Origin of the sequence: Nonomuraea guangzhouensis, assembly GCF_019396345.1 — a bacterium.
Lineage (GTDB): Bacteria > Actinomycetota > Actinomycetes > Streptosporangiales > Streptosporangiaceae > Nonomuraea > Nonomuraea guangzhouensis.
In genome coordinates, this window is the sequence record NZ_JAHKRM010000042.1 from 56880 (window position 1) to 108236 (window position 51357).

At 68.8% G+C, this 51357-nt stretch carries 44 protein-coding genes; 24 read left to right on the forward strand and 20 right to left on the reverse strand.

The window, feature by feature from the left end:
• The first annotated feature begins 167 nt into the window (after window positions 1-167).
• Both KME78_RS54545 and KME78_RS54550 read left to right on the forward strand, forming a co-directional pair.
• Window positions 168-1463: a DUF6745 domain-containing protein gene (locus KME78_RS54545; RefSeq protein WP_219537954.1), complete on the forward strand. Its 1296-nt coding sequence runs from the start codon at window positions 168-170 to the stop codon at window positions 1461-1463.
• A 31-nt stretch (window positions 1464-1494) separates the two neighbouring features.
• On the forward strand, window positions 1495-1899 hold the full coding sequence (locus KME78_RS54550) for a DUF8820 family protein (protein WP_219537955.1): 405 nt from the start codon (window positions 1495-1497) through the stop codon (window positions 1897-1899).
• A gap of 28 nt (window positions 1900-1927) precedes the next feature.
• Here KME78_RS54550 and KME78_RS54555 read toward each other — a convergent pair whose 3' ends face one another.
• Both KME78_RS54555 and KME78_RS54560 read right to left on the reverse strand, forming a co-directional pair.
• Entirely contained in the window at window positions 1928-2692 is a 765-nt protein-coding gene (locus KME78_RS54555) for a hypothetical protein (protein WP_219537956.1), read from the reverse strand.
• A gap of 10 nt (window positions 2693-2702) precedes the next feature.
• Entirely contained in the window at window positions 2703-3293 is a 591-nt protein-coding gene (locus KME78_RS54560) for a matrixin family metalloprotease (RefSeq protein ID WP_219537957.1), read from the reverse strand.
• Between the two features lie 182 nt (window positions 3294-3475).
• Here KME78_RS54560 and KME78_RS54565 point away from each other — a divergent pair, with 182 nt between their 5' ends.
• The 8 genes from KME78_RS54565 (at window position 3476) to KME78_RS54600 (ending at window position 18293) form a co-directional block, all read left to right on the forward strand.
• Complete coding sequence (locus KME78_RS54565; protein ID WP_219537958.1) at window positions 3476-4327, forward strand: hypothetical protein; 852 nt, start codon at window positions 3476-3478, stop codon at window positions 4325-4327.
• Window positions 4321-7086: an outer membrane protein assembly factor BamB family protein gene (locus KME78_RS54570; RefSeq protein ID WP_219537959.1), complete on the forward strand. Its 2766-nt coding sequence runs from the start codon at window positions 4321-4323 to the stop codon at window positions 7084-7086. The genes KME78_RS54565 and KME78_RS54570 overlap by 7 nt, the downstream gene beginning before the upstream one ends.
• 44 nt (window positions 7087-7130) lie before the next feature.
• Complete coding sequence (locus KME78_RS54575) at window positions 7131-8339, forward strand: cytochrome P450 (RefSeq protein WP_219537960.1); 1209 nt, start codon at window positions 7131-7133, stop codon at window positions 8337-8339.
• Between the two features lie 186 nt (window positions 8340-8525).
• Window positions 8526-11651 carry an amidohydrolase family protein gene (locus tag KME78_RS54580; protein ID WP_219537961.1) on the forward strand — a complete coding sequence of 1042 codons (3126 nt, stop codon included), beginning with the start codon at window positions 8526-8528 and terminating at the stop codon, window positions 11649-11651.
• Between the two features lie 235 nt (window positions 11652-11886).
• On the forward strand, window positions 11887-12540 hold the full coding sequence (locus KME78_RS54585) for a hypothetical protein (RefSeq protein WP_219537962.1): 654 nt from the start codon (window positions 11887-11889) through the stop codon (window positions 12538-12540).
• Between the two features lie 63 nt (window positions 12541-12603).
• The gene (locus KME78_RS54590; protein ID WP_219537963.1) at window positions 12604-14442 is read left to right on the forward strand and encodes an HSP90 family protein; all 1839 of its coding nucleotides are present in this window, start codon (window positions 12604-12606) and stop codon (window positions 14440-14442) included.
• A complete protein-coding gene (locus KME78_RS54595) occupies window positions 14439-17054 on the forward strand; it encodes a tetratricopeptide repeat protein (RefSeq protein WP_219537964.1) in 2616 nt (871 codons plus the stop codon). The genes KME78_RS54590 and KME78_RS54595 overlap by 4 nt, the downstream gene beginning before the upstream one ends.
• Before the next feature lie 213 nt (window positions 17055-17267).
• On the forward strand, window positions 17268-18293 hold the full coding sequence (locus tag KME78_RS54600) for a M36 family metallopeptidase (RefSeq protein WP_219537965.1): 1026 nt from the start codon (window positions 17268-17270) through the stop codon (window positions 18291-18293).
• Between the two features lie 251 nt (window positions 18294-18544).
• On the opposite strand, the gene KME78_RS54605 is transcribed toward KME78_RS54600, so the two are convergent.
• The gene (locus KME78_RS54605) at window positions 18545-19237 is read right to left on the reverse strand and encodes a DUF6348 family protein (RefSeq protein WP_219537966.1); all 693 of its coding nucleotides are present in this window, start codon (window positions 19235-19237) and stop codon (window positions 18545-18547) included.
• A gap of 451 nt (window positions 19238-19688) precedes the next feature.
• Between KME78_RS54605 and KME78_RS54610 the strand changes: the two genes are divergently transcribed.
• Window positions 19689-20048 carry a hypothetical protein gene (locus tag KME78_RS54610; protein WP_219537967.1) on the forward strand — a complete coding sequence of 120 codons (360 nt, stop codon included), beginning with the start codon at window positions 19689-19691 and terminating at the stop codon, window positions 20046-20048.
• A 40-nt stretch (window positions 20049-20088) separates the two neighbouring features.
• Here KME78_RS54610 and KME78_RS54615 read toward each other — a convergent pair whose 3' ends face one another.
• Together KME78_RS54615 and KME78_RS54620 are read right to left on the reverse strand one after the other, a co-directional pair.
• The gene (locus KME78_RS54615; protein WP_219537968.1) at window positions 20089-21711 is read right to left on the reverse strand and encodes an FAD-dependent oxidoreductase; all 1623 of its coding nucleotides are present in this window, start codon (window positions 21709-21711) and stop codon (window positions 20089-20091) included.
• Window positions 21712-21819: 108 nt separating this feature from the next.
• The gene (locus KME78_RS54620; protein ID WP_219537969.1) at window positions 21820-22617 is read right to left on the reverse strand and encodes an alpha/beta fold hydrolase; all 798 of its coding nucleotides are present in this window, start codon (window positions 22615-22617) and stop codon (window positions 21820-21822) included.
• A 161-nt stretch (window positions 22618-22778) separates the two neighbouring features.
• On the opposite strand from KME78_RS54620, the gene KME78_RS54625 reads away from it, so the two are divergent.
• The 4 genes from KME78_RS54625 (at window position 22779) to KME78_RS54640 (ending at window position 25390) form a co-directional block, all read left to right on the forward strand.
• Window positions 22779-22985, forward strand: coding sequence for a 2TM domain-containing protein (locus tag KME78_RS54625; protein ID WP_219537970.1), 207 nt, complete (start codon window positions 22779-22781; stop codon window positions 22983-22985).
• A 3-nt stretch (window positions 22986-22988) separates the two neighbouring features.
• On the forward strand, window positions 22989-23570 hold the full coding sequence (locus tag KME78_RS54630) for a class I SAM-dependent methyltransferase (protein ID WP_308127494.1): 582 nt from the start codon (window positions 22989-22991) through the stop codon (window positions 23568-23570).
• A gap of 96 nt (window positions 23571-23666) precedes the next feature.
• Window positions 23667-24395 (forward strand): alpha/beta fold hydrolase, encoded by a 729-nt coding sequence (locus KME78_RS54635; RefSeq protein WP_219537971.1) that lies wholly within the window; start codon window positions 23667-23669, stop codon window positions 24393-24395.
• A gap of 119 nt (window positions 24396-24514) precedes the next feature.
• Window positions 24515-25390 carry a bile acid:sodium symporter family protein gene (locus KME78_RS54640; protein WP_219537972.1) on the forward strand — a complete coding sequence of 292 codons (876 nt, stop codon included), beginning with the start codon at window positions 24515-24517 and terminating at the stop codon, window positions 25388-25390.
• Between the two features lie 37 nt (window positions 25391-25427).
• On the opposite strand, the gene KME78_RS54645 is transcribed toward KME78_RS54640, so the two are convergent.
• The 3 genes from KME78_RS54645 to KME78_RS54655 all read right to left on the reverse strand — a co-directional run bounded on the left by KME78_RS54645 (window position 25428) and on the right by KME78_RS54655 (window position 29622).
• Window positions 25428-28544 (reverse strand): BTAD domain-containing putative transcriptional regulator, encoded by a 3117-nt coding sequence (locus KME78_RS54645; protein WP_219537973.1) that lies wholly within the window; start codon window positions 28542-28544, stop codon window positions 25428-25430.
• Between the two features lie 305 nt (window positions 28545-28849).
• Window positions 28850-29356, reverse strand: a complete 507-nt coding sequence (locus KME78_RS54650; RefSeq protein WP_219537974.1) for a monooxygenase family protein — start codon at window positions 29354-29356, stop codon at window positions 28850-28852.
• Between the two features lie 50 nt (window positions 29357-29406).
• The gene (locus tag KME78_RS54655) at window positions 29407-29622 is read right to left on the reverse strand and encodes a 2TM domain-containing protein (RefSeq protein WP_219537975.1); all 216 of its coding nucleotides are present in this window, start codon (window positions 29620-29622) and stop codon (window positions 29407-29409) included.
• A 176-nt stretch (window positions 29623-29798) separates the two neighbouring features.
• Here KME78_RS54655 and KME78_RS54660 point away from each other — a divergent pair, with 176 nt between their 5' ends.
• On the forward strand, window positions 29799-29981 hold the full coding sequence (locus KME78_RS54660) for a hypothetical protein (protein ID WP_219537976.1): 183 nt from the start codon (window positions 29799-29801) through the stop codon (window positions 29979-29981).
• A 238-nt stretch (window positions 29982-30219) separates the two neighbouring features.
• Here the strand turns inward: KME78_RS54660 and KME78_RS54665 are convergent, their stop codons facing one another.
• Both KME78_RS54665 and KME78_RS54670 read right to left on the reverse strand, forming a co-directional pair.
• On the reverse strand, window positions 30220-30417 hold the full coding sequence (locus KME78_RS54665; protein ID WP_219537977.1) for a hypothetical protein: 198 nt from the start codon (window positions 30415-30417) through the stop codon (window positions 30220-30222).
• Between the two features lie 117 nt (window positions 30418-30534).
• Window positions 30535-31260, reverse strand: coding sequence for an alpha/beta fold hydrolase (locus KME78_RS54670; protein WP_219537978.1), 726 nt, complete (start codon window positions 31258-31260; stop codon window positions 30535-30537).
• A gap of 158 nt (window positions 31261-31418) precedes the next feature.
• Here KME78_RS54670 and KME78_RS54675 point away from each other — a divergent pair, with 158 nt between their 5' ends.
• Window positions 31419-32240 carry a helix-turn-helix domain-containing protein gene (locus KME78_RS54675; protein WP_219537979.1) on the forward strand — a complete coding sequence of 274 codons (822 nt, stop codon included), beginning with the start codon at window positions 31419-31421 and terminating at the stop codon, window positions 32238-32240.
• 729 nt (window positions 32241-32969) lie between these two features.
• Window positions 32970-33533 carry a DJ-1/PfpI family protein gene (locus tag KME78_RS54680; protein WP_219537980.1) on the forward strand — a complete coding sequence of 188 codons (564 nt, stop codon included), beginning with the start codon at window positions 32970-32972 and terminating at the stop codon, window positions 33531-33533.
• A 36-nt stretch (window positions 33534-33569) separates the two neighbouring features.
• On the opposite strand, the gene KME78_RS54685 is transcribed toward KME78_RS54680, so the two are convergent.
• Entirely contained in the window at window positions 33570-34727 is a 1158-nt protein-coding gene (locus tag KME78_RS54685) for a hypothetical protein (RefSeq protein ID WP_219537981.1), read from the reverse strand.
• A gap of 1 nt (window position 34728) precedes the next feature.
• Window positions 34729-35328 carry an RNA polymerase sigma factor gene (locus KME78_RS54690; protein WP_246654525.1) on the reverse strand — a complete coding sequence of 200 codons (600 nt, stop codon included), beginning with the start codon at window positions 35326-35328 and terminating at the stop codon, window positions 34729-34731.
• 146 nt (window positions 35329-35474) lie between these two features.
• Between KME78_RS54690 and KME78_RS67700 the strand changes: the two genes are divergently transcribed.
• Window positions 35475-35687 carry a beta-galactosidase gene (locus KME78_RS67700; RefSeq protein ID WP_308127495.1) on the forward strand — a complete coding sequence of 71 codons (213 nt, stop codon included), beginning with the start codon at window positions 35475-35477 and terminating at the stop codon, window positions 35685-35687.
• Here KME78_RS67700 and KME78_RS54700 read toward each other — a convergent pair.
• The 5 genes from KME78_RS54700 to KME78_RS54720 all read right to left on the reverse strand — a co-directional run bounded on the left by KME78_RS54700 (window position 35637) and on the right by KME78_RS54720 (window position 43365).
• Complete coding sequence (locus tag KME78_RS54700) at window positions 35637-37748, reverse strand: FtsX-like permease family protein (RefSeq protein ID WP_219537983.1); 2112 nt, start codon at window positions 37746-37748, stop codon at window positions 35637-35639. The genes KME78_RS67700 and KME78_RS54700 overlap by 51 nt on opposite strands.
• Window positions 37745-40915, reverse strand: coding sequence for an FtsX-like permease family protein (locus KME78_RS54705; protein ID WP_308127496.1), 3171 nt, complete (start codon window positions 40913-40915; stop codon window positions 37745-37747). The genes KME78_RS54700 and KME78_RS54705 overlap by 4 nt, the downstream gene beginning before the upstream one ends.
• Before the next feature lie 16 nt (window positions 40916-40931).
• Window positions 40932-41672 (reverse strand): ABC transporter ATP-binding protein, encoded by a 741-nt coding sequence (locus KME78_RS54710; RefSeq protein WP_246654526.1) that lies wholly within the window; start codon window positions 41670-41672, stop codon window positions 40932-40934.
• Entirely contained in the window at window positions 41669-42601 is a 933-nt protein-coding gene (locus KME78_RS54715) for an ABC transporter ATP-binding protein (RefSeq protein ID WP_219537984.1), read from the reverse strand. The genes KME78_RS54710 and KME78_RS54715 overlap by 4 nt, the downstream gene beginning before the upstream one ends.
• A 293-nt stretch (window positions 42602-42894) precedes the next feature.
• Complete coding sequence (locus KME78_RS54720) at window positions 42895-43365, reverse strand: MarR family winged helix-turn-helix transcriptional regulator (protein ID WP_308127497.1); 471 nt, start codon at window positions 43363-43365, stop codon at window positions 42895-42897.
• Window positions 43366-43610: 245 nt separating this feature from the next.
• On the opposite strand from KME78_RS54720, the gene KME78_RS54725 reads away from it, so the two are divergent.
• Both KME78_RS54725 and KME78_RS54730 read left to right on the forward strand, forming a co-directional pair.
• Entirely contained in the window at window positions 43611-45170 is a 1560-nt protein-coding gene (locus KME78_RS54725; RefSeq protein WP_219537985.1) for an extracellular catalytic domain type 1 short-chain-length polyhydroxyalkanoate depolymerase, read from the forward strand.
• Between the two features lie 71 nt (window positions 45171-45241).
• Window positions 45242-45406, forward strand: coding sequence for a hypothetical protein (locus KME78_RS54730; RefSeq protein ID WP_219537986.1), 165 nt, complete (start codon window positions 45242-45244; stop codon window positions 45404-45406).
• Window positions 45407-45586: 180 nt separating this feature from the next.
• Here KME78_RS54730 and KME78_RS54735 read toward each other — a convergent pair whose 3' ends face one another.
• Entirely contained in the window at window positions 45587-46453 is an 867-nt protein-coding gene (locus KME78_RS54735; RefSeq protein ID WP_219537987.1) for a hypothetical protein, read from the reverse strand.
• Window positions 46454-48194: 1741 nt separating this feature from the next.
• Here KME78_RS54735 and KME78_RS54740 point away from each other — a divergent pair.
• The 3 genes from KME78_RS54740 to KME78_RS68305 all read left to right on the forward strand — a co-directional run bounded on the left by KME78_RS54740 (window position 48195) and on the right by KME78_RS68305 (window position 50470).
• A complete protein-coding gene (locus tag KME78_RS54740) occupies window positions 48195-48938 on the forward strand; it encodes a helix-turn-helix domain-containing protein (protein ID WP_219537988.1) in 744 nt (247 codons plus the stop codon).
• Between the two features lie 266 nt (window positions 48939-49204).
• A complete protein-coding gene (locus KME78_RS65555) occupies window positions 49205-50242 on the forward strand; it encodes an NPP1 family protein (protein ID WP_246654528.1) in 1038 nt (345 codons plus the stop codon).
• Window positions 50243-50281: 39 nt separating this feature from the next.
• Window positions 50282-50470: a TIGR02391 family protein gene (locus KME78_RS68305; protein ID WP_219537989.1), complete on the forward strand. Its 189-nt coding sequence runs from the start codon at window positions 50282-50284 to the stop codon at window positions 50468-50470.
• A gap of 32 nt (window positions 50471-50502) precedes the next feature.
• On the opposite strand, the gene KME78_RS54755 is transcribed toward KME78_RS68305, so the two are convergent.
• Entirely contained in the window at window positions 50503-50697 is a 195-nt protein-coding gene (locus tag KME78_RS54755) for an STAS domain-containing protein (protein WP_219537990.1), read from the reverse strand.
• Window positions 50698-51004: 307 nt separating this feature from the next.
• Window positions 51005-51357: ATP-binding protein (locus tag KME78_RS54760; protein WP_219537991.1), on the reverse strand; the 353-nt coding region annotated here is incomplete at its 5' end.

Sequence of the window (51357 nt, forward strand, 5' to 3'; positions counted from 1 at the left end):
CTGTCAGAGCGACGCACGCAGTCGACAAAGAGCCGCAAATTGTCCCAGCGGGCAGGTATCGTGCTGCGCCGAGCCATGATCGCCGACGTGGACACTCCACGCGGCACCGTGTACATCGCGGGTCCTCGGGCTAAGTCAGGGGCCGCATCAGCTGGAGGTTTCCGCCTGTGAATCCACCGGGTCCAGCCCGTTCGACGGCCGACGAGCGGGAGGCGGCGCGTACGCCCCGGGACGACACCGCTGCCGAGAAGCGGGTGTGGGAGTCCGCCGCCCGTGCCTGTTACCGCGAGATCGGGGTCCCGTTCCCGGAACGGGTCGTGTGGGTGTCCTCACCGCTCGTCGGCGCGTTCGCCGCACCGATCGCCGCCTGCCTGAGCACCGGCCACCGCAACAGCCGCGTCCTGGACTCCGTCTACCGCGCGGTGGACGACACCGCCGGTCAGGCCGTCGGCCGCGCGGTGCGCGCCGCGGTCCAGGCCGCGTCCGACGGCGCGGTGAGCGATCCTGTGCATGGCGCGGCGGCCACCGCCCTGCACGTCGAGATCGCCGCAACGATGAAGTCCGCGCTGGCCGCGGTCGTGCGGGACATGTCGCACGAAGCGGTACGGGAAGCGGCGCACGACACTCCTCCCCGCGAGGAAAGCCGGATCCTGCCCACCAGCCCGTTGGCCACGCTCGCCGGGGCGTCGGACGAGGCCGTACGGGCGGCGGTGGACACGGCGGTCGGCGGGCCGCGGCAGGACACGATCCGCGGCGAGGTGCGCCGGCTGTGGCGGGCCCACCTCGGCTTCCAGCGCTCCGGCACCTGGCTGAACCTCGTCGGCCACTTCCAGCGGACCGCGGCCCTGCCGCTCGACGAGGAGCCGCCGCAGCGACCCATCGCGGAGCGGATGGCGGAGCAGGCGCCCGCCGGCTGGTGGTGGTGGCCCTTCCAGGACTTCGTCATGCTCTGTCCGCGTCCGGCCGAGATTCACCTCGAGCAGGTCGGCGAGGGCGCCAGTGCCACGCACCGGCCGCACCGCGCCGACGGCCCCGCGGCCGGCTGGGCCGACGGATTCGGGCTGTACTTCTGGCACGGCATCCACGTCACCCAAGCCGTCATCGACGACACCCTCACCGCCGACGAGATCCTCCGCGAGACCAACGCCGAGATCCGCCGCTGCGCCATCGAACGCCGCGGCTGGGACCGCTTCATCGCCGAGGCCCGCCTTGCCCAGGTCGGACCCGCCGTACCCGACCCCGGCAACCCCGGCCAGACCCTCACTCTGCACGACGTCCCCGCGGACATCTTCACCACACACGTGCGGGTCCTGCTGTGCACCAACGGCACCGTCGAACGGGACGGCACCCGCCGCCGCTTCGGCCTCACCGTCCCCGCCGACTGCACCGACCCCCTCGAGGCCGCCGCCTGGACCTACGGCCTCACCACGGCGCAGTACGCCACGGCACAACGACGATCCTGACCCCCGCCCATCGGCAAAGGAGCCCGAGAAGATGCCCACCATCGAACAGGCCATCGCCCTCTTCGGCGTCACCATCGACGAGCACCTCGACCGGCAGGCCGAGATTCCCGTCCTTTCCGGCCTGCAGTTCCAGGGCGATGTCGCCGTCGTACCGGTCAACTGGGACCCGGCCCGCACCCCCATCCCCGAGACCGGCGTCCCGATCGTCCGCGGCCAGGCCGAGGCCAACACCCACCTCCTGGTCGCCACCGGCAAGGTGTTCTTCACCCCGGAGCGCTTCGGCGGCGGAATGGCGCTCGGGGTGCTGACCGTCGCGGAGGGCGCGACCGCCTACCTCGCGCACCCCGAACACGCCTTCACCGGCATCGCACCGGGCACCTACGAGCTGCGGCGCCAGCGCGAGCAGGCCGACCAGGCCCGGCTCGTCGCCGATTGAGGGCCTTTGGGTCCTGCCTGGAAGCGGGTCAGCAGGCGGACTGGTCTGTCGCCGTGCCTGTCTCGCAGGCTGACCGCTGGGCGCGGACACGGAGCTGGGCCAGCGTCGTGGGGCCTGCCACTGCGCTTCTCGCCTGCGCGTCGCCGCCCAGGAGCTGGGCGGCACGCTCTCTGTCTGCCAGCGGGGCGATCAGCGGCGTGCCGGGCTTCTCCTCGATGAAGACGCCCTGGCCGATCGGGAGCTGGACAGCCGCCTGATATGCCTGGGCCGCCGGTGAGGCGGGCTGCCGCCTGGCTCGGTTGAGGGCGCTGTCGACATAGAAGATGCCGTGCCCGGCCGTACCGAGGGACGCGCGGAGCCCGTCGAGCGTGATGCCGGTGGGCTGCTCGACCCTGAGCCGGATCTGGCCCGAGGCGAAGCCGCGGCCCAGCTTGCCCGCATGGACCTTGTCGACCTTGATGACCACGCTGGCCCAGCGGATCGCCGCCTCCTGGCTGTCGTAGGGCACCACCCGCGGCGCGAGCGAGTCGTCGCCCGAGGCGTAGGCGATGCCCGGCTCCACACCGACGACCGTGCCCTCGACGAGCGCGGCGGCCGGGCGGAACGCACCGGACGGCTTGGCACCCGGGGTGATGTCGTCGACGGAGTCGAAGAGGTACTCGCCGGTCCCGCTCTCCTGGGCATGGAGCTGGGACCAGAAGGAGACCGGTGCCGGCTTCGCGGCCGGTGCCTGGGCGCAGCCCCCGAGGGCGGCGAAGGCGACGGCGGCAGTGAGGAGCTTGAGGTGTCTCATCGCCGGTCTCCTAGTAACGGCCGTTGATGTGGGCGACGTCATGCGTGCCGTACTTGGTGATGGTGTGCGAGCCGGTGCGCAGGCAGGAGCCGGACTCGGTCGAGTGGTCGAGGCCGATCGTGTGCCCGATCTCGTGACAGGCCAGCGCCTGCCGCTGGGTGGTGCTCATCCAGTCGATGTCCTTCAGGTCGTAGCGGACCTCGTACTGGTCGCAGCGCCAGGCCTGGCTGCTGTCGGCCGGCGGGATGGTCTTCACGCACTTCGAGTAGGCGAAGAGGTTGTAGCCGGTGCTGGAGCCGTCCCAGTCCAGGTCCCAATAGTCGACGTAATAACGGTCGAATGCCTCGACGTCGGTGCTCGGGTCGGGGGTGCTGTCGTAGGCCACGGTCATGTCGGTCTGGGAGTCCAGCTTCAGCATGGCGGCCTTGGCCGCGCTCTTGGTCCGCGTCTCCAGCGTCTCGGAGGTGTACCAGTGCTTGGAGTTGTCGGCGAAGGGGCAGCAGCCGTTCTCCGAGCCGAAGCCGTTGGCGACGGCGGGAGCGGCCGTCATGGTGACCGACGCCGCGAGGACGAGGGCCGGCAATAGCGTTCTGTACGACATGTGATCCTAAATAAGAATAAAAGGAAGTCCGGATATCCTGCCTGCAAATCACGCGACGATCAAACTCGTGTCAGGTTGCCGGGTCAGCACTCCCAGACCGAATTCGTCAACAGCACGGCCACGCGACCGTCCCATCAGCTATACGTCAGCTGTCATTACACCGCCGACGAAGGGGACGTCCCATGGCCAGAGCGCGCCAGAAGAGGCGTGCCTCATCCGCCCCCCGCACCGAGGAGGCCGGAGGATGGAAAGCCACGCGGACGTGGCTGGCGGGAATCGTCAGCGCCGTGATCGTCGCGGCCGTCGGGGTCGTGTTCGCCGCCTGGTTCAACGCACGCGGCCCCGACACCGTCGACAGGATCAGCGGCGAGCCTCCGATCAAGGTCGGCCACGTGGCCGTCGACTACGCCGCGCAGGACATCACCCTGAGGGAAGCGGTGACCGACCCCGCGGACCGGGCGGTCCTGCTGGGCAGCGCGTCCGGCTCGCAACGCGACACGGTCATGGCGCGCCACGACCGGGCCCCGCTTGAGACCGCCGACCTCACCGTCGTCCTCGTCGGCAATCGCAGCAGCCTGCGCATCGTCGACATCCAGCCGCGGGTCCTCGACCGCAAGCCCGTCTCGGACGGCGCGCTGTTCATCTACACCTCCGGAGGAGAGGCCGCCACCATCGAGCTCTCCGCCGACCTCGACAAACCCGCACCCCGCTTCACCACTCCCGAAGACCCGCGCACCTCGTACTTCAGGAAGAAGCAGATTGACCTCAAACGGGACGAACGAGTCACGCTATCCATGAAGGTCACGGGCACGGCCGCCTACTACGCCTTCGACCTCCTGATCACCGTGCTCGCGGGGGACCGGACCGAGCAGATGACGATCCAGGGGCCGGACAGGACCCCGTTCCGGGTGACCGGTACCTCCGGCACCTACCACGGCTACTACACGATCTCTCCGCTCCGCGGCTGGCAGCCGATCTCCAGGAGCGGCGCCTGCGCGCTCGAAAGGAAGCTCGCCAAGGCCGGGAAGTGCTGACCGCGCGCGGGTACCGGTCTGCCGCGATCCTGCTCGTGGTCATCCTGGCGACCTGCTCGGCCGTGTCCCGGGACGACGTCACGAGGCTTCCCCGCGTACCCGTCGAGTGGCGTGCGTCGTGGTCGGTGCCCGCGGATGCCGAGAACGGCGTCGAGTTCCTGGGGGCCCCGGGCCACGCCGTGTCCGCCCGGGCGGCCGCCGTGGCGACGCGGCAGGGCACCGTACGGATCCACGACCCGCGCACGGGCGCGCTCCAGCGCACCGTCCCCGCCGACCCGGCCCGGCCCGCGCCCATCACCGGCGTCTGGATCGCGGGGGACACGCTCGTGGTCGCCAGAGGAGAGCCGGACGGCGCCGAGCAGACCCTGTACGGCCACGACCTGGCCACGGGCGTGCCGCTGTGGCGGCGCACGGTCGTCACCGCCCTCCGTCAGCCCCGGCCGGATGGCACCGGCTCCTACCACGGCCCGCGGATCATGGCGACCGAGCGCGGCATCGTGGTGTTCGAGCAGCCGGACGCCCCCCTCGACATCCAGGCCCTCGACGCGCGGACCGGAATGACCACGGCCAGGCTGACGTACCCGCGAAGCTGCCGGCTGACCGGCGCCGCGACGGCCCGATCGGTGTGGCTGCTCAGCTACTGCCCGGGGAACGAGCTGCGGCTGGCCTCGATGGATCCGCGCACCCTGCGGCAGGGATGGCCGCGCCCGCTGCCGTCGTCGTCCTCCCCGGAGGACGGCGGCCCGCCGATCACGCTCACGGCCAACGCCGAAGGGTACGTGCACGCCAGGGCGGGCGAGGACGACTTCTTCTTCGGGCCCGACGGCCGCCTGCTGTACACCGGCTCGCAAGCCGTCAAGGTCACGGATCCGGACCGCTGGAACCCGCCCCTGTACGCCGGCTCCGCCAACGTGGCGGACGACCAGGGCGGTGCCCTGCGGGACTCCACCTGGCCGTTGCCCGCCTACTTGATCTCCGTGGACCCCGGCACCGGACGGCTCGGCGGGCTGCCGATCGACCTGCCCGCCCACCTGGTCTCCCTTGCCGGGGCGAGCAGGGACATGGCTTTCGTGTTCAGCGATGTCCCCGGGGACGGGCGGCTCACCGCGTACAAGCTGATCTACGGGACCGCCCGCCCGAAGATCGCCTGGCCGGACGCCTGCGGCCTGCTGACCGGCCGCGATCTGGCGGCCTTCGCGGATGGCTACCGCCCGGCCCCGGCAACGGACGGCGCGGCGAAATGCGACTGGATACCGCCGGCCGACGACGGCGCCGTCGTCTCACTGTCCGTGGAATGGGTGTCGTCGTCGGACGCGATCGCGCGCAAGCTGTACGCCGCCGAGGCCGCCGCCGTCAAAGAGAACGGCGACATCGATCCCACCACCGAGGCCCCGGGCTTCCTGTCCTACACCGTGGCCGAGACGAACGGCTTCTACGGCGCGACGATCATCAATGTGGGCCCCGTCATCGTCCGGCTGACCTCGACATCACGGCAGGCGGTGCGGCTCCTCTCCCCGCTGCTGCGCGACCGTCTGCTGGCCCGGTACGAGCCGGGCGTTCGCGCCCCCGCTCCCGTGCGCGAACGCGGATGGAGTTTCCCGACCGACGCGGCCGTGCGTACCGAGCCGGTGGTGACCGGCGGCGTCGTCTACGCCACCAGCGGCGACGGCACGGTGTCCGCGCTGGACGCCGCCACCGGCGCGCTGCGGTGGCGCTACCGGACGGGCGGTTCCGTGTACGACGGTCACGTGGTGACGCACGGCACTGTGTATGTGGCCGGCGGCACCGGCAGGCTGGTGGCACTGGACGCGGGCACCGGCCGCCCGAGATGGAGCCGCAAGATCATCGTGTTCGGTGACCTCGTGGTCGCGGGGGGCCGCCTCTACCTCTGGACCAGACACCCCGCCTGGTCGTCAAAGGCCGAACTCGTCGCGCTCGACGCCGCCTCCGGCAAGCGGCTGTGGAGCTTCGAGCCGACCGGCGACGTACTGAATCCCGAGCCCGTGCTGGCCGGCGACGTCGTCCTCACCGGCAGCGACCACGGCGTGATGTACGCCCTGGACCCCGCCACCGGAACCGAGAAACGTCGCTACCGGCTCGGCGCGCGACACGACCGCGTCCTCCTGCTCCGGGCCGGCACGACCGTCTACGCCACGAGCGGCAACGGCGCCGTGACCGCCGTGGACGCCGTCTCGGGCGAGGTCAGATGGAGGTCACGGATCACCGGCACCCTCTCCTTCCGTCCGGTGGTGGCAGGCGGGACCGTGTACGTGGGCGACGACGAGGGCACCACGCACGCGCTGGACGCCGCGACCGGTGCGCCCCGGTGGGATTTCCCGGCCAAGGGCGACCAGCCCATGTTCAGATGGAGCGCCACGGTGGCGGACGGGCTCGTGTACACCGTCGGCCGCGACCGTTCGCTCTATGCGCTCGACACCGCCACGGGCAAGACGCGCTGGCGCCTCCCACTGCCCGGCGGTCGCGGCACCGGCCCCGTGGCAGCGGCTGGAGCCGTCTACGTCGCCGACCGCGAGGAAACGCTGTACGCCCTCGACCCCGCCACCGGGACGGTGCGATCGAGGCTCCGGACCGGTGGCACCGTCGAAACCGACCCTGTCGTGACAGACGGCTTCGTGTACATCGGCAGCTCCAACGGGAACATCTACGCATGGCGCACGGCGTGTCCATCGGTCAGCAATGACGAACTCCCCGAGCGCGAACTGCTTGACGCGGGAACCTGCGCCGTTGATCATGAATGACATATCACATCGCCGGGTGGTGTCCAGCTCGAACGGAAAGCGCAATGAGTACATCCGAGCACGACATGACCCCGACGCCGACCTTCCCCATGGCGCGGACCTGCCCGTTCGCACCACCGGACGAGTACCAGCGGATGCGCGCCACCGCGCCGGTCGTCCGAGCCACCCTGCCCAACGGCGCACCGGTCTGGGCGGTCACCCGCTACGCCGAGGCGCGGCAGATCCTCAGTGACCCGCGGATCAGCTCGAACACCGGACGCCCTGAACGGCCTCGCGGACCCGACGACGATCGCCCCGACGACGGCTTCTTCGTCGATATGGATCCACCGGAGCACAGCAGGTTCCGGCGGTTGCTGATCTCAGAGCTCGGCGCCCGTCCGATGGACGCCATGCGGCCTGCCCTCCAGCGAATCGCCGATACGGCCATCGACGAGTTGCTGGCGGCCGGGCCGCCCGCCGACCTCGTCGGAATGTACGCGCGCCGGGTTCCGTCGCGAGTCCTCTGCGAGTTGTTCGGCATCCCGGCCGGCGACCACGAGTTCTTCGAGTCACGGCTGCGCATGTTGTCGGTGACGAGCATGGACCCAAGCGTGGCGGCCCAGGCGTCCAGCGACGTTCGCGGCTATTTACGGGAACTCATCCGCAGCGCGGAGCGTGAACCGCACAACGGAATGATCCGGCGGCTGGCCGCCAGACACCTGCCCACCGGCGAGCTGACCACGGACGAGCTGATCAACATCGGGTTTCTCCTGCTGCTCGCGGGTTACGACTCGCCGGCGAACACGATCTCGCTGGGCGTGCTCACGCTGCTGCGGCACCCGGCGCAGCTTGCCGCGTTGCGCGCCGACCCGAGCCTGCTGCCGGGTGCGATCGAGGAACTGCTGCGCTTCCACTCAGTGCAGGACTGGGTGAGTTTCGACCGGATCGCGGCCGACGACATGGACATCGGCTCCGCGCGGATCCGCGCCGGTGATCGTCTGACGGTGCTGGCCGCGTCCGCCAACCGTGACGCGCGGGCGTTCGAGAACCCGGACGAGTTCGACATCCGCCGGTCCGCCCATCACCACGTCGCCTTCGGCCACGGGGTACACCAATGCATCGGCCGCAACCTCGCCCGCGCCGAGCTGCAGATCGCCTACGGCACGCTGCTGACCCGGATACCGACGCTGCGCCTGGCGATCGGGTTCGAGGAGCTGCCCTTCGCCGACGACGCCCCGTTCTTCGGGCTGCACGCGATGCCTGTCGCCTGGTAGTGCCGTGACGCGCTCCTCTTGACCAATTCTTTTGACCAACGTATGTACATTTCTATGCACTTACTTTAGTCAAGCGGGTCCCACTGCCCTCAATGAGCACATCAACCGGCGTCATGATTGGCGAGAAAGTCCCCGATGTCTCAATCACCGGTTCCCCCCAGCGTCTTCACCTCTGCCTCCGGATCGATGTCCCGCCCGTCTCGCCGGGCCGTCCTGGCGGCCGGCGGTGCCGCCCTCGCCGCCGTGCTCACCCCGGCCTCACCGGCGAGGGCCGGCGTAGCGGGGAACGCCGGTAACACATCTGTCGCCTCCGGCACCGACTTCGCCGTCGCGCCCTCGCCCGACGGCCGCCTGCTCGCCCTCGACCTGCTCGGCGTCCTGTGGGTCTGCTCCGCCTCCGGGGGCACCGCCCGGAGGCTCACCAGCGATCTGTACGACATCGCCCAGCCCGACTGGTCCCCGGACGGATCCACCATCGTGTTCCAGTCGTACCGCGACGGCGTCTTCAACCTGTGGACGATCCGGCCCGACGGGTCCGCGATCACGCAGTTGACCACCGGGCCGTTCGATCATCGAGAGCCCCGCTACAGCCCGGACGGGCAGACCATCGCCTACTCCTCCGATGCGGGGGGCAGCTACGGCATCCACCTGCTCGACGTCGCCACCGGAGCGAGCCGCGTCCTGACCGACAGCTCCGCCGAGGAGTACGAGCCGGCCTGGTCACCCGACGGGAGCAAGGTCGCGTTCGTCGTCGCCGACACCAGGATCGACGTCATCGAGGTCGCCACCGGCGCGCGCGGCACCGCGGTCACGGTGGCCGCCGGTCAGGTCATTCACCAGCCGTCCTGGCTGCCGAACGGCACCGACCTCGCCTACCACCTCTTCCACTCGGGCGCCAATGATCTGGCCGGCACCGCGGGGACCCTCGTCACCGGCGAGGAGGTCTTCCCGTTCCGTGCCCGGTTCGCCCAGGACGGACGCTATTACTACACCTCCGCGGGCACCATCAAGGTCCGCCGCCTCAACTCCGCGTCCGTCGGCACGATCGGCTTCAGCGCCGCGCTGACGGCGACGACTCCGAAGTACAAGAAGAGGGTCCGCGTATTCGACGAGCCCGGGTCATTCCCCGTCGTCGGAATCGGCAGCCCGGCCGTGTCCCCGGACGGGTCCGCCATCGCCTTCCGCGCGCTCAACGACATCTATCTGATGCGCGCCGGTGGCACGCCGAAGCCGCTTTTCCGCGACCGCTGGTGGAAAGCCGACCCGGATTTCTCCCCGGACGGGCGGCAACTGGCATTCGTCACCGACCGCACCGGCACCCTCAATATCTGGGTCCGTGACCTGAGCACGGGCGCCGACCGGCAGGTGACCCATCTGACCGACTCCGCCGCCCTGTCGGTCCGGTGGTCACCCGACGGCAGGGAGATCGCCTACCTGGACCAGGACGGCGCCCTGTGGGTCGCGGACGCCTCCACCGGCGACATCCAGAAGATCTTCAACGCCACCTTCGAACCAGGCCGCCCGTCCTGGTCACCCGACGGCAGAACCCTCGCGCTGGCCGCGGTGGTGCCGTACTCACGACGCTACCGTGAGGGACTGTCCAAAATCCTGCTCGTCGACCGGGCCACGGGTGCCGGCACCTACATCGACCCCGCGCCGCACCGATCCTTGCAGACCCGTGGTGACGACGGCCCTGTCTGGTCACCAGACGGCACCATGCTCGCCTTCGCCATGGAATCGCTCCTGTGGGTCCTGCCCGTCGACAAGACCGGACGACCCACCGGCAGCGCCCGTCAGGTCACCCGGGAGGTCTCCGACGCCCCTGTCTGGGCAGGCGACTCGGCCACCCTCGTCTACCTGAACGAGGGACGTCTCAAGAGCGTGCGCCTCGACGGCAAGCCCGCCCGGTCGATTCCGACGCGGCTGACCTGGCGCAACGATGCCGGCCCCGATCAGGTCGTCATTCACGCCGGCCGCATGTGGGACGGCGTCTCCACCAGCGTCGTCCGCGACGTCGACATCATCGTACGAGGCCAGCGCATCGCCGCGATCGAGCCGCACCGGGACGGCAGGCCCGGCACCCAGATCGACGCCCGCGACAGATTCGTCATGCCTGGCCTGATCGACATTCACCATCACCGCGAAATGCAGGGCTACGCCTACGGATCGCGACAAGGTCCGCTGTGGCTCGCCCTGGGCATCACCACGACGCGCTCACCCGGCTCACCCGCGTACCACATGGTCGAGGAGCGCGAGTCCGTGCAGTCCGGCGCCCGGCTCGCACCGCGCTACCTGGGCACCGGCGAGGCCATCGACGGGGCGCGCATCTACTACAACTTCATGCGCCCGACGTACTCCCACGACCAACTGCGGCTCGAACTGCGGCGGGCCGCCGCCCTCGACTACGACATGATGAAGTGTTACGTGCGGCTGCCGGTCGTCTGGCACAAGGAGGTCATCGACTGGGCCCACCGCCAGGGCAAGCCGGTCAGCTCGCATTACCACTATCCGGCGATCGCCATGGGCGGCGACCAGACCGAGCACGTCGGCGCCACCAACCGGTTCGGCTACTCACGGACCGTCACGAACGTCGGCTCCGCCTACTCGGACGTCATCGGCATGTTCAACGCCTCGAAGATGGCCAGAACCCCCACCCTGTTCAACTCCTCGACCCTCTACAGGGACGACACCTCGCTGGTCACCGACGAACGAGTCCGCCGCCTCTACCCGAACTGGCGGATGGCCGCGCTGCGGACGACGGTCACCACGGCGCAGACCGCCGACCCGACGGCGGTCCAGGTGATCCGGACGAACCTCGCCAACCAGGTCGCGCAGCTCACGGCGATGATCCGCGGCGGGGGCGTGGTCACCGCCGGCACCGACGCACCGATCGATCACCTCGGGATCAGCCTGCACATGAACCTGCGCGCCATGGTCAAGTACGGCCTGACCCCACGGGAAACACTCACCGCCGCGACCAGCACGTCCGGGGCCTACCTCGGCCTCCCTCTGGGCAGGATCGCCAAGGGCATGTACGCCGACCTGGCCATCATCGACGGCGACCCGCTGTCCCGCATCGAGGACGCCGCCAACGTCACCGCCGTCGTCGTCGGCGGGAGACACCACACCGTTGAGCGGCTCCTCGCGCCTTACCCGTCCTCCACCACCACCGACCAGGCGGCACCCGCGGCCTCCGCGCCTGCCGGCAAGGTCAAGGACCGCGTCCCCGTCCACCCGAGCACAGCGAGCCACTGGTGGAACGACCCCGCTCAGCTCGAGGGAGCCCGAACTGCCTGCTGCCAGAACCACTGAGACGCATAGGCCCGCCGGCCGGCGCTCGGCCCTGGTCGGCGGGGCGGTGGCCGGCTATTGAGGCATTTGCCGGATCTGCCATCGGGGGTGTCGTGGGACATGGGCCTTTGACGCGAATTCCTTGGTCAAGTCATGGATGAACGGCCGCCCATTGAGGAATCCTTGAGCAGGCGAGAACGCCGCAGCCCACCACAGCGGCTGCCCCGAAGCGATCAACAAGTGCGATGGCGGATCCGTGGAACAGCTGGAATACCGAAGGCTCATCAAGGTGCTGGAGCAAGTGGCCGGGGCTCGGAAGGGCGAGCTCTATCCGGTGCTGGCCGAGGCTGTGGCCGTACATCTCGGGTGGATCGACGCCTTCGTGGCCGAGAACCCCGCCTATCTGGCGCCGGGAAGCGATGGCGAGGAGCAGTACCTCACCATGTTCCGGCCGGACTTCGTGGAGGAATACGCCGAGCGCTGGCGCTTGAACAACCCGTTCGCCTCGCGCGAAGGGGTCACCTGCCTGACCCGCCGCGGTGTGGCGACCCTTGGACAGCTCCGCCTGCGGGCGACCGAGCCGGAGCGCGACTTCGCCGACGTATTCCTGCGCCGCAACGGCATCGACGACATGCTGAAGATCGTCGTCAGGTCCCCGGCCACGGGCGCGGTCAGCACGCTGGGGGTGCCGTTCGACGGTGACCGGCATGCCATCGAGCCGAGCGACCTGCTGATGGCGGCCACGCTGGGCCCGTTGCTGAGCCCGTACTTCGACGCGAACCTCGTATCGGCCCCCGTGCCGGATCTCACCTCAGGGCTGAACGTCCGCGAGAGCACGGTCGAGAGACACCTCACCTGCGTCGTCAAGAAGACGGGATGTGCCAGCCTGACCGAGCTGCCGCGTAACTGATATTCGAGCTCGCAGCCGAAATTGAGCGGTTCACTGTCATAGCTTGACGCTACGATCTTCCGCATGCTTGACAAAAGGTCGGGAAATGCCCACTCCTTTCAGGTTGACCTGCGAGGACTTGTTGACCTCCTGTCCCACCACCTTTATTCCAGTCCACGCGTCTATGTGAGAGAGCTGCTGCAGAACGCGGTCGACGCGGTGACGGCACGGCAGCGGATGGACCCGACGGCATCCACCGCCATCCGGATCACTTTGGACGAGGCGGGACTGCGGATCGACGATCCGGGCATCGGCTTGACGGAGGCGGACGTCCATCGTTTCCTCGCGACCATCGGCCGGTCGTCGAAGCGCGATGACCTGGAAGGGGCTCGCCGCGAGTTCCTCGGCCAGTTCGGTATCGGCCTCCTGGCCTGCTTCACCGTCGCCGAGCGGATCCAGGTGATCAGCCGTTCCGCCGCCGTCCCGGATGCGCCGGGCATCGAGTGGCTGGCCGCGTCCGACGGGACGTACTCGGTCCGGCGGCTTGAGCCGGATGAGCGCGCCGTTCCCGGAACGACCGTTCGCCTGACGCCACGAGCGGGAGCCGAACGGTGGTTCGCCCCGGACGTGGTCATCGACCTTGCCCGCGACTTCGGTTCGCTGCTGCCCTACGAGGTGACGGTCGACACGGGTGGGCGGACGATCCGCACCACGGACAGCCCGCCGGTGTGGGACCGCTCCTACGATTCGGCCGCCGCACGCCGGGCCGCGCTGATCGAGTACGGCGAGGGCGCGCTCGGCTTCACCGCGCTCGACGTCGTCGAACTCGACGTGGAGCTGGCCGGGATCAGGGGCGCCGCCTACGTGTTGCCGCAGCCGGCGAATCCGGCCGACAGTGGCCGCCACCGCGTCTACCTGAAGGGCATGCTGCTCAACGACGCGACCACCGGTCTGCTCCCTGAATGGGCGTTCTTCGTCCGCTGCGTGATCGATACGGACACGCTGCGCCCGACCGCATCGCGTGAAGGTCTGTACGAGGACGAGACGCTGGTCGCGGTCCGCGAGGCGCTGGGTGTCCGGCTGCGGGACTGGCTCACCGGGCTGGCCGCACAGGAGCCGCAGCGCCTGGCCGCGTTCCTCGCTGTGCACAGCCTCGGGGTGAAGGCGATGGCCAGGCATGACGCCGAGCTGTTCCGGATCATGTTGCCGTATCTCACGTTGGAGACGACCGACGGTCAAGTCACGTTCGCCGAGGTCGCCAGGAAATACCCCGTGGTTCGGATCACGCCCACAGTTGAGGAGTTCCGGCAGATCGCGACGATCGCGTCCGCCCACGGCATGGCGGTCGTCAACGGGGGCTACACCTATGACGGCGAGCTGGTCGCGCTGCTCCCTGATGTCATGCCGGGGGTGGTGGTCGAAGAGCTCGGTTCGGACGTGGTCACCGCCGCGCTCGACCCGGTCGACAGCGCGAATGAGCTGGCCATGGCCGGGTTCATGGCGATGGCACGCTCCACGCTCGACCCGCTGGGCTGCGATGTGATCCTTCGTGCGTTCTTTCCGGCGTCGGTGTCCGCCCTGCATCTGGACTCCCGCGAGGCACGCAACGAACGAACCCGCGCGGAGATCGCCGCCGACGCGGACGACCTGTGGGCCGAGATCCTGGGCGCGCTCAAGTCCGACAAACCTCGCGCGCAACTCGTACTCAACCACCGCAGCCCGGTGGTCCGCCGGCTTGCGACGATCAGCGATCCCGCACTGCTGGTCACCGCCGTCGAGGCGCTGTACGGCCAGGCGCTGCTGATGACGCACCGGCCCCTGCGGTCGGTCGACACCGCACTGCTCAACCGCGCCTTCGACGAGCTGCTCGGCTGGGCCGCGCAGAACGTGACCGAATCCACTGAACAGGATGGCCAAGCATGAACGTCGCCGAGATCCGCGACGCCCTGCGTCAGACCTACGCGCTGCCGAGCGGACACCAGAAAGTCGAACGCCTGGAACTGCTCGCCACCGCGGCCAAGGCGGTCGAGGACCGGTCGCTGGAAGCCGAGGTGCTGCTCACCCTCGTCCAGGCCTACGAGTACGGCGCCGAACGTGACCGCATGCCGGTCGCGTTCGGCCGGCTCCTGCAGATTCACGACGACTTCCCAGCCGAGGTGGGCGCGTTCAGTCATCGCATCCACTGGCAGCTCAAGTGGATGAGCTACTACCTCGTCCTCAACCCGGCCGTGCCGCTGGCTACCATCCACCGCTGGCTCGACGAGCTGCAGAACCGCTATCGGCAGCGCGGACACAGCCCGCGCCCGGTGCTCGACCTACGTTCGCTGCTTGCGCAGCACCTCGGCGACGACGAGGCGGCAGCGGCGGCGATGGAGTCGTCGATCTCCGCTCCACGCGACCAGATGGCCGACTGCGACGCCTGCGAGGGCAGCGGCTGGGGCACGTGGCGCGTCACGGCGGGTGATGACGCGGGGGCGTTGGACTACTGGACGCCGCTGATCGACGGCGAGCTGTCATGTGCGGAGGAGCCGCACAGGGTCCTGGCCAAGGCACTGCTTCCCCTGCTGCGCACCGGACGAACCGAGGACGCCCGCAGCGCCTTCCTCAGGGGATACTCGCTGGTCCGCCACAATGTCAGCCTGCGCGAGTCGGTCGGCTACCACATCGAGTTCTGCGCCCTGACCGGCAACGAGGCGCGTGGCCTGGAGATCCTGAACGAGCACGCGTCCTGGATCATGAAGCAGCACGAGGACGTCTCGCAGCGGGTCGGCTTCGTGGGCGGTGTCGTCGTACTGCTCCGCCGCCTGGTCATGCTGGGCCACGGCGGCATCCGGATCGGCGACCTGACTCTTGAGACGACTCTCGCCAGGTTGGAACAGGAGATCAGCGAGCTGTGCGCCCGCTATGACGCGCGCAACGGCAGCAGCGTCTTCAGCGAGCGCGTCGCCAAGCGCCTCGCCCAGGAGCCGTTGGCGGATCGGCTGCCGCTCGGCGTCCCGGCGACGCTGCCGCAACCGGCCGGTCGTGCCGTACCGATCCCGCCGAAGGGCACCGATTCAAGGCTCGACGACCTCGTCGCAGAAGCGCGGCGCCTGTCCGAGACTCGTCATCCCCACGCCGAAAGGGCATGGGAACGAGTCGCGGCCAGTGAGCTGCCGCTGCCCGGGATCGTTGTCGCGGAGGTCGAGTACGCCAAAGCGCTCTCCCTGGTGGACTCGGACCCCGGCGCGGCCTACGACGCGCTGCTGGCTGCCGCTGAAAGCTTCGACCGGCTCGCCGACACCGCCAAGGGTCTGGAGGCCCGCGGCGCCGCGGCCCTGACGCGCTTCCAGACCGGGGATCAGACCGGGGGCGAGGCATTGGCGGAGAGCGTCACGGCGCAGGCGGAAAGCGCGTACGCGGCCGGAGAGCTCACCTCGGCCGAATACCTGACCGCGCGAAGAGCCGGTCCCCTCATGGCAATGACGGCGCTGGCGCAGCAGGAGAACCCGGCCGAGGCCGAGCTCAAGGCCACCCATGCACTGCTGGAGGCCGAACTCGCCGTGGCGGTGGAGCTCGCGGTTACCGAGCGCATGGCCATGTATCACGACCTGCTGGCCCGGGTCTCTCTCCCGCTCGGCGATGCGGACGGCGCGCGTGCCCATCTGCGGGCCGCCGTGACGGGTTATCTCGAAGCCGGGCAGCCGTGGCGCGCCACGAATCCCGCCTCCCTGCTCGGCGAGCTCGCCCTCGGGAGCGACGATCCTCAGGCGGCCGAAGAGTTCGCGTCGAAGGCGATCACGTACGGCGCCGATCTCGTCCCGCACGGCCAGACCGCCCAGCTGAGCTCCCTGCTCGTCGAGGCCATCTCGAGACAGCCCGGCCGTGAACGCGACCTGGTCGGCGCGGCACTGACCGCGGCCGCCCGCTGGGATGGCCTGTCCGAACCCGACACCCTGCACAACACGTTCACGGCGGCGCGCGCCTATCACCGTCTCGAGAGGCATGCCGAAGCAGCGGCACTGTTCGAGGACGTGATCCCGAGGGTGGAGATCCCTTACGACGCACCGGTCATCGCGATGACCCGGGGACAATACGGCGCATCACTGGGCCAGCTGGGCCGCCACCGCGAGGCCGCTGAGCAGTTTCTCCAAGGTGCGGAGCTCGTCCAGAATGATGCGGACCAACGAGCCATGCATGCCGAACTGGCCTGGTCCGCCGCCGAAGCACTGCAGTATTCCGGACAGACCACAGAAGCGCTGGCCGCCTATCAGCGGGCGGCCGCGCTCTGGACCGAACTCGGCCAACTCACCCCGCGCATACGCTGCCTTCGGTCAGCGGCCTGGTTGCTGCACTACATGGGCGAGCCCGATTCCGAGGAGCACCCGGATGCGGAACGGCCCGGCGTCGCCGAGATGCGTGCGGTCCTCACCGAACTGGAAGAGCTGGCCGAGCACAGCCCGTCCGAGGAGGTGCTGGCGGAGCTCACAGAGACGCAGCAGCAGCTCGAGCGGATGATCACGGACAGCTTCGACGAGTACGACGACGTCGACTAGCGTGCGGGCAGGGTCAGGATGATCGCGCCCTGCCCGTTGACGTTGAGGTCACGCCCGCGCCGTGTGCGGGGCGGGCGCGACCAGCGAGTTGCCGCCTCCTGCTGACCGGTTCTGAAGGTCGACGGGGACAGGAGTTGCCAAACCCACCCAGGGTGACAAAAGAATGATCAATCCCGTACATTCCCCCAATTAACACTAATTGGAGGATGTAGGGTGAACACCCCCCAACAGCGCATGACTGCGGCCTGCTTGGCGGTCGGCACCATCACGGCGCTCCTCGCACCGGGCACCGCCCAGGCCACGACCGAGCCAACCGCCACCGTTTTCTACCCCAACGCGGTCCAGAGCACGGGCGACGAGTCCCTCGTCGACAATCACGACCGCGACGGCGCGGCCTTCGTCCCGGCGTACCGCACCGTCGCCCTCACCGACCTGGACGGCTCCGGCACTCTCACCGGACGATATGTCACAGTCAAGAGCGAGACCGGCAAGGCTGCCGAGGCGGTGAACGGGGCCTTCCCGGCCTGGCATCGCGACAGTGATCAGTTCGAGCAGATCATGGGCTATTACTGGGTCACCACCGCCCAGCACTACATCCAGTCGCTGGGCTTCGGCTCCCGGCTGCGCCCGGTGAACCAACGCCAGATCGAGCTGCGGATCAACCAGTACGGCGGCGACAACTCCTTCTTCAGGGAGGACAAGGCCAACATCACCCTCGGCAAGGGAGGTGTGGACGACGCCGAGGACGGCGAGGTGATCGTCCATGAGTACGGCCACTCGGTCCAGGACGGCCAGGTGACCGGTTTCGGCACGACCCTGGAATCGGGCGCGATCGGTGAGGCCTTCGGCGACTACCTCGCCGTGGCCGTCAGTAGTTGGAAGACCGGCGTACCCACGCGGACTCCCGAGGCATGCGTGGCCGACTGGGACTCGGTCTCCTACACGTCGAAGGCCCCACACTGCCTGCGCCGACTGGACGGCATCAAGCACTACCCCGCGGACATGGTCGGCGAGGTGCACGCGGACGGTGAGATCTGGTCGTCAGCCCTGTACGACATCCGCAGCAGGCTTGGTGACTCGCTGGGCAGCACGGTCGTCATCGATGCGCAGTTCGACTTCGCCAAGGACACCACCTTCAAGGCGGCGGCCGAGGCCACGGTGAACGCGGCACAGCGGCACGGCGGCGACACAGCGGCGGCAGCCGTACGTGCCGCGTTCACCTCCAGAGGGCTTCTCTAGCTTCCGCACCCGGGCGTGCCGGTCCGCTGGTTCCTCCTGGCCATCGCCGTCTCTCTGGTGGGCGGGCGCTCCCGCTGATGTCACGGCGGTGGGCAGGTCGGAGGCGTGGCCGTAGCCGATGGAGGTGGTGGTTTCGGTCGCGGTGGGGACAGGGCTGGTACGCGTCCCGGCCGTACGACCTGCGTCATGCGGTGGTGTCGCTGTGTCTCACCGAGGCCCTTTGGCGCGGGTGTGGAGTCTGCCTTTCGCTCTCACATGGTCTCGTTGTGCACGAGCAATAGGAACGTCCGAGCGTAGGACAGGCCTTCAACTGGCCGGGGCCAGTCCAGATCAGCCAGCATTTCCGAGGCCGCCTCGTGATGGACGCCATTGACCCGGATTTCGGCGGTCTCGGTTTCCTTGCCGCCACCGAAGAACGCCTTGATGCCGATCAGGTGGTCACGATCGAACGTGCTCCCCAGCACCGGGGCCAGCACGGACAGAAGCGGGTGGTCCACTGCCCAGTGTTGGACGGCCAGAAAGTCGTCGCCTGTGCCCCAGCCGGTGATACCACCGTGGATGGCATGCCAGCCGGGGAACCCATCGGGCGCATCGGGGGCGAAGTGCCCGGCGAAGGAGCCGTCCTGGCTGAGAAGTTCGAGGAGGGCGCTGCCGGTGGTGTCCAGCCAGATCTGGATCGCGCGGTCCACGGTCTCCTCGGGGGTGCCGCCGTACCCTGCGACGCAGTCGCTGATCGTGGTGTCCTCGGGCTGGTCGACGTTGAGCACGAAATCGAGATCGAGGTGGCCGGGATTTCCGGTGTGATCCTCGCCAAGAACGATGGCGACCGAGCCGGATCCTTTGACCATGCCATCCGTGGCGTGCCAGGGCTTGTCTGTGGCATCGGACAGACGCCGGGCGACCATGCCCAACACGACCTCGTCCGGCAGCCGGTCACCGTCCATGACGACTCTTCCTTCGCATTTCATCGTGATCGTTGCAGAGCAGACCGTACCGCACGGCAGGCAGCCGCCATCATTGTGGCTGATCACCCATTGTCCGTCCGTTGGTTCTCCATCCGTAGGCCGCCGAGCAGGCTGGGCAGGGCTCGATTCAGCGGTCCGAATTCATCGACGCAGACCACCCGTCCATCGGCGGGTGGGTGATCGTATAACTTCAGCACGCGCTGCACCTTGGCGATGAAGGGCAGGTCGTTGGAGGCTTTCCATGTCGTGGTGGTCTGCCGACCGCCCTTGGCCGGACATCATCACCACGATCGCCCGGCGCAGCTTGACCAGGTCCTTGGCGGTTCGGGTGATGCGCTGAAGTTTCCGGCCCCCTCCATCGCCAAGGGCCAGACGAACACGTCCGGTGGGCGAGCCATGACCACGTAGGCGTGTCATCGGGGTGATCGCGATGACGCTCGTACCTCTCATGGCCGCGGTCGGGGTGGCCTGGGCCGCCGTCACCGACGAGTACAAGCTGGAGCAGCCCGACAAGCTCACCGTCAACCAGGTGATCGACCTGGAGTACCGCCCCACCGACCTGGCCTTCCACTACGATTCCTCGCCCGTGTTCTCGGGCAGCGGCGAGACGGACATCATCTACCAGGAGGGCTCCAACGGCGTCCCGAGCAGCGTCGACGGCATCACCTGGTGCAACGCGACGGGCGGTGACGTGGTCGACTGCGACCAGCAGTACATCCGCATCCGCGGCAACGGGAACTACGTCTACCACCTGACGTGCCATGAAACCGGCCACGCCGTCGGCGGCTGAGCGGGCCCTGTCGGCACGGGCACGGGCCCGCTTGGAGGCATCAATCGCTCGCGAGCGCCGCGTGGACGGATGAGACCGCACCCGCGCCATCGCCGACAGCGCTGGCCACTCGTTTCGTCGAGCCTGAGCGGAGGTCGCCGACCGCGAAGACCCGGGGCGCACTCGTCTCGAAAGGCAGGGGCGTACTGGACGATCTGGTGGGCAGCCGGCTGTCCGTGAGGACGAAGCCGTCGTCGTCCTTGGCCACGCCGGCCAACCAGCTCGACACCGGGTCGGCGCCGATGAAGCAGAACAGCGCGCGGGCGGCCAGCCGGTCTTGCCGCCCATCCGGCCGTTCGACGACGATCGACGCGAGAGTGCCGTCGCCCGCCAGTTCGCGGACCATGGTGCCGGTGTGGAGCCGGATCCGGGAATGCGTGCGGATCCGGTCGGTCAGATAGGACGACATCCGGGCTCCGAGATCGGCACCGCGGACGATCAGATCCACCGCCGCGCCGTGGGCGGCAAGGGAGAGGGCTGCCTGCCCGGCCGAGTTGGCACCCCCGACGACCGTCACAGGCTGGTCCTCGTACCCTCGGACGTCCAGCTCGGTCGCCGCGTACCGGATGCAGCCCGACTTCTCGAAGGTCACCCATTGCGGGATGTCGAGGCGCCGGTAGTGCGCGCCGGTAGCGGCGATCACCGCGCGGCACTTGATGCGTGAGCCGTTCTCCAGCAGGACGGTCGGCCGTCGATCGTCGGAGAGATCGAGGCCCGCCACCGCACAGGGCGAGTAGATCCGTACGCCGAACTTGAGCGCCTGGACCATCGCCAGCCGGGTGAGGTGCGCGCCGCTGACCCCGTGCGGGAAGCCCAGGTAGTTCTCGATCCGGGCGCTCTTGGCAGCCTGGCCGCCGAGCCCGTCGCGGTCCAGCAACACGGTGACGAGGCCCTCAGACGCCCCGTACACGGCTGCGGCCAGACCCGCAGGGCCGGCGCCCACCACGACGAGATCTACGGGACTTCCGTCGGGCCGGTAGGTGAGGCCGAGCGCCTTCGCGATCGTGCCGGGCGTCGCGCGCCGCAGTACCGTACCGTCGACGATCGCCGCCGGGAGTTCGTCCTCTGTGAGCCCGGCGGATGTCATCAGCGAGCGCCCGGGGTGCGAGGCCGCGTCGAGCCAGGAATGCGGCAGGAGCAATTGCATCACATAGGCACGCAGATCGAGCGTCTCCGCGGTGTCCGGGTTGCCGACGATCTCCAGGGCATTGCCGGCCACCGAGCGGATGAACTCGCGCCGCTCCCCGAACGCCTCAAGCACGAGGTCGGCGATGTCGGGCTGTTCGGCGAGGACCCTGCGCAACGTTGTCGCACCGATCCGGACGACTGTCCCGGCGGTCACCACGCGCGCGGTCAGGTAGACGTGCTGACCGGTCAGCAGGCTGAGCTCACCGAGGTAGTCGCCGGGAGCGCCTCGATAGACCAGACGTTCCGGCTCCATCGCCGTCGCGTTTCGGATGATGTCCACCGTCGCGGTCAGGAGCAGGAAGAAGTCGTAGGAGTCGTCGCCGGGCGCGTACAGATCCCGGCCGACCTCGACGTGTTCCACTTCGCCGTACTCGACGAGCCGACGAGACTGCTCTTCGTCCAGGACCGGCCCGCGCTGCGCCGCGCCGTCGTTCATGTGATTCCTGCTTTCGCTTGCCAGGCGGCGTCAAATCTTCGCGCCCAGCGAGTTGGCCAGGTTGAGCCGGCGCACGGCCTCCAACTCGCTGGTGATGGAGGAGCGTGGTCAACGTGCGGCGCGCTTGATGAGGTCGGCCGTCACGGCGGGCTGCGAGATCATCGCGACGTGCGAGGCCTTGACCTCGGCGGTACGTGCGCCGGCCCGCTGCGCCATGAACCGCTGCGCCGCGGCCGGAAGCACGTTGTCGTCGCGGGCCACGAGGTACCAGGACGGGATCGTCCGCCACGCCGGCGGGCCGGACGGCTCCTGCAGCGCGCGCACGTCGCTCGGCCGCTGACCGGCCCACATGAGGTCGGTGGTCGCCCGCGGCAGGTCGCCGGCGAACACCTCGCGGAAGACCTCGTGCTTGACGTACCCGTCGACGAGGCCCTCACCGTAGGGACGGAAGTCCAGCGCGGTCTCCCCCAGCTTGCTCCCGGGGTATTTCGTCTGCAGACTCAGCAACGTGTCGCCCTCGTCGGGAGTGAAGGCGGCGACGTAGACCAGCGCCTTCACGTTGGCCTTGCCGGTCGCGGCGTTCGTGATGACCATCCCGCCGTACGAGTGCGCGACGAGCACCAGCGGGCCGCTGAGCGTGGCGAGGATGCTGGCCAGGTAGGCGGAGTCGGCGGCCACGCCGCGCAGCGGATTCGCCGGGGCGAGGACCGGGTAGCCGTCGCGGATGAGCCGGCCGGCGACGCCGTTCCAGCCGGAGGCGTCGGCGAACGCGCCGTGCACCAGCACGACGGTCGGCTTGGACCTGCGCTCCGGCCGGGTGTGTGCCTGCGCCGCGGGCGCGCCGAACAGGGCGCCGGCGGTGACCGCGGCCGATCCGGCAAGCAGGGTACGGCGGGTGGTCGTCATGGATGCGGAACCTTTCAGCAGAGGTTGATCGCCGGTCAGCGTAGGTTCGGAGACTTGACGATCTCTGCACGGCCGGGTCCACGAACGGTTCCCTCGTCGTCAAGTGTGCCGATCTAGCCTTGGCGCCGTCGTACAGGTAGGCCGTCGAAGAATGGGTCGAGATGGAATCGCGAAAAAGCGAGCGTCAACTGAAGGTGGGCCTGCGGATCCACGTCATCTGCTATGTCGTGGTGCATGTGATGCAGGTCGTGGTGTGGCGGCTCTTCACCCCGCAGCGCTTCTTCTGGCCGCTGTATTCGCTGGTCGCCTGGGGCATCGGGCTGGCGTTCCACATCTCGGCGGTCTCCTCGCCCGCACGGCGGGATTGAGCGGTGTCGTTCTTTCTCGAGTTCGTACGCGATCCCATGACGGTCGGTGCGGTCGCGCCGAGCAGCCCGGCATTGGCCAGGGTGGCGACGGCGGCCGTCCCCAGTACCGGCTCTCCGATCGTCGTGGAACTCGGTCCGGGTACCGGCTCGTTCACCGAGGCCATCCAGCGGCGGCTCGCCGGACGCGGCCGGCACATAGCCGTCGAGGTCAATTCAGGGTTCGCGCGGAAGCTGGCCGCCCTCCACCCGGAGGTCGACGTCGTTCACGCGGACGCGGCCGATCTCGCCAGGGTGCTGGCGCAGCGTGGGTTGCGCCAGGCCGATGTCGTGGTCAGCGGCCTTCCATGGGCGGCCTTCACCGAGGACCAGCAGCGCGACGTCCTGTCCGCGGTCGTGGCGACCCTGTCACCGCACGGCGTGTTCACCACCTTCGCCTACGTGCATGCCCGGTGGGCCCCGCCGGCCCGGCGGCTGCTGCGTTCCATGCGGTGGCGGTTCGACGAGGTGGTCATCAGCCGGACGGTGTGGGCGAATCTCCCACCCGCTCTGGTCTACTACTGCCGCCGCCCGACGGAGCCGACTTGATGCGGACGGAACAATCCGGGAATCCCTCCGCAGAACGGCGCTATTGCCCATCCATTTTCCGTTCAGTCCGCCGCCGTAGCTTTCCACCATCACTTCATGAAAGGCGAGGAAATGGCACCCAAGAAACCGACGATCGTGCTCGTGCACGGAGCCTTCGCGGACGGCAACGGCTTCACCGCGATCGTCAGGCGGCTTGTCACCGACGGCTATCCGGTCATCGCCGCGCCGAACCCGCTTCGGGGGCTCTCCTCCGACGCGGAGCAACTCAAGGCGCTGCTGAACAGCATCGAGGGACCGATCGTGCTGGTCGGCCACTCGTACGGCGGTGCCGTCATCTCCACCGCCGCTACCGGGAACCCCGAGGTGAAGGCGCTGGTCTACCTGGCGGCGTTCGTACCGGAGACGGGCGAGAGCGTCCAGGAGCTGGTCGAGAAGTTCCCGGGCAGCACGGTGGGCGAGTCGCTCAAACCCGTGCCGCTGCCCGGCGGGCAGGTCGATCTCTACATCAACCCGCGCGTGTTCCATCCGCATTTCGCGGGGGATCTGCCCGCCGACGAGGCCGCGCTCTTCGCGATCATGCAGCGCCCGTCCACCGGCGCCGCCCTCGGTGAGCCCGCCGCCGGCCCGCAGGCCTGGCACACGATCCCGAGCTACAACCTGATCAGCGGCGCCGACCGGATCATCCCGCCGGCGGCGCAGGAGTTCATGGCCCAGCGCTCCGGCGCGAAGGTCCAGGTGGTCGACGGCGCCTCGCACCTGGTGTTCGTCTCGCATCCGGACCTGGCCGTGGACCTCATCCAGAAGGCGGCGAGCGAGAACGCGTAAGAGAGAAGGGTGATCCACGTCTGGGCGGTCCGGCCGGCATCCGCCTGAGCCGCTCGGATCAGCCGGACTGGAACAAGCTTGTTCTCTGGAGGCAACCGGTTTGCCCGAGAATGTCCGCCATGGGATCCTCTCTGATCTTGGGCAGTCTGCCTTTCGCCATCGGCATCGTCATGCTCGGCCTGGGGCTCAGCCTGACGCTGGACGACTTCCGGCGGCTGGGTCGGTATCCGAAGGCGGCCGTGGTGGCGCTGCTGTGCCAGCTCGTGCTCCTGCCGGCGATCTGCTTCGGTCTGGTGCTCGCCTTCCGGCTTCCGCCGGAGCTGGCGGTCGGGATGCTGCTGGTCGCGGCGTCGCCCGGTGGGCCCACGGCCAACCTGTACAGCCACCTGTTCGGCGGGAACGTCGCGCTCAACGTCACGCTCACGGCGACCAACTCGGTGCTGTCCGTGGTCACCCTGCCGATCGTGGTGAACCTCTCGGCCGGGTACTTCTTACCCGGTGGGGCCGCCCTCGGGCTGCAGTTCGACAAGATGGTGCAGGTCTTCTCGATGGTGGTCGTGCCGGTCGCGATCGGGATGCTCGTGCGCGCGTGGACGCCTGAGCTGGCGCGGCGGCTCAAGCTCCCCGTCCGGGTGCTGTCGGTCGTGGTCCTGGCCGGGGCCATATTCGCCGTGCTGTACGCGGAGCGGGAGAACCTCGTTGACTATTTCGTCTCGGTCGGGATCGCCGCGCTGGTCTTCAATATCGTGAGCCTGCTGATCGGGTACGGCGTGCCGCGCCTGGCCGGTGTCGATCACCGCGCGGCCGTCGCGGCCGGGTTCGAGATCGGCATCCACAACACCGGGCTGGCCATCACGGTCGCGCTGACCCCGGCGCTGCTGAACAGTGCCGAGATGGCCATCCCCGGCGCGGTGTACGGGATTGTCATGTTCTTCACGGCGACCGGGTTCGGCTATCTGATCACCCGCCGGGTTCGAGCGGACCTGGCACGGTGACGGTCCCCTGTCATGCCCCAGGAGTCGAGCAGCGCGATCAGAGCTCGGCGAGGAACTTCTCGGCGCGGCGGGCGAAGAGGTGAGACTCGCGTTCGCTGGACCGGTCGCGAGCCTTCTCGGCAGCGGCTCGTACGACGTCGGCGGATTCGCCGCAGGCCTGGAGCAGGCGCGCCCGCAGCAGCAGGACGAGTCCTTCGGCGTAGCGTTGGCCGTAGGCCTCGAGGGCCTGGTCCGCTCGGTCGAGGGCGATGCTCGCTGGTTCCGGCATCCCGGCGGCCAGCCACATCTCGGCGATCAGTCCGTTGTGGTAGGCGACGCCCCACCGTGGCGGGTCGACCAGTGTCCCGGCCAGGAGCTCTTCGGCCTCCGCCGCGATACCGGCCGGGTCGTCGCCGACGAGGGCACGGGCCCAGTACCAGTTCAGCCGTATGTAGTGCTCCTGCTGGATGGCGGCGCGGCCGGTGCCCGCAGCCATCCACCGCTCGATCGTGCGCATCGCCCAGCCCGCGTCCCCGGCCATCGAAGCGATGATGGTGGTGTAGTAGGCCCAGGTCGCGACCGCATATGAGTCGTCGGGGCCGTTCCACTTGTCGATGATGGTACTCGCCGTCCCGACCTCACCGTGTAGTGCCGTCACGACGGCCTGCCAGCCGGGCCACTCACCCGAGACGTCACGCCGGATCGGGGTCTCGCTGTGCGCGGAGACGACCCCTTCGAGAAGGGCGGGGTTGTTCTCACTGAAGCACCGGTACGCCTCGCCGATGTTGCCGATGTCCCACTGGTGCAGGCCCCATGCTTGCCGGCCGTACGCCCGGACGACCGGATCGGCGGAAGCCTCTCCTTGCTCGTACAGCCGGCGGACCAGACGGAGGCGGTCCCACTCCAGGAAGGTATAGGCCCCGAACAGGCGGGCGAAGAGGAGGCCGGCGGCCTCCACCTCCCGGCCGAGCTGGCGGGCCAGGTGTTCCGCACGCTCCAGCAGATCGAACGTCGTGCCGCCGAACCCGGCCTGCCGTCGCGGGGCGATGGCGAGGAGCGAGAGGGCGGAGAGCTCGAGTTCCGGGTGCCCGGCGGTCCTCGCGATCTGGGCAGCTGATTCCAGGTGCCGATCGGCGGCGGCGAACGCGAGCTTGGTCGCCGCGCGGCGGCCGGCGCGCTTCAGCGCCTCCACGGTACGGACCGGGTCGGCGAGGGGGCCGGCGGCCGACAGATGGAAGGCGAGGCGCTCAGTGATGGACTCATCGTCCGCCTGGCTCTGTTCGAGCGCGTCCGCGACCCGCAGGTGCAGCCGGATGGCCTGCAACTGCGCCGTCGTCTCCGTGACCGACTCGCGAACCAGGTCGTGCGTGAAACGCCAGGAGAACGGGTCCTCCGGCCCCGTTTCGAGCAGGCCGAGCGCGCGCAGCGGTTCGAAGCGGTCGAGGCAGTCTGCGACGTCGACACCGGCGGCGTGGGCGAGCAGGCCGAGGTCGACGTCGCGCCCGATCAGTGCGGCGAGCCGCAGCAGGTCGCGAGCGCTGTCGTCGAGGCCCGCCATCCGATCGCGGACGACGTCTCGCACGGTGGACGGCACCCCGGCCCGGGCCGACGCGTCGCCGTCGCTGAGCGCGCCGCGGTCGCTGAGGAGCCGCGACAGTTCGCGGACGAAGAAAGGATTGCCGGCGGTGCGAACGTGGATGTTGCGGGTGGTGTCCGCACCGGGTTCGTGGCCAGTCTCGCGGCGGATGAGTTCGGCCACGTCGGTCAGGCTGAGCGGGCCGAGTTGGATCCTGCGGTGGTTGGGCAGCCGGCTGGCGGCGGCCAGGACCCGCGAAAGGTCGGGGCCGGGTGTGGGCGCGCGGTCGCGAAGGGCGCCGATGATCGCGGTGCCGGTGGGCAGCCGTGCCGCCAGGTGGCCGAGCAACTGGAGCGAGGTGGCATCGATCCATTGAAGGTCGTCCATGACGAGCAGCGTCGGCTGTTCTGCCGAGGCCTGGCCGATGAAGGTGACGACCTGCTCGAACAGGCGGAACTGGGAGCGGCCGCCGGAGATCGGCGGCGCGGCGTCATCGTCTCGAGGTTCGAGGAGGCGGCCGAGTTCGCTGGCGAGCCACTTCTCGCGGGCCGGCGCGGGCATGTTGTCGAGGACAATGGTGAGCGCCTGCTCCCATGGCCACATCGATGGTGTTCCGTCGCCTTCCAAACAGGAAGCCCAGACGACGAGCGCGCCACGCCGCTCCGCGGCCGCGGCGGCCTCTTCCAGCAGACGTGTCTTGCCCGAGCCCGGCTCGCCTTCGATGATGCCGAGCCCGGTGTGACCGGTGAGCGCCGCCTCGATGGCCTGCCGCAGCACGCCGAGTTCCTCACCCCGGCCGACCAGGCCGGTCGCCTGGCTCGCCGGCGCGCGGTCATCCTCAATTCGCCTGCCCGTCACCACCGGCGGCGGAGAGGTCTGCGTCAGCACCCGCAAGTGCGCGTCCTGCAGCGCCGGGCCGGGGTCGATGCCGAGCTCCTCGGCGAGGCGGTCACGGATCGCGTGGAACACCGACAGCGCCTCCGCCTGCCGTCCAGCGGCGCCGAGTGCGGTGATGAGGCCGACGCGTACGGGTTCGTGGAACGGTGCCATCGACGCGGCCAACTGTAACGGCGGGATCACCTGCTCCGGCCGGCGTAAGGACACGGCCAGGTCGGCCGCCGCCGCGCAGGCGGCGAGGAACTCGTCGTCGAGGGCGGCCAGGATCGACATCGCGGTCGATCCGAAGGACAGTCCGTCCCCTGCGGGGCCCCGCCAGAGGCCGAGCGCCTTGACGTAATGGTCGAGTGCCACTTCGCGATCCTGCTGGGCGAGGGCGGTCTGGGCGGCTTCGAGGAGTTCCCGGAAGGTGACGAGGTCCAGTGTGCCGGAACCGGCGCTGAACACGTACGCGTTGCCGCGGAGGTGCAGGTAGGTACCGGCTGCCCGGGCGGGGACCGCGGGTTCGAGCACTCGCCGCAATGCCCCGACGTACTTCTGGATGACGTTGAGCGCGCTGGTGGGGGCGTTGTCGGCCCAGATCAGGTCGATCAATTGCCGCGTGCTGACCGCCTGGCCCACCCGCGCCAGGAGCAGGGCCAACAATTGCGCCTGCTGCCGGGGGCCGGCGTCCAGTTCGACGCGACCGCGCCACAGCCGCAACGGACCCAGGATTTGCAGGCGCAGAGGATCGGCGCCGGCCGACGGACCTTTACCGCCGAACCGAACGGAATGAGCTGGCCCAGTCAAATCTGTCGGCTCCCGGCTGGACATTAAAGATTGTCCGCTTGCGACCTGTGTTGGATCGCGGCAGGCACCGATTGTACTGGTCCAGAATTGGCGGTGAAAGATCGGCCGATCGGAACTTGGGACTGCGAGTGTGTACGGCGGCGCGCGGCCGACTCGACGGGGGTGCGGGCGTGCCTGCCTCATGCCCCCGCGAGATTTCCGGCCGGGCGTCCGCGTGGCTAGGACTCGTAGAGATCCGTCTCGCTGAGGACCGCGCTGCCTCCTTCGGAACGTCCCAGCCGGGCCGCGGAGCCGAACATGGGACCGCGAGCGCGCTGGATCCCGGCGAACCGTCCGAAGCCGAGCGGCTTGGGCACGTCATCGTAGACAGCTTCCATACCGCCCCTGATCGAGTAGGTCTCGTGCCAGAAACCGGTGCCGCCGGAGTCTCGCAGGAAGTCGAGCCACCATTGCCGATGCGGCTCCGACCGGGCGAACTCGAGCAGCGAGGGCAGGTCGCGCCAGTACTGGCGCATCCCCATGTTCATCGGGAAGAACGAGTAGTAGACGGGCTCGTGCAGCAGCAGTCCGTCCGGCATGCCGGCGACCGACTCACTGATCTTCCGGCCGAAGCTGAAGAAGGTCCGGATCCCGTACAGCCGGTTCACCCGCATTCCGAGATACAGGACCAGGAGGTCTGGGTAGGCGGAGAGGTCGACGGTCTGCCGGTTGACTCGGGTGGGCATCTAGGGCTCCTCCGGACTCGGATCACGCGTGGGCTGGTGGGCACGGAGTCTCACTGATCGACCTTCGATCTGGGCGGCGAGTAGAGCCCCCAGAAATGAAAGACCAGTCCGATGCCCCAGAAGACTATCGACCACATGGGCCAGAAGAAATGATCCCGGTCGTAGATCTGCCACACCACGACCTGAGCCAGGTTGGCCAGGACGTAAAAGACCAGGTGAATCCGGAGGCCCCATTTTCGAACGCTTTCGCTTTTGGCTGATCTCATGCCCGGCAGGCTACGCCGACGTACTTGATGACGACTTATTCAGGCGTTCAGTAGGCGTCAATTAATCCGCTGCGGTCGCGACCGACGCCCTGCTGGAACTTCCTGGACCCAAGCGCAGACGCAGGTGCGGTCCCGGCCGGAAGCGCCGGAAGCCAAGCCCACACCCACGGTGGTCCTTGTGCACGGCGCGTTCGCCGACGCCTCCGACCCCGGGCCGGCCCAACCTGGCGACAGTTCCTGACCGCTCAGCCCACACGATCATCGCGTGTGACTTCCTGCTGGTTGAGACGATTCTGCTCAAGCGGCTGTATGTGCTGGTCTTCATCGAGCACGGCACCCACTCCACCTGGCCGGAGTGATCGCGCACCCGAGCGGGGCATGGACGGTGCAGCAGACCTGCAACCTGGCGACGGATCCGGTCGACCGACTCGCCGGGCCGCGGGTCGTCACCACGTTGCCACTCAACGAATACCACCACGCTGCTTAACCGCAGCTCAGGACACGTAACTCAATATTCGAGCGGCACACCATGCAGCGTCACAACGCGACCCGTGCTGACCAAGCCGCTCCGTGCGGCGCACAACCGGCAACAGCCGATCACGGATCCTCATTGAAGGGCACCGGGGTCGGCTGCTGGTTACAGTGTTCCGGGTTCGCCCAGGCCTCGTTGACGCGTCCCACGGCCTCGCGCCTCGTGATGCCGAACTCCTGCACCATGTACTCGGCGATCTCGCGGCAGAATTGCAATACTTCGGCATCGCCCGCGCAGTCGAACTCGCCTTGCGAACGAAGCACTGAATGATGGATGGAATAGCGTGGGTTACGGATCCGATGCTGACATATTCGTCCTCATCCATACGTGCAAATCTAGGCCGAAGGCGCCGGCCAGGGCGAGGGTCGCCGACACCAGAGTCAGCCGAGCTTGAGCAGCAGTTCGGTGAGCTCGGCCGGCACGGTGATCATGCAGTCGTGTCCCGTCTGCAGTTCCCACACCTGTGCCGGGCTGCCGTTGGGCTGTATCGCTGGGACGGGCCGCCGCTTGATGCCCTCCGGTACGCCGGCGACGCAGTGAATGTGCGTTCGCGGTATGGCGCGCACGGCTGGGTTGTCCAGCCGGACCGGTTGCCGGAGGCAGAGCACTGGCTGATCCGACAGCATCGTCCGCAGCCACACCACGTCCGCCGGGTCGGTGACCCCGAACAGACCCAGGGGCGGCGGCAGCTCGGGCATCGGCGGGATCCGCCAGCCGATCTCGGACTCCGCGGCGCGGTCGATGAGGGCCTGGGTCATGGGATGCACGTCCACCGCGCTCTCGCCATCCTCCGGGACCATCGCGTCGAGATAGACCAGATGGGCGATCCGATCCGGGATCCGGTTGGCGGCGGCGGAGATGACCAGTCCGGCGTAGCTGTGGCCCACCAGGATCACGTCGGTGAGGTCCTCCTCAGTGATCAGCCTGACGATGTCGTCGACGTGCGTGTCCAGCCCCACCTCGGGGCCGAGCAGATGCGCCTTGTCGCCGTGGCCGGTCAGCGACGGCGCGACCACCCGATGCCCGACCGAGGCCAGCAGCGGGACCACCCGCTCCCAGCATTGTCCGCTGTGCCAGGCCCCGTGTACCAGCAAATATGTCGACATGGTGTAGCTCCTTGCTCGCGGAAGACCACCGGCCGGTTTCGCCGGTGTTCGTGCCGGAAGTGAGGTTTCCGCTCACCCGCTGACGGAGCCAGAGCCCCCGCGATCCTGGGGGTGAAGGGACCAGGCACGCACGAAGGTGCGTGAATTACCGTGGGAACATGAGCGACGAATTCAACCTTTTGGGCGATTACGTACGCGCCCGCCGGGAGCTCGTCACTCCTGAACAGGCAGGCATCCCCTCCGTGGGCGTACGGCGCGTGCCGGGCCTGCGCCGGGAGGAGGTCGCGATGCTCGCCGGTATCAGCGCCGACTACTACCTGCGCCTGGAGCAGGGCCGCGACCGCAACCCCTCCGCGCAGGTCCTCGAGTCCCTTGCCCGCGTGCTGCGGCTCGACGACGACGCGACGGCCTACCTGCTACGCCTCGGGACGGGAAAACCCCGGCGGCGACGGCGGCAGCCTCGGAAGGAGACCGTCCCTCCGGGCGTTGCCAAGCTCGTCGTCACGCTTGCGCTCCCCGCGTACGTGGAGGGCCGCTACTTCGACGTCCTCGCCGCCAACGCGCTGGCGACCGCTCTGTCGCCGCGACTCGTGGCGGGGGGCAACCGCCTGCGGGACGTGTTCCTCGACCCTGCCGAGCAGGCCCTCTACCCGGAGTGGGAGGACGCCGCGCAGGGCATGGTCGCCGGCTTCCGCGAATCCGTCGGCACCGACACGGACGACCCCCGATTCATCGAACTCGTAGGCGAGCTCTCCCTCGCCAGCCCTCACTTCAGCAGGCTCTGGGCCCGCCACGACGTGAACACATGCGAAGGCACCCCCAAGCACATCGACCACCCCCAGGTCGGTGGCCTGTCACTGAACCGGGAAAGACTGAGCGTCAGCGGCGCGACAGGCCAAACGCTCGTCGTCCTCCACCCGGACCCCGGCACCGACAGCGCCGACAAGCTGGCGCTCCTCTCGTCCGTCATGCGAACATGATCCCGCGAACTCCTCGACGTCGCCTGCTGTGGAACGAACGTCATCTGCGCGAGTATGAACGAATCTATAACCAGCACGGCGCCCACCAAGCCCTGGCCCAAGCGGCCCGGCTGCTTCCCGTCCCAGACCCGATCACAGACCCCGAGCGGATCATCGACCTGAACGTACGCCGAAGAGACCGGCTCGGCGGAGTTCTCCACGAGTACTCACCTGCAGCGTGTAAGGCGCAGTGTTCACGACTGTAGACGCCGCCCCCGGTCCGGCTGCACGATCTGCGACCTGGCGCTGGCCGCGCACATCGATCTGAAGGCGGTGCAGGCGATGCTCGGGCGCGCCGGCATAGTGCTCACCGCCGACACCTACGTCTCAGTGCTGCCAGAGGCCGCCCGCCAAGCTGCCCCAGAGACGGCCCGGCTGGTGCTGAACGCCGCGTCCGCGCTGGTGGAGAAGCGCGCCCTGCAGGATTCACCGTTGGCGGGCCAGGACACACCGGCCGGCCGTTCCCACTCGGGGCGTTGGGGAAGACCTCCACGACGTCAACGGCGACGGCGCCGCTTTTGCCGAAGACATCCGCCCGTGTGGGGACGCGGCGGCCGGGCTCGGCCGGATTGCGGGCTGTCAGTGGAGGCGGCGGTCTGGCTCAGTCCGTGCGCGTTGGTCCACTGGTCGACCTCTTCCTGCAACATCCCATGCGGATTAAGATCCATCGTGGGAGAACAGGAGTGAGTCATGGCCCGAGTGCTTGTCCTGACCGGCGATGCGGCGGAAGAGCTGGACTCCATGTACCCCGTCTTCCGGCTCCGTGAAGGGGGCCATGAGGCGATCGTGGCCGCCCCCACCACTCGTGCGGTAAAGCTGGTGGTCCACGACTTCGAGCCCGGTTGGGACGCCTATACCGAGAGGCCCGGCCATCAACTGCCGGTGGATCTCGCATTCGCCGATGTGCGCCCCGAGGACTACCAGGCGCTGGTGATCCCGGGCGGCCGCGCGCCGGAGTACATCCGCACCGATCCCGACGTCGCCCGTATCGTGCACTACTTCTTCGAGCGCGGCCTGCCGGTGGGCACGATTTGCCACGGCCCGCAGGTGCCGGCCGCGCTTGGCCTGCTGCGCGGCCGTACCACGGCGGCGTTCCCGCCGTTGAAGACCGACATGGAGATGGCGGGTGCGACGTTCGTGGACGCCCCCGACGTGGTGGACGGCGCGATGGTCTCCTGTCGTGGCTGGCCAGACCTGCCTGAATGGTCGCGTGCCTTCATGCGCGTGCTGGAGGGCGCGAACGTGTCGTTGTAGGTGGTTCGGCCGTGTGCCTGCCGAGAACTGAACCTCTCACTTGCCGAGGTAGGCCCGTGCGGGGTCGGCGGCGGGCAGGTCGGACGGCGTCAGCCGGACCGGGAGGATGCTGCGGTCCGGCAGCCGGCCGGGCCGGTCGACCACAGCCTGCTGCTCGATCAGGTACTCGTTGACGACCGTCCCGGCCTTCGCGCCGTCCTCGGCGTCCGGCAGCAGATCCTGGATCCCCATGAACGCGTGGGACACCGGGTCGAACAACATCCGCTGCCAGGGGTCGTCGCCCATGCCCCCGCCCGCGGCCCCGTCGATCGCGATCATCCGGCGGCCGCCCTGGACCGTGACCTCGCTCCTGGTCGCACCCGCCCGGCGCGACACGGCCTGGAACACCGCCTCACGCGCGGACGGCGGGATCAGCGCGAACACGTCCACCGCCTCCGGCTGGTTCCCCGGCCCGAACGCCCACGTGGGCGCCCGCAACGCCGCCACCCGCCGCGGGTTGTCTCCCACGGCCGCCCGCTCGATCTGGGCCAGCCAGCCCTCGACCGACTCCACCGTTGCCGGGGTGGGCAGCGCCGGCACCGTGACTCCCGGTGACGCCAGCCACGGCAACCGCACGTCCCCGCGCAGGTCCTGCCCGGCCTTCCCCGCCCGCATGTCGGGGCTGAGCTGGGTGGTCACGTGCCAACCGGGTCTCATCACCGAATAGGAGGACTCCCCTGCCGGACGGCGCACCCCGTTGTGCTGGACGGCGGCGCCCCGGCCGTCGGCCGATGCCCAGCTCTCATCGATCCCGGTGCTCTCCACCCACCCCTTGTCGCCGTCGTGGGCCCGCTCCACGAACCGTACCCGGGTGTAGACATACTGGGCGGCCGCCAGCGGCGGATCTGCCACCGGTTCCGCCGTCGCCGGCTGCCCCGCCGTCGTGGCGGGCGGCGCAGCCGGTGACATCCCGTCGTGCGCGCCCAACGGGAGCAGCCCATGCGCCGTCACCGCCACGACGGCGACCGCCGCGGCCGCTGCCAGCGGCACGCCCCACCACAGCCCCCGGCCCACGACCTTCCCCCCGAGCCGAGCGCCCCGGCCGGTGCGGGCCCGTACCGCCGCCTCCACCTGCGCGCCGGGTACGACCTGCGTCGGCCCGAGCCGCTCACCCATCTGCCGCAACGCCGTCATCTCATCCATCTCCGCGTCCATGTCAGCTCTCCTGGGTCGTCGTCAGGGCGTCCCGCACCAGACGGCGGGCGCGGTGCAGGCGGGAGCGTACGGTTCCGAGCGGGATCGCCAGCGCCTCGGCGACCTCGGCGTACTCCAGCTCCGCCCAAGCCACCAGCAGCAGCACGTCCCGGTCACCCCGCCGCAGGGAGCGCAGCGCGGCAGCCAGCCCGGCATCCACCGACCGGGCCAGCGCGGCCTCGGACGCGTCCGGCACGTCGTGGCCGAGCGGAACCGCCTCCAGCGCCGCCAGCGTGCTGAGGTGAGCACGTTCGGCGCGCCAGCGCCGCGAGATCTGGTGCACCGCGATCCCCATCAACCACGGACGGGCACTGTCCCGCTGCCGGTCGAACCGCCCCCGGATCCGGAACGCCGTCACGAACGTGTCCGCCGTCACGTCATCCGCGTGCTCGGTCCCCATCCGCCGCAACACGAAACCGTGCACCGCCGGCGCGTGCCGGCGGTACAGCTCCCCGAACACCTCCGGTTCCGTCACCGACGCGGCCACCACTGCGGCGTCCGACCCCGCCACCATGCCGACGTCCGTGTCCGCCGCGTGGCCGGCTTCTGGTCCTGGTCGCATACCCCCGCCTCTCCCTCCCCCGGCGCCGCGGGCGCCCTATCATCCTCTGTTGCCGAAAACCCGCGACAAAAGTTCACGCCACACGGGATGGGGTCCACCGCACGTATGTCGACGGGCATCCCGCATACGACGGTCAGGCCGCCTGGGTGCTCGTCTCGCGGGGCGCGAACATGATCGAGTACTGGCAGCGGCGCACCCTGGTCTTCGGCACCGAGACCTACTGGGGCGGCGTCCTGCCGCACAGCGGCCGCCCGGGCCGCGTCTATCGGGAGATCGCCCGGATCGGCGCGGAGCTGGAGACGGCCGGCTCAGCTGTCGCCCGCGCGGAGGACCTCACTCAGCCGTCGTCGGCGGCGTAGCGCCGATTCGACGGGCACCATGACGGCGACCGCCGCCAGGAACACGACCGCCACCAGGCCGAGCCCCCACCACGGCAACGCCAGGGCCGGATCAGCGCCGGTGAGCAGGCGCAGGGAGAGCGAGCCGAACGTCAGGCGGGCGAGCAGCACCCCGAGCAGCAGACCGCCCACAGCGGCGACCACCACCGGCGGCAGCAGTTCTCCCGCGGCGACCCAGCGAGCCTCCCGGGGCCGCAGCCCGAGGGTGCGCAGCCGGGTCAGGGTCTGCCATCGCTCCGGCGCGCCGGCTGCCGTGCCGAGAGCGAGTCCCATCAGACCCAGAACCGGCAGGGTTACCGCCGAGACCCACGCCAACCGCAGGAGTCCCGAGGCCAGCGGCCCACCCGCGGTCCCGTGGCCGACAGCGGCACCAAAGGTAAGCGCGTACGAGGCCAAGGCCACGGAGGTCACGAGCACCAGCAGCGGTAGCACCCGGGCCGAGGTCGCCGCCGCCCTCGCGGCCCCGAACACCGCCAGCGGCCGGCTCGACCGCAGAAGCCGCTTGAGCACGAAGCGCATCACGATGGCCAGCGCCCGCGCCAGCATGAGCGCGCCTGCGAGCGCGCAGAGGGCAGGCGCGCTCGCGGGCAGCACCCCGCCACCGATTCCACGCTGGTACAGAGCGACGATGGCGCCGGACGCGGCCGCCAGCACCCCGGTCTCAAGGGCGGCCCGCCGCAGTCGTACGGTGTTACGCATCCACCGCCGCGCACTCCGGTTGGCCGGGACGCGACGATCCCGGGTGGCTCGGGCGGCGGTGAGCGTGCCGAACGCCGGTCCGGCGGCGACGGCGGTGACCACCACGGGAGCCACCCACTTCCAGGAGACCCCCGGCGCGACGGCCCGGGCCAGACCGAGCCCGGCCGCCGCGGCCAGCAGCGCCATCACGGCGGATTCGAGCAGCAGCTCGCCACCGATCACCGGTAGCGACATCCCTCTCTGCCGGGCGGCGGCCAGGGCTGGAGCACGGCGGTGTACCAGCAGGTCGGCGGCGAGCAGCAGGACCAGGACCGCGACGGCGAGCAGGGTGATGAGCAGGATGGACGCTTGCGCGGACGCGGCGTCGACCTGGGAGCTCACGTTCCGCAACACCCCGTCGAGCCGGGTCTCCCACTTCAGCGAGCCGTCCCGGGCGCCAGAGGAGCCGGAGGCCGCCTTGAGCGCGACCACCTTCGCGGCGACCGACGGGACCTCGTCCCAGGTGAACCGGGTCGGGTCGGGCGTGAACCAGACGGTACGCCGCAACTCGTCCTGGCCGAAGGCGAGCCGGGCGTCGGGCAGCGAGTCGCCTGACAGCAGCCCGGCGAACCGGGTGCTTCCCGTGCCGTCCGCGCCGGCGACGGGACTCAGCAGCGAGGGGAGGAGCCGCCAGGCGGGATCGGCGCTGTCCCCAGGCCGGAAGATGCCGCTGACCTGGACCTTCTTGACATTCCCCTGGTCGTCTGCAAGCGGGATGCGGGAGCCGGGACGGAGCTGGAGAGCGGCGGCGGCCACCTCCGACAGGCCCACCTGCACCGACCACGGCGGCGCGCCGTAGGGAACCTCCGCCGTCGCGGAGGCGGTGGGCCGGGGCGGGCCGCCCGCGATCCAGGTCACGTCGGGCCCACCGTCGCGAGCCACATAGGCGAGCTGGAACGTACGCAGCACGCTGCCATCGGTGATCTTGAGGGTGGGGCTGGTGACGGTGCCGACGGGTGGGCGCAGGGCGGCGCGTAGGCCGGGGCCGAGTTCGTCCGTCGCCCTGGCTCGGAAGTCGTCGACGTCCTCGGCGAGGCGAGGGCGACGGACGCGGCTGCCTTCCGGCCCGTCGTCGTCTTCCATGCGGGCGTGGACCTGGAGGTCGCCGCCGGTCCTGCGTACCGCGTCCCGTACGGCGGCGTCGGCGGTCGCGGACAACGTCGGCGGCATCGCGCCGGCGAGCAGCGTGACGACCGCCACCACGACGGCGGCCAGGAGCAGCGGCCCGGCGTCCGCGCGGGCGCGGCCGACGACGCTGGGCCAGTGCGGTGCCGGGATCCTCACGACGCCACCCGCAGATACGCGGCATCGGCAAGCCGGGCCTGGACGACGACCACCGCGCTCACCGCCAGCGCGCACCCGGCCAGCAGCCCGGTGAGCAGGGCGGCCTCGGCGGCCCACGGCCAGACGGGCAGAACCTCGGGGACGGGAGCGGCGCCGGTATCGGAGCGGACGAGCAGCGGCGCGACGACGCGGGTGGCCAGCGCGCCGACGACCGCGCCCACCGCGAGCAGCGGCAGCAGGATGCCGACGTGCTGGCCGAGCAGCACGGTACGAATCTCGCGCCGGGTCATCCCGAGACCCCGCAGGCGCGCCATCTCGACCGCGCGGGCCCGCAGGTCGAACGTCACGTGCAGGACGATTCCGGCGATCATCAGCAGCACTGCGGCCGGTACGAGCAGCCGGAGCACGGCCGGGAGCCCGGCCCGCAGCGGGCCGCCCGTGAGCCGGGCGGTCTCGGACGCGCGCGTGGTGACGCTGCCGAGGCGGAGATCGGCCACATCACCTCTGGCGGGATGGCCGACCCACCACGCGTCCACGGGCACGTCGAAGTCACCGCTGACGGCGAGGGCACGGGAGAGGGCGTCGAAGTCGGCCAGGATGGCCGCGGCACCCGGAGCGGACGGCACGGCCGGCAGCACCTCGGCCACGCTGGCCTGTACGGGGGTGAGGCCGACGGTGAGGTCGAGCCGGGAGCCGCGCCGGGCGTCCACCTCGTCGGCGAAGCGGGCGGAGACGGCGACGGGCACCGGTCCTGGGGCCGGGAAAGCAGTGGCGACCAGGTTCCTGGCGGCGTCCGGCGGGCCCTTCAGCGCGACGGTCGTCGTCATCCTCAGCTCGGTACCCGCGGAAGTGCTGGTCAGGGCGACGGCCGGATTGCCGAGCTGCCCGGGGGCCGGCCCGGTTGAGGTGGCGGTCCAGGACGATGCACCAGAGGCTGTTCCCGCCACGGTGAGAGTCACGGCGACGCGGCTGTCCCCCGTCGGGGGGTCCGCCAGGGCATCGGAGTGGCCGGTGCCTACGTTCCCCGTCGCGATCGCGAACGGAAGGGACACCGCGACCAGCCGGAGCCCGTCGGCCGTCGCACAGTCCGGCAGCGGATGCGCCTCGCCGTCGAGCGGGATGGGTTCACCGGTGCAAGGAGTACGCAGCCCTGTCGCATCCTGGAACAGCAGCCGGGGCGTCACGGTGAGCGGCGTCGTACCGGTTGCGTCAGCGACCAGGGAGAGCGCGGCTCCGGCCGGGACGGGAACACCGGCGGCGCGCGTCGGCGGCGCGAGACCGGTGCCCACAGCGTTCCAGGTGCGTCCGTCGTTCAGCCGTCCGCGCAGCAGCGCCCCGGCACGAGTGGTGTCCACGGCGATCAGCAGCGGCGGGTCACCGGAGCCGCCGAGCCACTGCCCGACCGCGACGCCACGATCGGTGGCCGGGCTCACCTCTCCCCCGCTGGCCGCGCCGACCACCGGGCCCTGCCCGGCGGCGGGCGGGGCGGTGAGGGTGAGCGCGAGATCGGTGCCGACGGACAGATCGGCCTGGTCCTGCTGGGAGCGCTGCCACGTGGCGCCGAACCCGATCCCGTACGTGGCCGCCGCGCAGCCCAGCCCGATGAGCAGCCCCGCCGCGACCGCTTGTGGCCTGCGGGCGGCTTCGAACGCGGCCAGCGGAACCATCAGCCCGCGAGCCCGGCCGGCCAGCCGTTCCACAATGCGCAAAACTGGCCACACCAGGCGCAACGCCACCGCGGATCCGGCGATGAGCAGCAGCGCGGGAGCGAGCACGCGTACGGCGTCGACGGGAGAGCCTGAACCGGTCGGCTGATCGCGTAACTGCCACCAGCCGACGGCGGCGAGCGCCACGAGCAGCAGGTCGGCGCCAGATCGGGCAAGCAGATCCCGCCGCCCGCGTACACCTCCGGAAGAGGTCCGCAGCGAGGGCACGACGAGCACCACCGCCAGCGTCAGCGCGCCGCCGGCGACGGAAAGCACCTGTACGGCGTTCACGCCGAAAGGCGTGGCGAGCCCGGCCCCGGCCATAGGCGGCAGCCGGGTCAGCCCAGCGTGCAGGGCGGACGACGCCGGGATCGCGACCACGGTGGCGAGCACGGCGAGCGCGCCGGCCTCGACGAGCGCGGCGGTGGCGAGTTGACCGCGGCCGACGCCCAGCGCGGACAGCAGGGCGGTCTCGTCGCTGCGTACACCGGCGCTGAGCCGACCGGCGAGGGCGAGAGCGGTCGCGGTCAGGACGAGGCCGATGGCGGCGACGGCGAGCACGGCGGCCGTGGTGACCCGCTGCTGATCGTGGGCGGCCAGCAGGGTCGAGGGCAATCGGGAGGCGACTCGCTGGATCCGCACCCGGTCGCCGAGCGTCTCCCCCAGCCGGCGGTCGGCGCCGAGCACGGCCTGGGTGACGGTGTCGAGGTCACGGCCGGCGGGGGCGGACAGGTCGGGGTAGGCGCTGATCTCCAGCCGGTCGAGGGTGGAGCCGCCGCCGAGCAGGTCGGCGAGGTCGACGATGAACGGCCCGTACGCGTGAACCGGCTCTGCGGAGCGGCCGTCGTGGTAGGCCAGATCGTATCCGGTGGCGGCGAGGGGGTCACGGTCCCAGCCGGTGCCCGGCAGCGGGCGTACGACCCCGACCACGCTCACCTCGATCCTCTGGTCGGGATCGTCGGCCAACTCTCTGCCGAGGCGGACCCGGCTGCCGACAGTCAGGCCGAGCTGCCGTGCGGTGCTTTCCAGGACAACGGCCTCCGTCGGCGCGACACCCGCCCGCGGCAGGCGTCCGGCGGCCAGTTGGGTGCGGGCCGGCAGGTCCTCCAGCCCCGACAGGTACGCCACAGCCGGAACACCGGCGCTGGGGAGCGACCGCATCGCGGACGACGCGCGCGCGGCCGTCGTTGTCGCGAACGGAGCGAGGGCCGAGGTCAGCACGCCGAGGGTGTCGTCGGCGACGGATCTCGCGTGCTCGCCGCGAGTGGTGATGATGTAGGCGGTGACGTCGATCTGGTCGGAGGTGGCGCGAGAGGCGGCAGTCTCCACCGCCTGCTCGGCGGTACGGGTGAGCAGGAGGGCGCAGGTGCCCAGCAGCGTGGGGCCGACCACGGCGACGGCCAGGAGGGCTGCCAGCAATGGCCATTGCGCACGGGCTCGCCGGGCGACCAGCCTCAGCACGGACAGCTCGTACTGATCACGAATCGCCCCGACCGTTGGAGCGTCCGTCGAGCCGCCCATCAGGGCGCATGCCGGGATGCTCGTCGAGATGGCCGTCGTTGATGCGGATCACCCGGTCCGCCAGCGCGAGCATCGTCGGATCATGCGTGGCGACCAGCGCCGTCACCCCCTCGGACTCCACCACCCCGCGCAGCAGTGCCATCACCGACAGACCGGTCTCGGCGTCCAGCTGCCCGGTCGGCTCGTCCGCGATCAGCAGCCGGGGCGAGGCGGCCAGCGCCCGGGCGATCGCCACCCGCTGCTGCTGCCCGCCGGACAGCTCAGCGGGTAGCTGCTCGGCATGGGCGGCCAGTCCGACCAGTTCCAGCAGCAGCGCGACCCGCCGCTCACGCTCCACCGGCGGTACGCGGGCCAGCCGCAGCGGGGCGCCCACGTTCTCCGCGGCCGACAACACCGGGATCAGGCCGAAGGTCTGGAAGACGTATGAGACCTTCTCCCGCCGTAGCAGGGACAGGCCGTCCTCGTCGAGGGCGGTGATGTCCGTTCCGTCGACGAGGACCGTACCGGAGTCCGGGCGGTCCAGGCCGCCGATGATGTTGAGCAGCGTGGTCTTGCCGGAGCCGGACCGCCCGACGAGGGCGGTCATGGTGCCGGCCGCGAGCTCGAACGTCACATCCCGCAACGCGTGCACGGCGGTCGCCCCGCTGCCGTACCGGCGATGAACGCCACGCACCCTGACCAGAGGGCCGCCGTTCATCCGGCCCCGCCACCGTCGGGACGGATCGCGACGTGATCGGCTTCCAGCACCAGCCGGACCCGTCGCGTCAACGCCAGCGCCTCCCGGTAGTCGCGCGGCACCTGGATCCGCCCTGCCCGGTCCATCACCGCGTATTCCTCGGCGATCACCTGCGGGGCACCGTCATCTCCGGTGGCGGTACGCCGCAACACCTCGCTGCTCGTGCGCCCGTCGCGAATCGCCACCGTCCGCTCCACCTGCCCACTGACCGCGGGATCGTGGGTCACGATGACGACGGTGACGCCCAGCCGCCGGTTGGTCTCCCGCAACAGCCCGAACACCGCCGCCGACGTGGCGCTGTCCAGTTCCCCGGTCGGCTCGTCGGCCAGCAGCACCCTGGGCTCGTTGGCAAGGGCCACCGCGATGGCCACCCGCATCTGCTGCCCGCCGGACAGCTGCGCGGGCCGCCGCTCGGCACACTCGGCGACGCCGAGCAGGTCCAGCAACTCGGCAGCGCGCCTGCGGCGTACCCGGCCGGGAGTGCGGGCCGCTGTCATCGGCAGGTCGACCATCTGCCGCGCGGTCAGGTACGGGATGAGGTTGGCGGCCGTCTGCTGGCGTACGAGTCCCACGGTGTGCCGCCGGTACCGGACACGATCGGCCCGCGACATGTCCAGCAGATTCCACTGATCGACCCGCACCCGCCCGGCGGTGGGAGCGTCGACCCCGGCCAGGATGGACAACAACGTCGACTTCCCCGACCCGGACGCTCCGACGACGGCCACCATCTCCCCGCTGTCCACGACCAGGTCCAGCCCCTGCAGTGCCTGCACCTCGACCGACCCGGACTGGTAGATCCGCACCAGGCTCTCGCACACGATCAGCGCGTCTCGTCCGAACTCCGGCGCCTTAGCAGGAGGCTGCGGCAGGGATAAGGGCGTGATGGACATCCCCCTCCTCGACCCCGGCACAGCTCCGCCTTAGGGCCAGACTGTATCGTCCTCGCAAATCGGCGCGCGAGCCCGCCACCCGCACCCAGATCGCCGACCTGATCAAGCGCACCCTGACCGATACCGACGCCCTCCCGAACGCGGGAACGATCCGCCGCAAGATCACCATCGAACAGCGGCCGGCCGAGTTCCTCAACCATGAGCGGAAGATCTAGGAGACCACCCGCCGCTCCTACGAGGGCCACAGCATGGCCAGGGCGACGGTGGTGGCTTCCGCGAGCGAAGGACTGGGATCAGGGCCGCGTGTCCGGATGGAGCGCTCGGGCGCACAGCGTGAGCGCTTCCGTGAGTGTCGTGCGGTCCGGGTCGTCGATCTCGGCGAGCATGACGGCTTCGATGCTGTCGAGGGAGCGGTCGCATCGCCGGAGGGTGCTCAGGCCTTTGGGGGTAAGGCGGGTGCGCAGAGCGCGGCCGCCACGGGGATGCGGGTCGCGGCTGATCAGGCCGCGTTGTTCGAGATCGCGGATGACCAGGTTCATCGCCTGCGGGGTGACGAAGGCGATGCGGGCCAGGTCGGCCGAGGACGGGGCGTCGCGCAGGCGCAGCTCGCTGAGCGCCATGTATCCGGTGGTCGTCATTCCGTGCCGGGCGAGCGCTTCATCCAGGCAGGCGCGGATGCGGCGTTCCAGCCGGAACACCAGGTAGCTCACACGGGGCGGCGGTACGTCCGGCGCAGCGGCCGCGGGGACACCCGGATCGGTCACCAGGAGACGATATCGCGCCCCGTCAGAACGGGCTCCAATGTAAGTTTCCCACCCCCATATCAAGGATCTTGATAGCAAGTTACTTGATAACCAGGGAAAACGGCTTTCTGGCAGGTGAACTGGCGGGCATGCGCACCAAGCGTGCATTGACGGTGGATCGTGGCCCTTCTATTTTCCAGCGACCGACGTCAATACGCGGCGGACCGATCCGCGGCGCGCCGCGGATATGGAGAGGAGGAGCGCGAATGAGACGGTTGACCACGGTGCTGGCTGGTGCCTGCGCCGCGGCGCTCTTTGCCGTCATGACCGTGGTACTCGGATCGCCGGCCGTCGCCGCCACCCTGGTGGAGGTGACCAGCTTCGGCAACAACCCGGGCAACATGCGGATGCACGTCTATGTGCCGGACTCGCACCCGGCCTCGCCGGCGATCGTGGTGGCGATGCATGGCTGCGGCGGCTCCGGTCCCGGCTTCTACCAGGGCAGTGAGTTCGCCTCGCTGGCGGATCGATACGGCTTCATCGTCATCTACCCGACCGCCACCCAGTCAGCAGGGTTCGGCAACTGCTTCGACACCTGGTCGGACGCTGCCAAGCAGCGCGGCGGCGGCAGCGATCCGGTCTCGATCACCTCAATGATCGACTATGTCGAGCGGAACTATCAGGGAGATCCGAACCGGGTCTACGCCACTGGAAGCTCGTCCGGCGGCATGATGACCCAGCACATGCTCGCCGTCTACCCGGACGTGTTCAAGGCAGGGGCCTCCTTCATGGGTGTGCCCTTCAACTGCTTCGCCGGCGCCTCCGACTATCCGCCCGGAAGCAGCAGATGCACCGGCGGGAGCATGGACCGAACACCCCAGCAGTGGGGCGATGCGGTCCGCCAGGCGTACCCGGGATATTCCGGCCCCCGCCCGCGCATGCAACTGTGGCACGGCACCAGCGACACCCTCGTGCCCTACTCGCTGCTGCGAGAGTCGATCGAGCAGTGGACCAATGTGTTCGGGCTGAGCCAGACCCCGACCGGCACCGACACCCCGCAGGCGAACTGGACCCGCAGCCGGTACGCCAATCCGTCCGGCACCGTGCAGGTGGAGGCGTACAGCATCCAGGGCGCCGGGCATGCTCTTCCGCAGAGCGGTATGGCCCGCTACGCCATCGAGTTCTTCGGCTTGACCACCAGCCCGACCGACACCACGCCGCCGAACACGCCAGGCACCCCGGTCGCGTCCAACGTGACCGCCTCCAGTGCCACGCTGACCTGGACCGCGTCCACCGACCAGGGCGGCTCCGGCTTGGCCGGCTATGAGATCCTGCGCGCTCCCGGCGCGATGGGCGGCACGTTCACCCAGATCGGCACCTCGGCCACGACCTCGTTCACCGACACGGGCCTGACCGCGAACACCACCTACCGCTACCAGGTCCGGGCGCGCGATGCCGCTGGCAACGTCTCACCGGTCTCCAACACCGTCCAGATCACCACACAGGGCGGCACGACCGGTGCCTGCTCGGCCACCCCGACCGTGCAGTCCCAGTGGGGCAACGGGTATGTGATCCAGCCGCTGACCATCACCAACACCAGCACCTCGACGATCACCAGCTGGACCGTCACCTTCACCCTGCCGGCCGGGCACACCCTGACCGGCTCGTGGAACGCCACCGTCACCTCCAGCGGCCAGACCGTCACGGTCAGAAGTGTCAGCCACAACGGCACGCTCGCGCCGGGAGCCAGCACCACCAGCTTCGGCTTCCAAGCGAGCAGGCCCAACGGCAACACCGCCCTGCCGTCCGGCTACACCTGCGCCTGACCATCAGCGCGTTTCCCGTGCTGATGTATCCCGCGCACCCATCCGCCTATGAGCTGCTGCAGAAGCACCGCATGCGCGAGCCCCGTCTGGTCGACCAGGGCCACCTTCTCCCGATCAGTTTCGGGTGGCAGAGCGGCCGCATAGGCGAGCGCAAACACGTCATCAGCGCCGCGGTGGGCGTCAGAGTCAGCCCCGAAGGCGAAGGCCACCAGACGCTCTCCCACGATCAGCGCTAGCCGACGCGCATGGGGCAGCCATTGGCTACGGCCATCGCGGCGTCGGCACCTTTGCGGGCCGACCACATGACAGACGGGACAGCTGTGCATGTGGTTCATGCCTTATCTGTTCCCGACTACGGCTGATCCGACCCGAGTTCGATGGGAGATAACCACAACATCGGACTCGGCGCGGATCAGTTACGGATGTATCGAGTTCGATGGTGTCTCGTCTCCTGAGGGAAGCTCATCCCCAAGGATTGCACTTGCCGCCTGGCGCAATGTTCGCCCATCGCCAGGGTCGATAAAGCCCACGAGGAGCGCCAGGATAAGGGGACTGAGGAACGTGGTTTCCGTCTCGCGGTCGATCGCCTTCGCGTACCCCTCGTGACTCTCTTCCTCCCAGAGAACGGCGCGGAAGGCGAGGGCCTTCCCAACAAGATGTAGGGCGAGGGTCAGGTCTTCCACATTGACGCCCGGTCGAAGGCGTAGGCCACGATTATTGAGGATATCGGAATACACAGCTCTCCAGCTGTTGACCTGGATCTGATCGGCCTGCCGAAGTACACGTGTCACCGTTGGATCGTGGGAGAAGAGAGCTTGGAAGGCTACCTGTAGGCGAAACGTCGGGTTCTGGTGTCTGCCATCTACTTCTTCGTAGGCAATCCGTTCGATCAGAGGCACCGCCGGCGTCTTGGCCATGGCCTCCTGCAGATCATGCATCTGCTCAGGGTGCTGCTCGCTCCACACCGAGGACCTCACACCAAAGGCGATGAGGTCCAGAAGGTATGAAGACATGTGCTTCCATCGGCGCCGAAGCGCGCTTTCGGTGAGAGAGCTGCCGTTTTCGCTTTGTTGAGCCTCGCCGACGACGCTGCGCCGGGAGATCCCGGCTATCTCCTCCAGTCGAGCCGGACATCCGGCGGGTCCTTCGAGGCCCATGTGCCGACGGAGTAGTCGCTCTCCCGCAAGCAGCAGCTCCCACGCCTGGTCGTCGGCCAATTCCGGATCGATTTCGACCAGTACGGCGGAGAGGTCTCCACGTCGAATTGGAAGAGAGTTCGTCATCTTGCGTCCTTCCTGCCCTTCTGTCCCGTTTTTTGACAATGCCCAGTTGGGTGGCCAGACAGTAGCGTTGACAATTGCCGATATGCCATGGTTCTGGCGAACGCCGAACAGGCTAGCCCATACCGGGCGCCCTGTGTACATGCGTCCTGCGATACCTCGTCTCCTGCCCAACCCCATGCAGGCGGCCCGGAACTCCTTTTTACGATCCTGTGATCCATCGGAGACATAACCCGAAAGCGTCTCCTCTCGCCAACGCTTGACGAAACACAGACATCGTCACAGGAAGTACCGCCATTGGACAGGTTCTCAACAAGCCCTACATAGGCAGTCCATCAGGCAAACAACTCTTCATATTAAAGGAGAGCAAGTGACCAAGCGCACGTCCATAATCGCTTTCGTCTTCGCAGCGACATCTGCGGTGACCGCCGTCGTCCTTACAGCGTCCCCCATACCCGCTCAGGCAGTAACGCTAGGTCCTATGCCGGGCCCCTCCGAACGACAGTTCTGCGGCATACCGGTCGTCAATCACTTCATCCCCGCCTGCTCTAACGGCCGTTGGGAGCCCCGACAGCTCAAGACCATGCGGTGCATCGTGGGGCACGCTCCTTACTCCGGCTTCCTCGGCATACCGAAGATCACCTACTGGGCAGCTCGATGCGCGGAAAGCGATTGGCGTCAGTGGTAGTTCCATGAAGAGGCAGGGCCCGCTGAACGTACTATCCAGCGGGCCCTGCCTTCGCCACTACCGCCGAGGTCCATAAGTAAGTCGCGGGCCTGCTGGATCGTCCACGCTCAGCTCGAGTTGCGGCCGCACCAAGGGTGTACACGCGTCGGGTGGCGATGTCTATCACGAACAGCACGTACAGGAAACTCAGTAAACCGTGTCGACGTAGAAGAAATCGACGGCCAGCAGCCCTATGGTCTGAGCGCGCATGATGGTCCCCCACAAGGTGGCGGCGTCTCAGGGAGCCAACCGACTCGCCAGCCCAGGAGGATCCACTGCACGGTCGCTTCGCTCACGCGCTCGCCGAGCCTGACCAGTTCACCACGCATCCGACGATATCCCCAGGTCGGATTCTCTCGCCCCAGTCCCTTCTTGCTCATCCTCGGGCGGCCGGACCAGTTCGGATACGTCCACCGATCCAGGCCCAAGCGCCCGTGCCAAGCCACCAGAGTGCCCAGCGTCACCAGCCGATGAGCCCGCAACCTCAGCGGCAAAACTCGCGCCAGCGCGGCCAGGACCGCTCGATCGGTCCAGTCCGGCGGGGTGGGGACGACCTGACGCCGCGACACCGCCACCTCACGCCGCAGCACCATGATCTCGGCGTCCTTGACAGCCTCACTTCGGCCCAGGAGTGCCGGCCAGCCGAACACCTGGGCCACAGGCCAGATACTGGATATAGACAGACAGAAGAACCGATCTTGCCCGTATAGCCGCATCAGGTCGGTCCATAGGTCAATAACCATACATCGACCTTGAAGCGGCACAAGTCATGCCAGTCCGATTTATCCGTTATTCCATCCGGTGGGCTGGCCGTCCAACCCGAAGATTCAACCTTCCCGAAGCCGAACCGGAGCAGAACGGCATACTGGAAACCTTCCTTTTAGTTGGATTGGCGGCGATGAGTCGACTTCGTCCGGAATGATGACTACTCCTACTGCGCCAGAGGGTGAGCGAGAAACGACGGGGCGAATTTGCTGCCCACCAAAGAGATCGTTCGTCCGTACACGAGGATCAGAGATGAACGACACACCAGACCCAGCGGCCCGACTTAGAGAGACGATCAAGAAGTTAGCGGGGTTTACGGACGGAGGAACACAGGAATCACGAGCACGAAAACTCGGAATATCGGACACGGCACTGTCCAACTATCTCGCTGGCACACAAATACCCCGTGAAGACACACTCGCCAAGATGTTGGACAGCGTCGGCGTACCGATGCACGAGCGCGGCAAATACCTCAAAATCCGACAAGAAGCTGATAACGCCGCGCGACGGCGGCCAAACGGTCTAAACGGGCAAGCCCCCCAAACCGACGCTCCGCCACCGGTCGAGGCGCAGATCCCCCTCAAGCACTCGTCCAAACGACAGAAAGAGCAGTTCCGGCCACGCCATTGGTTTCTGGGAGGGCTGGCGGGTTCGACTGTCATACTCGCAGGAACGGCCGTGTGGGCTGTGTCAACATCGAACCCTGAATCGCCCGCTGAACCGGCCCATGCGATTTCGCTGCAGTGCAGCCTGGTGAACTCGGCGTCATCACCGGTGTACGTCAAAATCGGCGATCCAGAACCGGTCAAGTCAAAGATCAAGGGAGACCGTGTCCGGCTCGTTCCGATCGCCCGTAAGACGGGACCCGACGGCAAAACCTACCAGGCGGTGGCTCTGCCCGATCCCCACGACAGTCCTAACGGAATCGGCTGGATGCCAGTGGCTGACCTGATACCCGACCCTCGCCACTGTGCGAGCTTGGGCAATCGACCCTGATCGAATGCGGGCACGCCCTCCGCTAAGTTCCCAGTATTCCCCTTTTCCGCATTTTTCCAGCTCAGAGGCCATCGGGAATTCCCGTTTCCCGGATCCTCTGGTCCATTGCGGCGAATCTGCGCGAGCCTTCAAGCCGTCATCGCGCGGCGAAGCGCGGATGCCCATAGGAAGGACACTCTCCGTTGTACAGAGTTCTTAAGCGCCGAAGGATCATGGCACGCGCCGGCCTCGGCTCCACTCTCCTAGCAGCGACCGGCATGCTCCTCATGAACGCCGCCTCGGCCGCCCACGCGGACGGTCCACACCTGTCCGCCACCGCAGGCGACGTCGGCAAGCGTTGGGCTGTGTGCGCCAAAGACGTGACCGTTCGCGACTCCCCCGGCGGAAGGATGATCGGCACCCTCTACGGTCCACAGCAGGGCAGGCCGGCCCAGTCGTTCACCATCACCGGCGTCGCCCAGGGCGGACAGTGGGTCAGCGGGCACGCCTGGGGTCACGTCAACAAGGATGGCTATCTCCAGAACGGCTGGTTCTGCCGGGAGAACGTTCCGCCGACGAACGAGCCAGCGTCTCCGGCGCCATCGGCTTCCACGCCCGCAGCGGGGCAGCCGGTGGCGGAGGCCAGTTCCTCCGGGCCGCCCCGTGCTGTGCCTGCCATGGCCAGCGAGCTGGCACGGAAGTTCCAGCCCGCCTACGACTACGACAAAGACGGCTGCTACCCCACCCCGGCCATCGGCTCCAATGGCGCCATAGCCTCAGGCCTGAATCCCTCCGGCGCCCTCAACGGCAATTGCCGTGACCGCTCAGACCTCGACAACACCAACGGCTACGCCCGCTCGGCGTGCGGCAACGGTTGGTGTGCCATCATGTACGCCCTCTACTTCGAAAAGGACCAGGCCACCGTCTTCGGCGGAGGACACCGGCACGACTGGGAGCACGTCGTGGTGTGGGTCAAGAACAACCGCGCGATGTATGTCGCCGCTTCCGCTCACGGCGAGTACAAAATTCGGCCCAGTAGCCAGGTCCGCTGGCAGGGAAGTCATCCAGAGATCGTCTACCACAAGGACGGCGCCCTGACACACGCCTTCCGCTTCGCAAGCGCAAGCGATGAACCGCCGGAGAACTATTACCGACGCTGGCAGTTCCCCGGCCTCGTCGGCTGGAACAGCTTCCCTCCAGGCATTCGTGACCGGCTGGCCCGAGCGGACTTCGGGGACGCCAAACTCGATCTCACGGACGGCAGGTTCACTCAGAATCTCGCCAAGGCCAAACCGGCCGGCATCTCCTTCAATCCCGATGCCTGAGGAACGCTGACCGGGGAGACGCGCATCCAGTGCTTGAGGATGCCGTCTCCCTTTTCGTCAGCCGTCCCGGCGGGCCTGTTCAGCACCTTCCGAAACCCCAGTGCGCACGCACCTAGAGTTCTCTTGGCCACCCCACGGTCAGATGCCCTCTACGTCCTGACTCTGATTTCAATGCTGCACCGACGCCTCGACTCCGCGGTGGTAGCCCTTGAGGTGCGGGCCTATTGAGCGTGGCGGGCGGCCAAGGCGGCGTGGACCGCCTATTCCATGGTGGGATAGGTGGGCAGGTGGGTGTCGAGAGCGGTGATGGACAGTACGCGGGCGGGACCGCCGCAGGCCGCCGCGAGATGCACGCTCACGCCTTCGTTGTCGCAGGTGCGGGCGCAGGCCAGCAACACATAAAGGCCGGAACTGTCCATGAACGACAGTTCGGCCGGGTCTCTTGCATCTTGCATGCCGCCATGACCGTCGCCTCCTCAGGTGCGAGGCAGCCTACCGCCGATCAAGGACGATGAGTGTGCACCGGAAATGCATGCTTTGTCCCGTAATCATGGTCGAACCTTTGCTTCGTCTGCTGTCCAAATCTGGACTTGATCACAGGTATTTAAAAGGTGACAGGGATCAGGTGGCCCAGGTGATCGGGCCGCGCCAACATGACACCACCGAGCGACATCATCCGCCGTGCACCGCGACCACGTGTCAACGGCCAAGTGCGTGTCGCCGCTGGTGGCCATGTAGAAGTCCCCAGTTCTTCGAAGTTGACTACTTCTTGATCAGGCGTGCTGGCGTCCTGGTGCGTGCCTGTTTCATCCGGAAGGACTCGCCTTCGGTGACCACGACGATGCTGTGGTGCAGGAGCCGGTCCAGCAGGCTGACGGCGGTGGTGTGTTCGGGCAGGAAGCGTCCCCATTGGTCGAAGGGCCAGTGTGAGCCGATGCCGAGCGCGCGGCGCTCGTAGGCGGCGGCGACGAACCGAAACAGCAGCTGAGCGCCGGTGTCATCGAGTGGGGCGAAGCCGACCTCGTCGATGACGATCAAATCGGCGCGCAGCACGTTCTCGATCACCCGGCCGACGGAGTTGTCGGCCAGCCCCCGATAGAGCGTCTCGACCAGTT

Bases quoted from the DNA above. Each gene is read 5' to 3' on its own strand.
- KME78_RS54550 (WP_219537955.1), top strand. From the start codon at position 1,495: ATGCCCACCATCGAACAGGCCATCGCCCTCTTCGGCGTCACCATCGAC.
- KME78_RS54555 (WP_219537956.1), bottom strand. From the start codon at position 2,692: ATGAGACACCTCAAGCTCCTCACTGCCGCCGTCGCCTTCGCCGCCCTC.
- KME78_RS54560 (WP_219537957.1), bottom strand. From the start codon at position 3,293: ATGTCGTACAGAACGCTATTGCCGGCCCTCGTCCTCGCGGCGTCGGTC.
- KME78_RS54565 (WP_219537958.1), top strand. From the start codon at position 3,476: ATGGCCAGAGCGCGCCAGAAGAGGCGTGCCTCATCCGCCCCCCGCACC.
- KME78_RS54575 (WP_219537960.1), top strand. From the start codon at position 7,131: ATGAGTACATCCGAGCACGACATGACCCCGACGCCGACCTTCCCCATG.
- KME78_RS54580 (WP_219537961.1), top strand. From the start codon at position 8,526: ATGTCCCGCCCGTCTCGCCGGGCCGTCCTGGCGGCCGGCGGTGCCGCC.
- KME78_RS54590 (WP_219537963.1), top strand. From the start codon at position 12,604: ATGCTTGACAAAAGGTCGGGAAATGCCCACTCCTTTCAGGTTGACCTG.
- KME78_RS54595 (WP_219537964.1), top strand. From the start codon at position 14,439: ATGAACGTCGCCGAGATCCGCGACGCCCTGCGTCAGACCTACGCGCTG.
- KME78_RS54605 (WP_219537966.1), bottom strand. From the start codon at position 19,237: ATGGACGGTGACCGGCTGCCGGACGAGGTCGTGTTGGGCATGGTCGCC.
- KME78_RS54610 (WP_219537967.1), top strand. From the start codon at position 19,689: ATGACGCTCGTACCTCTCATGGCCGCGGTCGGGGTGGCCTGGGCCGCC.
- KME78_RS54615 (WP_219537968.1), bottom strand. From the start codon at position 21,711: ATGAACGACGGCGCGGCGCAGCGCGGGCCGGTCCTGGACGAAGAGCAG.
- KME78_RS54620 (WP_219537969.1), bottom strand. From the start codon at position 22,617: ATGACGACCACCCGCCGTACCCTGCTTGCCGGATCGGCCGCGGTCACC.
- KME78_RS54625 (WP_219537970.1), top strand. From the start codon at position 22,779: ATGGAATCGCGAAAAAGCGAGCGTCAACTGAAGGTGGGCCTGCGGATC.
- KME78_RS54635 (WP_219537971.1), top strand. From the start codon at position 23,667: ATGAAAGGCGAGGAAATGGCACCCAAGAAACCGACGATCGTGCTCGTG.
- KME78_RS54640 (WP_219537972.1), top strand. From the start codon at position 24,515: ATGGGATCCTCTCTGATCTTGGGCAGTCTGCCTTTCGCCATCGGCATC.
- KME78_RS54650 (WP_219537974.1), bottom strand. From the start codon at position 29,356: ATGCCCACCCGAGTCAACCGGCAGACCGTCGACCTCTCCGCCTACCCA.
- KME78_RS54655 (WP_219537975.1), bottom strand. From the start codon at position 29,622: ATGAGATCAGCCAAAAGCGAAAGCGTTCGAAAATGGGGCCTCCGGATT.
- KME78_RS54670 (WP_219537978.1), bottom strand. From the start codon at position 31,260: ATGTCGACATATTTGCTGGTACACGGGGCCTGGCACAGCGGACAATGC.
- KME78_RS54675 (WP_219537979.1), top strand. From the start codon at position 31,419: ATGAGCGACGAATTCAACCTTTTGGGCGATTACGTACGCGCCCGCCGG.
- KME78_RS54680 (WP_219537980.1), top strand. From the start codon at position 32,970: ATGGCCCGAGTGCTTGTCCTGACCGGCGATGCGGCGGAAGAGCTGGAC.
- KME78_RS54685 (WP_219537981.1), bottom strand. From the start codon at position 34,727: ATGGACGCGGAGATGGATGAGATGACGGCGTTGCGGCAGATGGGTGAG.
- KME78_RS54690 (WP_246654525.1), bottom strand. From the start codon at position 35,328: ATGCGACCAGGACCAGAAGCCGGCCACGCGGCGGACACGGACGTCGGC.
- KME78_RS54710 (WP_246654526.1), bottom strand. From the start codon at position 41,672: ATGAACGGCGGCCCTCTGGTCAGGGTGCGTGGCGTTCATCGCCGGTAC.
- KME78_RS54715 (WP_219537984.1), bottom strand. From the start codon at position 42,601: ATGTCCATCACGCCCTTATCCCTGCCGCAGCCTCCTGCTAAGGCGCCG.
- KME78_RS54725 (WP_219537985.1), top strand. From the start codon at position 43,611: ATGAGACGGTTGACCACGGTGCTGGCTGGTGCCTGCGCCGCGGCGCTC.
- KME78_RS54730 (WP_219537986.1), top strand. From the start codon at position 45,242: ATGCGCGAGCCCCGTCTGGTCGACCAGGGCCACCTTCTCCCGATCAGT.
- KME78_RS54735 (WP_219537987.1), bottom strand. From the start codon at position 46,453: ATGACGAACTCTCTTCCAATTCGACGTGGAGACCTCTCCGCCGTACTG.
- KME78_RS54740 (WP_219537988.1), top strand. From the start codon at position 48,195: ATGAACGACACACCAGACCCAGCGGCCCGACTTAGAGAGACGATCAAG.
- KME78_RS65555 (WP_246654528.1), top strand. From the start codon at position 49,205: ATGAACGCCGCCTCGGCCGCCCACGCGGACGGTCCACACCTGTCCGCC.
- KME78_RS68305 (WP_219537989.1), top strand. From the start codon at position 50,282: ATGCCGTCTCCCTTTTCGTCAGCCGTCCCGGCGGGCCTGTTCAGCACC.
- KME78_RS54755 (WP_219537990.1), bottom strand. From the start codon at position 50,697: ATGCAAGATGCAAGAGACCCGGCCGAACTGTCGTTCATGGACAGTTCC.